This is a genomic window from Bradyrhizobium betae, assembly GCF_050632175.1.
Taxonomy (GTDB): domain Bacteria; phylum Pseudomonadota; class Alphaproteobacteria; order Rhizobiales; family Xanthobacteraceae; genus Bradyrhizobium; species Bradyrhizobium betae_B.
The window spans coordinates 2377931-2434786 of record NZ_CP192576.1 but is presented as its reverse complement, the minus strand read 5'-3'; the positions used below and the strand labels follow the sequence as shown (position 1 = coordinate 2434786).

Here is a 56856-nt window from a genome sequence, read left to right as displayed (position 1 = left end):
GGAAGGCTGCCCACGTCTTCGAACGCGTGGGTCTTGCGGTCGCGGGAGCGGCGTGCGGGCTGTTCGTCGGCGCCTATGTCGGCTCGGCGATTCCCGTGCTCACCACGCAGGGCTTTCTGCTGCTGATGATGGTGCTCGGCTTCGTCGGCTTCTATCTCGGCATCGACACGCCGCAGCTTCCCTTCGACGAGGCCCACAGCCGCATCGACGCCGCGGAATTCCTCAGCTCCGCCGGCACGCTGTGCGCCACGCTGACCGCGTTCGCGTCGGTGGCCGTCATCGTGCTGCGGCTCGAGCCGCACATGGTCTGGACCTGGCTTGCCCTGATCGGCTGGATCGGCGGGGTCGCCATGCAGATCGTCGCTGGCGCCAAGGCGCGGATGCGGAAATAGCGCTAAAACACCACGCCCACGCGCGTGCCGCGCTTCCAGGCGATGCGGCAGCGCTTTTTGGTGTTGACGTGAAGGAGTTCGAACCTGTCGGGGATCGTCACCTGGCCGCCGAGATCGACACAGGCCCCGCCCGCCGAATAGTCGATCAGCGTGCAGGGGATCACCGGCGCGCGCGGGTCGGTGATGATCTTGGCCTGGCGGGACACCAGGCCTGCCGGCTTGACGCGGGCATGTCGGCGCGGATGCATTGGCACTCTCCTCCAATTCCGCAGATCGCGGCGGGCTTGAGGGCGATGATGCGGGGCAGATGATGCGATCCGGCTAAAGCGGGGGTGAGAATTTTAATGAAAAGTTGCGGCGATTGGAGAAAGCGGGGGTAGTGGAGTGGGCGCGGTCTCAATCGCCGTCATTGCGAGGAGCGAAGCGACGAAGCAATCCAGACTGTCTCCGCGCAAATAGTCTGGATTGCTTCGCTGCGCTCGCAATGACGAGCGGTGAGAGCGCCCATCACCCCGTCACGATCTCACCCGCCTCCGCTCCCGCGCCCGCATGCGGCCCCGCCGGCATCGGCACCGTCTGATACGTCTTCGGCAGATTCACCGGCCGATAGTCCGGGTCCAATTCCATCCGCTTCACGACGCTCTCATGCACATGCGCGCCTTCGGGGATCACGCGCGGCTCGCAATCGGGGATGTAGAAGCCGAGAAACACCTTCCGCTCCGGCCATTCCTTGTACTTGGCGCTCTTCGGAACATATTCCAGCACGCGCCAGGCCGCGTTCATCGAATTGTGCAATTGGCCCGTCGGGCCGGTGTAGGCAGGCGGGACATATTCGAACGGCGAGTTCTTGCGCTGGACGCCCCAGGCAAGCTGGTTCACCGTGCGCGGGTTGAAGTTCAGCCCGGCCTTGCCGGCTTCGTCGATCATCCAGATCAGCGGATATTTCGAGTCCCCGCTCTCGGCCTCCGGATAGCCGCCGCCGACGTCGCAATGCACGCCGGCGAACCACACCTGCATGATGTCCTGCGGCTGTTTCCTGTCGTCGGGCACGAAGCGGTTGCTCCAGAACTCCTGCGGCTCGCGCCATTGCTTGAGGCGGAACATGCAGCGCCGCTCGTCGATCGCGATCGCCTGCCGGAAGATGTTGACGCTGGGATTGCGCAGCGTGAAGGCCAGCTCCTCGAAGCTCGGCCAATACAGCCGGTCGGCGCGCGGCACGATCACGCTCGCCACCGTGTCCCAGACGCCGATGAAATGGATGGTCGGCCAGCGCGAGGAAGTGATGCGCGCGAACTGCGCGGCGAGATCGAACTTGTCCTTGGGCAGCGGCCCGTCCTCGTCGAAGCCGGAATCCGTGAGGGCCGCGAGGTCGTTGCCGCGCCCGGAGCCGGAATATTGCTTGTAGGAGATCAGGCCCGAGCCTGCGAGGTTGGCCTGCTCCGGCGAGATCAGCCCCACCTTGTGGATCAGCCCCGCCAGCACCCGCACCGTGTAGGCGCCGCGCGAAAAGCCGAACAGATAGATTTTGTCGCCGGGCGCGTAATGCTCGACCAGGAAGCAATAGGCGGACAGCACGTTGTCATCGAGCCCGTAGCCGGTGGCGAGCCCCAGCACCAGATTGACGTTGGCCTTGAGCCGGTGCCACGTCGTCGGCTCCGTCACCGTGCCGACGCCGGGATCGTAGAACACCATCTGCCGCGGCTGCGTCCTGTCGGTCTTGCGCAGGCAGCGATACAGCTTCAGGACGTTGGAGATGTTTTCGGAGATCTCGTTGCCGGTGCCGTCACAGCAGATGACGAGGTTTTTCGGCTCGGCTTTGCGCTCGTGCTCCACGGTATCCCCCTCCCGGATATGCAATCCGGGCGAGTATAGCAAAAAAGCGCGACTGCGAGGAGACGGTGGTGCTTGCCCTCTCCCCTTGTGGGAGAGGGTGGATCAATCGCGCTCGGCGCGATTGAGACGGGTGAGAGGTCTCTCTCCGCGCATGAATCTTCCACGCCGGAATTCCCGGAGACAACCCCTCATCCGCCTTGCCTTCGGCAAGGCACCTTCTCCCGCAAGGGGAGAAGGGAAAGCAGCGCGCCCTCGTTCGCTCGCCCTACTTCTTCTTCCCCGACCCGATCTCCGGCTGCCACGCATCCTTGCGGCTCGGTGCCGCGGCGCTCGTCTTGATCTTGTCCTTCTTCGGCTTCTTGGTCTCGCGATTGCTGCGTTGCTGTCCCTTGGCCATGATGTCGGTCTCCTCTAGACGCGCAATGATGCGTCAGCGTACGCCCGCGGTCGGGCGATAGCGAGCGCCAAAGCTGTAGCCTGCGCGCCGATGCCGCCGAAGAAAGCGTTGGCTATTGCGGCGAAAGGGGCGCATGTTCGTCCCAGCAGCGTCGGTTGGGGCCTGACCCGCGAAAGGCAGGCTTGCATGACCATCCGCTCGCGGCGCGAAACCATCACATTCCGGCATCCGGCCCACATTCGCGGCATCGCACGCGCATTGCCGGCCGGTGCCTATGAGGTCGTCACCGACGAGGAGATGATCGAGGGCCTGTCCTTCGCATCCTGGCGCCGCATCGCCACCATGATCACCGTGCCGTCCGAAGGCGTCAGGGGCGCAACCGAGATGCTGTCGATCGGCTCGGTCGACCTCGCCGATGCGCAGGCGGCCGACGCGCAGGCTTCGGATGTGCAGGCCGCCGATGTGCAGGCCTCCGATGTTCAGGCCTTGGAGGCAAGAGTTGCCCATGACTGACGTCCCGGTGGATCTCGACAAGCATCGCGGCATGGCCGCCCAGAAGGCGACCGATCTGCGCCGCGCGCTGGCCGACGTCGAGAACAATGTCAGGGAGCTGCGCGAGCGCGAGGCTGACCTCGAAAACCGCATGATGTCGGCGCCCGCCACCTCGTGGCCGGAGGCCGCGGTGAAGGCGCGCTATCTGCTCAACCTCTATGCCGCGAGCCTGTCCACCGAAGACACCCGCCACCGCGCTTTGGTGGCCGCGCTGTTCGACGATTTCGCCAAGCTCAGCGGCGAGAGCTGAAGCCGGCCGCAAGCACATCTGTCGTCCCCGCGAAGGCGGGGACCCATAACCCCAGGGAGCGGTTTGACGCGAAGGCGGCTACTCCGAGTCCCCGTAAACCACTTTCCCTGTCGTGATGAGTCCCTGCTTCAGCCGGGACGACGCGCGCAGCAAAGGATACCCCATGACACTCACGACCAGCCGCTTCATCGGCCACGACCAGGACCGCGGCATCGTCCAGTTCTCGATGCAGGACGGCCCCAGGGAATTCGCCTGCGCGATCTCGACCTCCGCCATGGACGACCTCGAACGCGGCCCCCGCGCCCGGCCCAGTGAGCGCGAAGCCCAGTTCACCCGCCTGCGCGAGCGCATCGAAGCCTGCGTGGAGCGGAAGTATCAGGCGACGGAGTTCGAGGGGACGCCGCCGGGGATCGTGCTGCGGAGCATTGATTTTCGGGGGTAGGGGGAAGACGGGGCCCTCCGGAGTTCCGACGTCCAACGTCGGGCACTTGGCAAATGGCGACTTCCGGCGGCTGATAAATGTTGGCCTTGACGCGGCGCTAGGCCGGCCGGTTAGTCACTGTGCCGCCGGAATTGAAGCACCATCAGCCGCACTGCATCCTGCTCATCTTGCGCAGCCAGCAATGAGCCTTCAAGACATTGGAGATGTTCTCGTCACAGCAGATGACGAGGTTTAGAGCCGGAGTGTGGTGGGTATCCTTGGTACGAACCTCGCGGTGATGCTATCGCGGTGAGTTTAGCAGGACCATTCATAGTTCGAAAGTCGAGTGGCGTGACGGCAAAAGGTGTCGCACGCTCAGATTGTGTCGCGCCCTTGGCGTTCAGCACAGTATCCGACGCCGAAATTTATCTTGTCAAAGAACATTTAGTGAACTATATAGTTACAACACAGGAGTTGTAGCCTGATTCCGCAATTTGACCCTGCGACTGGTTACCTCCCTCCGGGAGAGCACTTCGCCCGATGGAACGAGTTCGCGCTAAGGTTTGGAGGAAATCCTTCCCGCGAACGCCTCCTTATTGGATTGCTACGAATGGCAAAGAATCTAGCTGGTGCGGGATGCACGTTCTTTTTGGTGGATGGCAGCTTCGTCACCGACAAGGACGTGCCTAGCGACTTTGATGCGTGCTGCGACTTCTCGGGCATTAACGTCGCAAAGATAGATCTCACTCTGTTCGGAAGCCGTGAAGAGATGAAAGCAGAGTATTACGGAGAACTCTTCCCTGAACACTACATGGCTGATGACGAGTACACATTCCGTGAGTTCTTTCAGACTGACAGGGATGATGTGCCAAAAGGGGTGGTCCGACTAGATTTGAAAAGTCTCCCATGATCGCCACGGATCATCAGTATCGGACTACTAGAGATCGTCTTGAGCGGTTCACTCAAACCTTGGCAAAGCTCAAGAGTGGCTCGGAGCACGATCTTCTTCACCAAGCTAGAGTCAACGCCATTTTGGCTCAAACCGAGAGGCTGAAGGCAGAGTTAAATGAATATGATGATCTAAGGTCTGGGAATGTAACTCAGATTGATGCGAGTAGTTTGCTCGATTTGCCCGTCGCGCTAATCAAGGCGCGAATTGCGAGAGGATTGAGCCAATCCGCTCTTGCGGAATTGGTGGGTGTTGCCCCTCAGCAAATCCAACGATGGGAATCTGGAGCTTATCGAAAGGTTGCGTTCGAGACATTGTCCCAAATCGCTACCGCGCTGAATGTTACGGTGTCCGAGCGGATCGATCTTTCCCGCGCGGCTCCGGTGCCTTTGAAAGGGATACGGAGGTCGCTCCAAAAGCTCGGTTTTCCGAGTGAGGTGGTGGACAGCCGCATCTTTCCTTCGAGCGCAGTGGGCGAAGACATCTCACTCTACGATGAGCTCGATGGTCGCATCGGCTTGTTGCTTGGGATAGGTGTTCGAGACCTTGCCGCCGGCAGAGCAAGTTTGCAGACTTCTCAGTTGCGCTTCAAGTTGCCCGCATCGGCTAGTCAGACTAGGACGCGGGCGTATTCGCAATATGTTGAAGCACTTTGCCGAATTGTTGCTAAGACGTCGGTGACGTCTCCATCAGCATTGCCAATCTCGTGGCAAGAAATGAGTATTCTGCTCTTTCCAAGCCGGCAAGCCTCTCTTGAGAGCGCACTCAGGGCTGCTTGGTCTGCGGGCATAGCGGTAGTGCCGCTTGCGGACGCGATCGCTTTTCACGGCGCCTGTTGGCGAGAGAAGAGCAGGACGGTGGTTGTTCTTAAGCAGAGCTCAAAGGAGGAGTCGCGTTGGCTTCTAGACCTTATACACGAGCTCTATCATGCCGCTTCCGAGCCGCTAGATAAGGAATTCGCTATTCTGGAAGAGGAGGAAACATCCGACGCCCGACGTAAATCAATTGACGAACGAAGAGCTCAGCGGTTCGCTACGGAAGTAATTACTGGGGGTCGTACCCAGGAACTCACGGATCGTATAGCTCAACTTGCCGCCAACCAAGGGCCTCGACTGAAATCGGCTACTCAGGCAGTAGCCAAAGAGTCGGGTGTTCCGGTGGGCGTGTTGGCAAATATCTTGGCGCATCGACTTGCCGAGTCGGGAGTCAATTGGTGGGCTGTCGCAGCAAATCTACAATCCAGTTCGGGTGAGCCGTGGAAAATCGTTCGAAGAATTTTCTTTGAACGCGCAGACTTGAGTCGGCTCTCACGACTGGAGCGAGCGTTCTTGTTGCAAGCATTGGAGACGAGCTGATGTCGGAGCTCCAAAAAAATCCCCTTGACGCTGAGATGCCTCCACTCAAAATTACGTGCACTAGTGTTGATTGTGAGCACAACCTGCACTGCTTCTTAAAGAAGAGAGGGATGCGGGTTGAAGATCACGGTTCTTGCCGGGCTTGTGGAGCAAGGCTAGTAGACTGGCCCCGGCTTCATCGCCGAGATCCATCCGACACCGAGAATACCTTCAAGTCTCTCAAGTTCGAGGTTATTCGACATCATATGTGGCATGTGATGTTTGATGACGCCGCTGCAAGAAAAGCTAAGAATCAAGGGCGGTCGAAGCTGTACGCGGACGTAAAATCGCGGCTTCGCTCGTCAATTGGCAAGGCCGCTGGTGGATTTGACGGCAGGCAAACTCCTCTGCAAGGAAGAGTAGTTTACTATGCTCAGCATGCAACAGCTACATGTTGCCGAAAGTGCATGGAATATTGGCACGGGATCCCTAAGGATAGGGCGCTTACCGAACCGGAATTGGAGTACGCCGCGATGTTGGTTCGAGCTTACCTTGATGATCGATTGCCCGATCTTCAGGACGAGGCAGTTCCAAGGCCTCTGCATGCGACATCAATTCGGAAATCTGAAATTGGGCGTCGCTAATAGCGAGCAGTTGGTGGCGTTGCTCCGCGGGAGGTGTCTCGACGTGGCTGAGCGCAGGATTTTGCTTTCGCGAATTGAGGACTCCGCTCAAGCTGCAGATCTTACCACGCCGCCGAACTGTGGAGGTGTAGGGCGCATAAGGCATTTCAAGTCTTTCCAAGGCTCTTGTTGGCCGCTCAATCCCTTACCGGGACTGCCAGCAGCTGGATGGCTTGGGTCAAAATTTATGCACCAATACACGGCGCAAGTATTTCAAGTTTCGGGGTGCTCATTTCGGTGTTGGTATTGCTATGTACCCTTTTCCTTACTTGTAGGAAATGAGCGCGTGTCGGAATGGCTCGATGCCGATGAGATGATAGACAGGTATCTGGCTGAACCGGAGCAGCCGCGTATTATCGACTTATCAGGCGGCTCACCGGATCTCGTGCCAGAATGGATTGCTTGGACGATGGACGCGCTGCGATCGAGAGAAATGACGCGGTCAGTATATCTTTGGTCGGACGACAACCTCAGCTCGGATCTGCTGGTGCAACCGAGTCAGAGCAATCTTCTTCGAGAAATCGAGAGGTACGAGGGTTACGGAAGAGTCTGTTGTCTGAAGGGGTTCGATAAGGTTTCGTTCGCCTTCACCACAGGGGCTTCGGAAGAAGGCTTTGAACGACAGTTAGAAATACTGAAGCAGTATTCTCGAACGTCAATCGATCTTTATGGATACATCACGTTGGCCTGTCCCTTGGTTAAAGACATCAAGGGACGTGTCCAACAATTGTTGGACCGACTTCAGGCAATGAGCCCTGAGTTTGTCAGGAGAATCGTGCCGCTCCGGATCGAGCAGTTTTCTCCAATGTTAAGTCGGATGAACGTTGCTCGAAGCGAGGGCCTAAAGTACCAAGACGAAGTGGCATCTGTTTGGGTAGAGGAGTTGTCGTCGCGGTCTATCCGCCCAATTTGGACGCAACCATGACGTACGATGTAACGTCAGCTGACCTTCTAACGACTGTTGAGGCGAATCTAACTCGCGCAGGCTCTTTCGCGGAGTTAACAGCCGTTTGTAATGGCGCTTTCCCAACCGCGATAGTCGATGCTCTAAGGCAGCTAACCTCTAAGTCGCTTGTTGCAACTCAGCGATTGGAGCAGGCGTCTAAAATAGGGGAGGGACGCCCATTTTCGGACCCTCGACTACCGCTTCCGCATCCTCTCGACTTCGAATGGCGATATAATAATCTGACTGCAGACAAGCTCCTCGCAACGGCCAAGTCCCTAGTGACGCCCGACGGCGTGCTGCTCTTGGCCGGCACGCCGGCTCTTGCTCTTAGAGCTCTGGACACTGGATTCCCAAAGTCATTCGTTTATGCCTCAAAATCGGACGATCCCGTAACGTCACGATTGCAGCAACTGGCTAACGGAAACATTCACTTCGTTGATATACGAGATAATCTACGCGCAGTTCAGGCGAGTGTCGCGATCGTCGATCCTCCCTGGTACGACGACATCGCTTTGCCTCTAGTGACCCACGCGCTGCGTGGGGTGAAGCTAGGCGGAGCGATTCTGATCGGAGTTCCCGATCGGCTAAGCGGATGCCACTGGGCGGAGTTGCTAACGTCCATTGCGGACAATCCGCTGCCGTTCGGCCTGGCCCATGCGCGAATATCAAATTGCGAGCTCCGGTACGAGACGCCGCTCTTTGAACTCAATACCTTGGTTCGCCTCGGAATTGGTTCGGCGCATCCGCAATGGCGTACTGGCCGGCTGGCTTTCGCTCGCAAGACTTCTGCGTTTATGCCGATCCACAGTTTCCCACCGCTAGATTGGCGTGAAGTGCGTGGGGCGAACTGTCGCCTACGATTTCGAGGCGAGCTGGAGGGCGCATCCAGGACCTTCGTTACTCCTTTTGGAGTGCGAGATACTGTCAGCCGGAGCTCAGATTGGGTTCGTACGGACGTCTACTGGACGGCCGGAAACCGCGTTGCTTACGTGGCAGGTCAGCGCGAAGGAGATGTTGGGCAGCCCTTGAACACCGTTCTCGACCAACTCGAAAAGGCAGAAATTGCGGAGGCTCGCAAGCTGTTGAATGTCCAAGAGGATGGCAAAAACGTTATGGATAAGGTGCAAATCAGGCTACACACTTAACCTAGCACACAATATATGGTTGGTCAGGCTGCCAATGATGGCTAGGAATGGAGGCGCCCATGGGCATCGTAATTGCATTTTCAGGGCCGATTGGAGCGGGAAAGTCGACCATTAGCCAAAAAGTGGCTGAGTTGCTTCATTGGCCTCGCGTCAGTTTCGGCGAATACGTTCAAAAGGTTGCAGCGGAGTATGGTGAGGATCGGGACGACCGTACGGTTTTGCAACGTTTAGGGCAGGCCCTCGTGCTGGCCGACGTTGATGGCTTCGTCGATGGCGTCTTGCGGGAAAAACAGTGGCGCAACGCAGCCGGAGAAGGAAATCTTGTAGTTGATGGGTTGCGGCATGCAGAAGTTCGCCATGCTCTGGTTCAGAATATCAAACCAAATACGCTCAAACATGTGTTTGTTACAGTAGACGAAGACACTCGGCAGCAGCGTGTGTTTAAAGAAGACAATATCGAGCCTAGATTGCTCATGCGTTATGATCAGGACATAACCGAGGCTCAGATTCCTCGAATTATCCGCGAATACAAAGATATAGAGGTCAGCGGAAAACTGCCTGCGCCGGTTGCTGCAAAAGAGATAGTTGCCAGGCTTGGCCTGCAACTCCCCTATGGTAGCCGCCGAATAGTTCTTGCACACCCGATGAAGGCATTTGGTGTTTTCGAGGGCGGAGGGGCGAAAGGCTATGCACACGTTGGCGCGCTCCATGCAATCGAAGCGCGCGGTATTAAACTTGAAGCCGTGGCGGGTTCGTCGATTGGTGCGGTAATTGCGTTGCTCGTTGCATCTGGATTCTCTGCGAGGGAGCTATTTCACTCCGCAGACGAGGGCAAATCTGGCCTGCTCTCGGCTAGCTGGATTGATCACCTGAATCAGACAGATTGGGCGGCCTTCAAACTATTTCATGATGAGTATTTTCGTGGCCCCGGGCAGGCCGCGCCGGTCAATCTCAGCTTTCTCGGAATGTGCAAAGTCGCGCTTTCGCTGTTTTCGGCGGCAAGGCGGCACAATCATTTGTTTAGTCAGATATGGACAAGATATGGACTAACGGACAGTGCCGGATTCCGAGAATGGCTCGAAGCAGCCGTGCGGGAAAAATTGGGAGTTGAGAGCGGCCCGGTTTTGTTCCGACATATGAAACTTCCGCTCAAGGTCGTCGCTGGTGATCTTCTCAGCGGAAAAATGCGCGTATTTGGAGGGATGAGAGACGCCGACTTAAACGCAATTGATGCGGCCGTTGCTTCTGCCTCATACCCTCTCTTCTTTCAGCCGTACAAATTTGAGGGTAGCCTGTTTGTCGACGGTGGTCTGGTCTCCAATCTCCCGGCTTGGGTGTTTGATGAAGAGCGATCAACCCAATCGAAGCCAACGCCAACCTTTGGCTTTCGATTTGTAGAGGTCCCGCTAGTGGGGCGTGTGCAGCCGACCGCTACATTGCCTACCTCGTTCCCACAATTCTTTAAACATCTAGCCACTACGGCGGTTTTTGGTGGCCAAGAGTTGGGCGCTCGCGGGATAGACGATTACTATGCTTTTCGCCTCGCTGCTGATATCGACACCCTTGCTTTTGATGAAATCGAGGCAAAAGCGCCTACCCTTATTGAAGCAGGTCGTAAAGGAGTAAGCGAGTTCTTTGACTCGCAGCTTGGACCTAGCGATCCTGATTTTATAGAGATGCTTCTCGGCATCGTCGCGAACTTCATTGTGCAGGCGCTTGATCGGCGGGCGAAGGAAAAGCTTTCTCATTTGAGAAGCTTCGTTCTTATCAGGCCTTCCCCGAATATTATTAAGGTAGCCTATGCGGCGAATGCGACGGAAGATGCGGACGATCGGCTCAGGATCCGATCAGACGCTCCCGGTATGGCACAATGCTTCTCTGTAAAGGAACCTGTGCTCACGATTGTACCAGATGTCCCGCATGCGATTCGGGTAAACCCCGCTCTCAAGTATGAACACGCTGCGCGGCCGCGCGATGTAATCACGAACTATGCGATCCCCATTTTTGCTGATCCAGAAAACTGGTTGAGGAGCCGTCCGGATCTTCGTGATGAACCAATCGCTGTTCTTGTGATCGACTCTTCTAACGAACTTGCCTATTTGCTGCAGCAACCAGAGTTCGAGGATAGGCTAGCGACGTACGCTCAGATATGCGGCGAATACCTTCGCGGCGGTACAGTGACGTCTGAATACGCAATGGTGAGTAGTCGCGAGTTGCTGCCATCCGAACTAATTGAGCTCGGCCAGCCTGGCTTTTATGTCTCGGACAGAAAAGTGCGAGTCCTATTTCAGGATGACGAGACCGGCGAACTAGTAAAACGAATTGCGGAGCGCACCAGGTCCGGACCATCACAGGACTAAAGTCCGCGTGGCCTTTCCCTACAAACAAAAACGGCCGGATCTTCCGATCCGGCCGTCACGCAAACTCTACTCGGCTAAGCCTACGCCACGCGACGCAAGCCCCCGCCCAATTCCAAAACTCGCTTAGCTCGCCTTCTTCTCCGGCGCGACCGACGGGCCGACCTTCTTCTGGATGGCGCGCTTCAGCTCGAGGGCGCGCGGCGACAGGGCGTCGGCCTTGGCCTTGAGCAGATAGGCGTCGAGGCCGCCATTGTGGTCGACGCTCTTCACCGCGTTGGTGGAGACGCGCAGGCGCACGTTGCGCTCGAGGGCTTCGCTGATGAACGTCACGTTGACGAGGTTCGGCAGGAAGCGGCGCTTGGTCTTGATGTTGGAGTGGCTGACCTTGTTGCCGACCAGAGGGCCCTTGGCGGTCAGTTCGCAGCGGCGAGACATGGTATCAATCCTCAGGTTCGAACCCCCAACGAGTGCGGCCGCCATTCGGGGCGCCACGGGGGCCAATTCTCTGTCCTTGCAGGGAGCGGGCGGACGTATAGGGGGGAAGGGGCGGGTAGTCAAGGATTTGGGCTGGGTTTTGGCTATCTGCTCCATGCCCCACGATAGGTGTCATCGCCCGGCCAGTGCGCAATTGCGCACCAGGACCGGGCGATCCAGTATTCCGGGACGGTGCGGCTGGAGTCGAGGGGCTGCGGCGTACTGGATGCCCCGCCTTCGCGGGGCATGACAGCGGTGGGGGCGGGGCGAGGTGCGCGTCCCTGACGCCCCCGACCACCAAAACGGCAGTGTTTGCCGCACCTTACCATCACATAAAGGGCGTATTCGCCCCTGAAGTAACAGGTGTGGAGTTCCGCGTCCGACACGCCCAGACGCATTGTTTGCCGCGGTTTTTGGCTTAAGTAACCACCGTCCGCACCCCGATTGGATCGTTTCGTGCCCGCATCCTCCCCCTTCGTGCCCCGGCTGGGTTCTGCCGGCCGGCTGGCTCTGGCGGCCCTTTGCGGGCTCGCCGTGGCGTGGGGAGCCGCGCCCGCGGCGGCGCAGGGCAAGCTCGAGGCGCAGTATGAGGCGACGCTGGCCGGCATTCCCGTCGGCAAGGGCGTCTGGAACATCGACATCGGCGAAGATGTGTTCGCGGCCACCGCCTCCGGCGGCACCTCGGGGCTGCTGAAATCGATCGCCAACGGGTCCGGCACCGGCGCCAGCCAGGGGCGGGTGGTCAATGGCGCGCTGGTCGCGACCAGCTACCAGGCCTCCACCACTACCTCGAAGAAGACCGAACAGATCCACATCTCGCTCGACAAGGGCAATGTGAAGGAGTTCGGCATCGTGCCGGAGCCGCCGGTCGATCCTGATCGCATCGTCGTCACCGAGGCGCACCGCCGCGGCGTCTGGGACCCCATGACCGCCTCGCTGCTGCGCGTGGCCGGCACCGGCGATCCCCTGTCGGCCGAAGCCTGCAAGAATTCCGCGCCGGTGTTCGACGGCCGCATGCGCTACGAGCTCAAGCTCGATTTCAAGCGCATGGAGACGGTGAAGGCCGAGAAGGGCTACAAGGGCCCGGTCGTGGTCTGCGCGATGTATTTCGTGCCCGTGGCCGGCTACATCCCCGACCGCCCCGTGATCAAATATCTCGCCGCCCAGCGCAACATCGAGGTCGCCTTCGCGCCGATCGCGGGCACCCGCATCCTGGTCCCGTTCTGGCTGAAAGTGCCGACCCCGCTCGGCCCGGCCATGCTGGAAGCCACCAGCTTCATCACGTCGGCCCAGCCGCCGAAGGTCGCCAAGACGCAGTGACGTTCCGTACCCTCCCCTGGAGGGGGAGGGTGAAAAAAGCACGCCTTTTCAACGCCGTCGCTACTGTGCATGGGGTTGTTTTCGCCGAACCGAATTTGAAGGGGTGCGATTCCGGGAATCCATTTGACTCCTCCCCGATTCTGATTCGACTCCGCGCCGTCCCCAATTTAACGGTTTCGGGCATCAAATCGTTGCTTGTGCAGCGGGGCGAAACTCCATCTAGTGCTGGTCAAATCAGAGTCCCGCGACATGTTGCGAGAACGGAACAGGACTCTCGGGGAGTCAGCGATTCGGCCGCGATTCGTTCTCAAGTCGTTCCGAAGCTTAAGACCAGCGGGAAAAGCGTCGCAAAGTGAGACAGTTGCGCGGGATTTGGGGAAGCCGCTCCCACACACTCGTTGTCATCGCCCGGCCAGTGCGCAATTGCGCACCGGCATGACAGCGGAGAAAACCGGACCCGCCCTGGCGTTCGGAGACATGGCTGACAGAGCCCCTCGAACCGCCGCCCAGACAGCCCTGACTTTCGCCCCATCAGCCACTACCTAATCACCCAGATGCCCTTTTCCTCCTCCCCCTTCGGCTCCGAGCGCCTGCGTTCCGATCGTGTGCCCGGCGCCGGCGTCACCGCGGTGCTCGGGCCGACCAACACCGGCAAGACCCATCTCGCCATCGAGCGGATGCTCGCGCATTCGTCCGGCCTGATCGGCCTGCCGCTGCGGCTGCTGGCGCGCGAGGTCTACAACAAGATCGTCGCGCGGGTCGGGCCCGAAGCCGTTGCGCTCGTGACCGGCGAGGAGAAGATCAAGCCGAAATCGCCGCGCTACTGGGTCTCGACCGTCGAGGCGATGCCGCGCGACCTCGATGTGTCGTTCCTCGCCGTCGACGAGATCCAGATCGCATCTGATCTGGAGCGCGGCCACGTCTTCACCGACCGCATCCTCAACCGACGCGGCCGCGACGAGACGCTGCTGCTGGGCGCCGCGACCATGCGCCCGATCATCGAGCGGTTGCTGCCCGGCGTGTCCATGATCACGCGTCCGCGGCTGTCGCAGCTCGAATTCGCCGGCGACCGCAAGATCACGCGCCAGCCGCGCCGCACCGCCATCGTCGCCTTCTCCGCCGACGAGGTCTACGCCATCGCCGAGCTGATCAAGCGCCAGCATGGCGGCGCCGCCGTGGTGCTGGGCTCGCTCTCGCCGCGCACGCGCAATGCGCAGGTCGAGATGTTCCAGAACGGCGACGTCGACTATCTCGTCGCCACCGACGCCGTCGGAATGGGCCTCAATCTGGACGTCGACCACGTCGCCTTTGCCTCCGACCGCAAATACGACGGCTATCAGTTCCGCCGCCTGACGCCGTCCGAATTCGCGCAGATCGCCGGCCGCGCCGGCAGAGCCACCCGCAACGGCACCTTCGGCACCACCGGCCGCTGCGGGCCGTTCGAGCCCGAACTCGTCAACGCGCTGCAGAACCACACCTTCGATCATGTGAAGATGCTGCAATGGCGCAATTCGAAGCTGGATTTCTCCTCGCTCGGCGCTCTCCAGGTGTCGCTGAACCAGTCGCCCGGCCATGAGGCGCTGACGCGCGCTCCCGTGGCCGAGGACATGCGCGTGCTCGACCACGCCGCCCGCGACGCCGATGTGCGCGATATCGCACATGGCAAGGACGCGGTGGAACGGCTGTGGGAGGCCTGCCAGGTCCCGGATTACAGGAAACTGTCGCCCGCGGCCCACGCCGAGCTCGTCACCACGCTCTACGGCTTCCTGATGCAGAAGGGCTGCATCCCCGATTCCTGGTTCGCGGCCCAGATCGACCAGGCCGACCGCGTCGACGGCGACATCGACACGCTGTCGGCCCGGATCGCGCAGATCTCGCACCTGGACCTTCGTCGCCAACCGCCCGGACTGGCTGAGAGACCCCGAACGCTGGCAGGGAATCGCCCGCGAGGTCGAAAATAAATTATCGGATGCGCTCCATGAACGCTTGACTGAGCGTTTCGTTGACCGCCGGACCAGTGTATTGATGCGCCGCCTGCGGGAGAACACGAGCTTGAATACGGAAATCGGCAAGACCGGCGAAGTCATCGTCGAAGGCCATGTCATCGGCCGTCTCGATGGCTTCACCTTTGCACCGGATGCGGCGGAAGCCGGCTCCGATGCGAAAGCCTTGCAGGCTGCCGCGCAAGCGGTGCTCGCCGGCGAGATCAACGCGCGTGCCGAAAAACTGGGCGGCGCGCCCGACGAGCAGTTCGTGCTGACGTCGGAAGGCATCATCCGCTGGACCGGCGACGCCGTGGCGCGACTGTCTGCCGCAGAGGACGCGCTGGCGCCCCGCATCCGCATCATCTCCGACGAGCGTCTCAGCGGCCCGCCGCGCGAGAAGGTGCAGGCGCGGCTCGAGCTTCTGGCTCAAGACCCACATCGAAAAGCTGCTCGGGCCGATGTTCGAGCTGTCCAAGGCCGAGGACGTCACCGGCATTGCCCGCGGCATCGCCTATCAGCTGGTCGAGGCGCTCGGCGTGCTCGAGCGTCCCAAGATCGCGAGCGAGCTGAAGGATCTCGACCAGTCCTCGCGCGCGACCTTGCGCAAATACGGCGTCCGCTTCGGCGCCTATCACATCTATTTCCCCGGGCTTTTGAAGCCGGCCGCCCGTGCGCTCGCCGCGCTGCTGTGGGCGCTGAAGCAGGACAATGTCGATCTGTCCTCGCTGTCGGGCGCGCAGCATCTAGCCTCGTCGGGCCGCACCTCGTTCCCGGTCGACAAGCAGCTGCCGCGCGATGCCTATCGCGTGCTCGGCTACAAGCAGGCTGGCGAGCGCGCCGTCCGCGTCGACATCCTGGAGCGCCTGGCCGATTTGATCCGCCCGGCGCTGGCCTGGCGCGAGAATTCGCCCGGCGAAAAGCCCGCCGGCACGTTCGACGGCCGCAGCTTTGTCGTGACACAGGCGATGACCTCGCTCACCGGCTCGGCCGGCGAGGATTTCGCCTCGGTGCTGCGCGCGCTCGGCTATCGCATGGAGAAGCGCGCACCGTTGCCGCCGAAGCCGGTCGCTGCTGTCGTGGAGACGCCGGCCGCCGAGGCTGAAGCCGCCGTGGCCGAAACGCCGGTCGAGGATGCCACGGTGCCCGCGGACACCGCGATCGAAGCCGCCGGCGAGCCTGTGACCGTCGAAGACGCGCCCGGCATGGAGCAGCACGACGAGCCCGCCCCCGAAGAGCCGGCGCTCGAAGCCTCCCCGAGGCACCCGTCACGCCCGAAGACGCCCCCGGCATCGCGCCGCCGGCGGACGACGTCGCTGAGGTCGCTCCGGCTGAGACTGCTTCAGTTGAGGCGGCTCCAGTTGAGACGGCCGCGACGGAAGCTGCAGCAACACCCGATGCTGCCGCGCCCGCGGAAGCCGCGGCCGCGCCTGCCGAGCCTGAACTCATCGAGGTCTGGCGTCCGGCCGGCCGTCACGAGGATCGCAAGCCGCGCCACGAGCGCCATCGCCATCAGCGCCATCACAATCAGCGTCCGCAGGCGGGCGCCGAAGCAGGCGCCGCGCCCACCGAGGCAGCAGCGCCCGGCGAAGCTGCCGAAGGCGGCAAGCCAGGTGAGCGCCATCGTCATGGCGGCGGTCGCAGAGACGGCGGAAGGGATTTTCGCAAGCCGCGCGAGGGTGGTGCTGAAGGCGCGCCGCGCCAAGAGGGACGTGACGGGGCGCGCGACGACAAGAACCGCCGCTTCGAAGGCAAGGATCGCGACAAGGATCGTGATCGCAACAAGGGCAAGTTCGGCGGCGATCGCAACAAGGGCAAGCCCGGTGGCGACCGCGACAACCGCGGCCGCGACAAGGGCCGCGATCGTCAGGGTGGTCCCTCGCTGCGCCCCTACGCCTCGAGCGCGAACCCGCGCGAGCGCGATCGTCCGGCTGATCCGAACTCGCCCTTCGCAAAGCTCGCTGCGCTGAAGGAGCAGTTGGCCGGGCGCAAGGAATAGCGTTCAAGCGAAGTATGGAGCGGTTCGCGTGAAGACGACGCGTTGGATGGAGTGAGCCACGACCGAGCGGCAGCGCCTCGACAAATGGCTGTGGCATGCGCGGGTGGTGAAGGCGCGCACCTCTGCGGCTGAGCTCGTCGAGACGGGCCGCGTCCGCATCAACGGCGCCCGCGAGACGTCACCGGGGCACGCGATCAAGACCGGCGACGTGCTCACCATCGCGCTCGATCGCACCGTGCGGGTATTGAAGGTGCTCGCGTTCAACGAGCGCCGCGGTAATGCCGCCTCGGCCCGCGTGCTCTACGAGGAGCTCAGTGAAGCTAATCCGGATTCTCAGCGCAATTAATTGCGCTTTGAATTCATTTCTTGGTCCGCCAAACACACAAAGCCGTCATGATCGGCCGTTCCCGACCTTGCAGCGCCGGGCCATCCGCGCTACGCAAGCCCGACTTTTAAAAGAGCTTTTCGGAGCGTTGGATGACTTACGTCGTCACTGAAAACTGCATCAAGTGCAAGTACACCGACTGCGTCGAGGTCTGCCCGGTCGATTGTTTCTACGAGGGCGACAACATGCTCGTCATCCATCCCGACGAGTGCATCGACTGCGGCGTGTGCGAGCCGGAATGCCCAGCCGATGCCATCAAGCCGGATACGGAACCGGGCCTTGAAAAGTGGCTGGAAGTGAACACCCAGTACGCCAAGAGCTGGCCGAACATCACCCAGAAGAAAGAATCACCCGACGACGCCAAGGAATTCGACGGGATGGAAGGCAAGTTCGAGAAATATTTCTCCCCGAACCCCGGCTCCGGCGACTAATTCGGGCTCAAACTTAACCCTAATACCTTCGTGAACGCTGAAAACCAGCCCTGAAGACCCCTAAATCATTGATTTTTGCGGGAAATGTGCTATATTGGGCACATTAAGCCGAACCCCCGTCAGCCCAGTTGGCCCCGTTGGGTTCCCGTGAAACCAAATGTCGAACAGGGGCGTGGCAGTTTCCGCGCGCAGGCTGTGTCACAGAAAACGCGTAAAAAGAGTACTTCTGCAAAGGCTTCCCATAAGGAGGCCAAAAAAGTCGCCACGGCCAGCCGTAGCGCATCCAAGGGTCGGACCGCTGCCAAGGCGCCGCCGGCTGCAAAGTCCTCGAAGAACAAAAGAAGCGCAATGCCTCACAAGACTGCCAAACCGGCCGCGAAAGCGACCGTTGCAAAGCCTGCTGCTGCCAAAGCCCCCGCTGCCAAGCCCGTCGCCCCGAAGGCGCCCGTTGCTGCCGCTTCTGCCAAGGCCCCCGTTGCTGCTGCGAAGCCGGTCGTGAAGGCTGCTGCACCCGCGCCGAAGGTCGAGGAAAAGAAGGTCGTGACCCAGCGTCAGGGCTTCAAGGCCAACGAATTCGTCGTCTATCCCGCTCACGGCGTCGGCCAGATCCTGGCCATCGAGGAGCAGGAGATCGCCGGTGCGAAGCTCGAACTGTTCGTCATCAACTTCATCAAGGACAAGATGACGCTGCGCGTGCCGACCGCCAAGGTCGCCAATGTCGGCATGCGCAAACTGTCCGAGCCGGCGCTGGTGAAGAAAGCGCTCGAGACCCTCAAGGGCCGCGCCCGCGTCAAGCGCACCATGTGGTCGCGCCGCGCCCAGGAATACGAAGCGAAGATCAACTCGGGCGACATCGTTGCGATCGCGGAAGTGGTGCGCGACCTCTATCGCTCCGAATCGCAGCCTGAGCAGTCCTACAGCGAACGCCAGCTCTATGAAGCGGCGCTCGATCGTCTGTCCCGCGAGATCGCGGTCGTGCAGCACTCGACCGAGACCGAAGCGGTCAAGGAGATCGAGGCCCAGCTCGCCAAGAGCCCGCGCCGCAACGCCAAGGCGGAAGCCGCCGAGGGCGAAGGCGAGGCGGATGCCGAGGGCGAGACCGACGAGACCGATGGCGACACCACCGTCGCCGACGAGGCCGCGTAAGCTTCTCATCGCGTCGATCGCAACACATCAAGCCCGGCCGCTCGGCCGGGCTTTTTTGTCGTCGCCTTTTCGGTATCGACGGCTCAGCGCCGGGCTTCGCGCGTCCGGCCCCGACCAGTCACTCCGGATGCGGGTTCACTCGCAGTACCGCTTGCCGCCGAAGTCGAAGCACTTGGCCGCGCTGATCGAGGGATCGCGGTGGTGTACGCGATAGGCCGCCGTCCGAACCCGCACATGATGCGGGCGGACATGAGGAGCGGCAGCCGTGCATCGATCCGCCAGATCCTTGTCGGCGACGGTCGTCCAGGAGAAGCGTCCGCCGTCCGAGCGGCAGATCAGGGCAATCGATTTCTGTACGCATAGGAACGCGCCGTCGCTGTAGCTCCTGCTGGCGTAGACGCAGGTCGGTGTGGCCGGCTCGGCCTGGCCTGGCGCGGCGGCTGAAAGCGCCGCGAACGCGGCCAGCGCGATGGTGAGACTGTGCGAAATCTTCATGAACGGGGCTCGCTATGGTCGGAAGGGCGGGGCGCGCTCTCAGCACCCGGTTTTGGTCTAGTGCTCGAAGACATTGCCGGCCTGGATCGAACAGCTCGTATTGCTCACATGTGCCTCCTTGATCTCGAGGCTCGCTCCATTGATCAAGGAGCGTCCCCGCGCGATTGCGGTGCCGTTCTCCCGGCCGAGGACCACATTGGCGGTACAGCCCGAGAAGTCTGCGTTGAATTCGATCCGCACGAGACGGACACCGCCGGCGAACTGCGTCGTCACGATCAGAGACCGGCCGCTTAGCCGGGCCTGCTGACTTCCCGCACCGTCCGATCCGACACTGCTGGCCTGGCCTGTCTTCGGCCTGCCCCTGCCGCCGCCGTAAACTGTCCGCCGGGCGAACACGCGGCCCTCCGACGACACGTAGGCACTGAGCGTGTGCGCAAAGCTCTTCGGCGCAAACTCGCCCATGCCGCCCAGGCGCTGAAGCCTCTCCTCTGTCCATCCCGCCGTCACCGACTTGCCACGCAGTTGCGGCGCGGCGCTTTGCGCCAGCGCCGGGGACAAGCTTGCAGCAAGCAGAAGCGAACACCATCGCGCGCGCGCCAGTAACATCTCGGCCTCCAAAAATGATCTGAAAAACAATATGGGTCTGTGCGCGTTCTCACAGACATGCAGTCACGGCAGCAGAGTGCAATTCACGTCCAGGATGTATCGATCCGTCGCTGCCTGCCATCGGGATCATCGATGATCGCAATTGCGCGGTCAAGATAGGCCGGCCTGGGGCACTGGAGCGAGGCGGCGAAGTCGGGCCGCAATGTCAGTATCGTCCCGGACCTGCGCGAGACCTAGCCGGGACGGCAGTTCACTTCACCGGCCGCTTCTCGAGCTTCCGTGCCAGTGTGCGCCGGTGCATCCCGAGCCGCCGTGCCGCCTCCGAGATGTTGAAATCGGTCTCGATCAGCGTCTGGTGGATGCGCTCCCATTCCAGCGTCTTGATCGAGGTCGGCCGCGCATCGAGCGCGACTTCGACATTGCCTTCGGCCTTGTTGAACGCGGCCTCGATGTCGTCGGTGTTCGACGGCTTTGCCAGGTAGTGGCAGGCTCCCAGCTTGATCGCCTCGACGGCGGTCGAGATGCTGGCAAAGCCGGTCAGCACCACGATCAGCATCTCCGGATCATGCGTATGCAGCAGCTCGACGCAGGCAAGGCCTGAGGCGCCGCCCAGCTTGAGGTCGACGACGGCGTGGCCGAAGGAGCGTTCCTCCAGCACCTTGCGGACCTCCTCGATCGAGGCGGCGAGCACGACGTCATATCCGCGGCGCTCGAACGAGCGCTTCAGCGTGCGCGCGAAGCCGGCATCGTCCTCGACGACGATGAGCGAACGGTCATGCGTCAAAGCTGCCTCCGATCGCGAGCGTTGCGAGCGGCAGCGTCAGGCGGACGGTGGCGCCACGCTTGCGGTGATTCTCGGCGGTCACGCTACCCCCGAGCTTGCGCACGACGTTCACCACCAGGAACAGGCCGAGTCCGCCGCCTGCGCGGCCCTTGCTCGACTGGTAGGGCTTTCCGAGCTGCGCCAGCATCTCCGGGGCAAAGCCGGGCCCGCGATCGCTGATCGACAGCACGAGATTGTCACCCTCTCGCTCGGCCAGAAATTCGACCCAGTCACGCGAGACCTCGTAGGCGTTGTCGAGCACGTTGAAGATCACCTGTTTCAGCGCAACGTCCGAGACGATCGCGACATCCTCGCCGAACGTGTTGACGAAGTAGAGCGTGCGCGCCGAGCGCGCGTCGCGCCACTCCTCCACCAGCGCCGTGACGAAAGCGGTCACCGTGGTTGGCGAAGAGCCTTCGCCGCGCGCTTCCCCGCCGACACCAGGATTCCCGTCACGATCGATTTGCAGCGCTGCAGCGAGGTCTCCATCTCCGAAAGATCCTCGGCGAGCTCCTGATCGGCGGCGAGATCCGGCATGCGGCGCCAGTCGCTGAGGATGACCGAGAGCGAAGCGAGCGGCGTGCCGAGCTCGTGCGCCGCGCCGGAGGCGAGCAGGCCCATGCGGACGATGTGGTCCTGCTCGGCCGCATGCTGGCGCAGCGCCGCCAGATGCGCGTCGCGCTCGCGCAGGTTTCGATTGATGCGCGTGACGAACACGACCAGCAATACGGCGTTGAGCGCGAAGCCCAGCAGCATGCCGGCGACGGTGAGCGTGTAAGTCTCGCTGAGGGGATTGGCCGGCAGGTCGAGCGGCCGGTAGGCCAGGGTCAGCCAGACGAAGCAGGCGCAGGTCAGCGTGACCAGCGACCACGTCGAGCGGGCGTCGAGCAGCACTGCAGCCAGCGTCACCTGGAGCAGGAACAGCGATGTGAACGGATTGGTAGCGCCGCCGCTGAGGTAGAGCTGCGCGGTCAGCGCGGCAACGTCGAGCATCAGCGCGACCAGCAGCTCGTTGTTGGTGATCGCTGCGCGATGGCGCACCCAGACCAGGCTGGAGATGTTGAGCAGGAGCAGTGCGCCGATCACCGCGCCCATCCGTTCGAGAGGCAAGGGGATGCCGAGCCCGAAATGCACGCCGCCGATGGTCACGATCTGGCCGACCACCGCGGTCCAGCGCAGCTGGATCAGCAGCGCCATGTTCTTGCGGTTGGTCTCGTCGTCGGTCGGCGCAGCACCGATCAGCTCGCTGCGCGCGTCCGCTTGCGATTGCAGCGTGACGGCCAGCCCGCCAAGCTCCCTGGCAGGTGCTTGGGCAAGTCCTTCAGGACGCGTCCTGCCGTCGTCAGGTTTGCTCGACGATCGTTCCAGCATCTGATCCCGTCCTGCGGGCGGAGGCGTCTGGGCCGCCGGCCGGTTCGTGGACGAAGCGCCGGCGACGGAACAGCCCGCCGCCGAATGTGACGAAAATCCAGCCCGCCAGCATGAAAGCCAGGGCAAACCACGTCAGCGCGTAGATCAGGTGGTTATTGGGAAAGCGGATCACGGTCAATCCGCCGATGGGGCCGCTCGCGGTTTGTGATCCAGCATCGGCATCGACGAAAAAGGGCGCGACCTCGTGCAGGCCACGGGCGGCCGCAATCGCGGCAATATCCCGCGAGTACCAGCGGTTGTGCTGGGGCACGTTGTTCCGGAGGAAGCCGCCTTTCGGCTCCGTCATACGGAGCAGGCCGGTGATCTCGACCTGGCCGTCGGGATTGCCGTCCCGCCGCGCCGATACGTCGCGCCGCTCCGACGGGACGAAACCGCGGTTGACCAGAACCTGGGTGCCGTCGGCGCGCTGAAGCGGCGTCAGCACCCAATAGCCGGGGCCTTCCTCGGTGACCGCCTGAACCAGCGTCTCGCTGTCATGCAGGAAACGACCGGCGAGGCTGACGTGCCGGTATTCGTCGTTCGCGGCGGTGACCATGGACCATGCCGCCGGCGAGGGGATCGGCTGGGCGGGGGCGTGAACGCGCTGCTCAACGCGGTCGATCAGCGCCAGCTTCCAGGCGCGGCGCTCGACCTGCCAGACGCCGAGCGCGATCAGAGCGGCAAAGACCGCAAGCGAGAGGACCGTGAGCCACAAGGACGGGGAGCGCGCAGTGTCGTAGCGCGCGCCCTCTGTCTTGCTCGTCACGGTCCGGCTTTCGCTCACTTCATCCCCTTCATCTCGTGCATCGGCATCATGTTGCTGTTGAGGTGGTTCATCACCCACAGCGAACCGGACAGTGCGATCACCACCATGACGATGGTGAAGATCAGCGCCATCATGGTCCATCCGTTCTCGGACTTGGGGCTCATGTGCAGGAAGTAGATCATGTGCACGACGATCTGAACGACCGCGAAGGCCATGATGACCAGCGCCGTGATCTGCTTGCTCGGAAGCGCGCCGCTCATCACCAGCCAGAACGGGATCGCGGTCAGCACCACCGAGAGCACGAAGCCGAGCATATAGCCCGAAAACGTGCTGTGGGCGTGGCTGTCGCCGTGGTGATGGTCGTCGGCGTGGGCAGCGTGAGTGTCGGTGTTCATCGCAGAACTCCCAGGAGATAGACGAAGGTGAAGACGCCGATCCAGACCACGTCGAGGAAGTGCCAGAACATCGACAGGCACATCAGGCGGCGGCGGTTGGCCTCGATCAGGCCGAACCTTCCGACCTGCACCATCAGCGTCACCAGCCAGATCAGGCCGCAGGAGACGTGCAGGCCGTGGGTGCCGACCAGGGTGAAGAAGGAGGACAGGAAGGCGCTGCGCTGGGGTGTCGCGCCCTCATGGATCATGTGGGCGAATTCCGAAAGCTCGATGCCGATGAAGGCGAGGCCGAACAGGCCGGTGATCGCCAGCCACAGCTGCGTCTGGGCGATCTTGTTCTGTTGCATCGCCAGCATGGCAAAACCATACGTGATCGACGATAGCAGCAGCATCGTGGTGTTCACCGCGACCAGCGGCAGCTCGAACAGGTCCTTGGGCGCGGGCCCGGCGGCATAGTTGGCGCCGAGCACGCCGAAGGCGGCAAACAGCATCGCGAAGATGAGGCAATCGCTCATCAGATAGATCCAGAAGCCGAGCGAGGTGCTGTAGCCTTCCGGATGCGGGTGTTCGTCGGCGACGTAGAAGACCGGCGCACCGGTCTGCGAGGGATTGACAGCGGCAGTCATTTACTTGGCTCCGGCGAGCAGTTTGGTGCGCGCGTCCTCGGCCCGGACGACATCGTCGGCCGGAATGTCGAAGTCGCGGTGATAGTTGAAGGTATGACCGATACCGACGGCCAGCATGGCGATGAAGCTCACGGCGGCGAGCCACCAGATGTACCAGATCAGGCCGAAGCCCATCGCGGTGGCGAGGCCGGCGAGGATCACGCCGGTGCCTGTGCTGCTGGGCATGTGGATCGGCTTGAACCCGGTGAGCGGACGCTGGTAGCCGCGCTTCTTCATGTCCCACCACGCGTCATTGTCGTGAACGACGGGGGTGAAGGCAAAGTTGTAGTCCGGCGGCGGCGAGGAGGTCGCCCATTCCAGCGTGCGCGCATCCCAGGGATCGCCGGTGACGTCCTTGAGCTGCTCGCGCTTGAGGAAGGAGACCGCGAACTGCATCAGCATGCACCCGATGCCAAGCGCGATGAGGCCGGCGCCGATCGCGGCGATGACGAACCAGATCTGGAGTGAGGGATCGTCGAACACCCGCAGGCGGCGGGTCACGCCCATCAGGCCGAGCACATAGAGCGGCATGAAGGCCATGTAAAAGCCGGTGACCCAGAACCAGAACGACAGCTTGCCCCAGAACGGATCGAGTTTGAAGCCGAACGCCTTCGGGAACCAGTAGTTGATGCCGGCGAACGCGCCGAACACCACGCCGCCGATGATCACGTTGTGGAAGTGCGCGATCAGGAACAGGCTGTTGTGCAGCACGAAGTCGGCGGGGGCACTGCGAGCAGCACCCCGGTCATGCCGCCGAGCACGAAGGTCAGCATGAAGGCGATCGTCCACATCATCGGCAGCTCGAAGCGGATGCGGCCGCGATACATCGTGAACAGCCAGTTGAACATCTTCGCGCCCGTCGGGATCGAGATGATCATCGTCGTGATGCCGAAGAACGAGTTGACGCTGGCGCCCGAACCCATCGTGAAGAAGTGGTGCAGCCAGACCAAATACGACAGGATGGTAATGACCACGGTGGCGTAGACCATCGAGGTGTAGCCGAACAGCCGCTTGCCGGAGAAGGTCGAGGTCACTTCCGAGAAGATGCCGAAGGCGGGGAGAACCAGGATGTAGACTTCGGGATGACCCCAGATCCAGATCAGGTTCACGTACATCATCGGGCTGCCGCCGAAATCGTTCGTGAAGAAGTTGGTGCCGACATAGCGATCGAGCGAGAGCAGGGCGAGCACGACGGTCAGGACGGGGAAGGAGGCGACGATCAGGATGTTGGTGCAGAGCGCGGTCCAGGTGAACACCGGCATCTTCATCATGGTCATGCCGGGGCACCGCAGCTTGACGATGGTGCAGATCAGGTTGATGCCGGATAGCGTCGTGCCGACGCCGGCGACCTGCAGCGCCCAGATATAATAGTCGACGCCGACATCGGGACTGTAACCGATGTTCGACAGCGGCGGATAAGCCAGCCAGCCGGTGCGGGCGAATTCGCCGATGAACAGCGAAGCCATCACCAGCACCGCGCCGCCCACCGTCATCCAGAAGCTGAAATTGTTCAGGAACGGGAACGACACGTCGCGCGCGCCGATCTGGAGCGGCACGACGTAGTTCATCAGGCCGGTGACCAGCGGCATCGCCACGAAGAAGATCATGATCACGCCGTGGGCGGTGAAGACCTGGTCGTAGTGATGAGAGGGGAGGAAGCCGTCCGAGCCGCCGAACGCGAGCGCCTGTTGCGCGCGCATCATGAGCGCGTCGGCGAAGCCGCGCAGCAGCATCACGATGCCGAGGATCATGTACATGATGCCGATGCGCTTGTGGTCAACGGTGGTGAACCACTCGCGCCACAAATAGCCCCAGAGGCGGAAATAGGTGACGCCGGCGAACAGCGTGATGCCGCCGAGCGCGACCATGACGAAGGTGCCGACGAGGATCGGTTCATGCAGCGGCAGCGAGTCGATGCCGAGACGGCCGAAGATGAGCTTGAGAAGATCAGGAGACATGCGGGATCTCTTTAAGAATCTGACTTCGGACGCTGTCCGAGGAAGAAGGACGAGGACTTCAGCGGCGTGAAGGTCGGCCGCTTCAGGCCGGCGCCGAGGAGGGGCGCGGTGTCGACGGGGGCCGTGATGGACGCCGTGGTCTTGCCTTGCGGCGCATCGGGCGTGCAGGTGCCGGCGACGAAGGTCGGCTCGGGCCCGAGCGCGCTGCCGCGGCGGGCATATTTGTCGTAGGCCAGCGGCAGCGTGTTGTTCAGGCCCTCGTGGCCATTGCCGCCCTTGGCGTCGATCGCCATCATCTCGCTCTGGCACATCTTGCCGGTCTCGACGCACATGTTGAGGATCAGGCGATAGAGATCGGGATCGATCGTGCCGTAGCGCCGCACCGGCTCGTTCTGGCTGGGCTTCTCCAACTGGAGATATTCGGCACGGCCGAGCGAGCCGCCGGCCGATTTGGCCTGCGCGACCCAACCGTCAAAGCCCTTGTCGTCGAGGCCCTGGAAATTGAAGTGCATGCCGGAGAACCCGGCGCCGCTGTAGTTCGCCGAAAAGCCCTTGTAGGTGCCGGCGTGGTTCACGACGGCGTGGAGCTTGGTCTCCATGCCCGGCATCGCGTAGATCTGGCCGGCCAGCGCGGGGATGTAGAACGAGTTCATCACCGAGGACGCCGTGATGCGAAAGTTGATCGGGCGATCGACGGGCGCGGCGAGGTCGTTGACGGTGGCGATGCCGTAGTCCGGATAGATAAAGAGCCATTTCCAGTCGAGCGCGACGACGTCGACCTCAAGCGGGGCCTTGGACTGGTCCACGGCGCGGTCCGCATGGATGCGGCCGAGCGTGCGATAGGGGTCGAGCAGATGCGTGCCCATCCAGGTCAGCGCGCCCAGGCAGATGATGATCAGCAACGGCGCCGACCAGATCACCAGCTCGAGCCGCAGTCGAGTGGTCCCATTCCGGCTCGTAGCGGGCCGTGTTGTTGGACTGGCGGTAGCGCCAGGCGAACACCACCGTCAGCGCCATCACCGGGAGGACGATCAGGAGCATGAGGACGGTGGAGATGACGACGAGGTCGCGCTGCTGGGCGGCGATATCGCCGGCCGGTGCCAGTACAACGTAGTTGCAGCCGCTGAGCGCGACCGCCAGGGGTAGTAGCGCCAGGATCTTGAGACGAGACACGGACCAAGCCTTTGAGAATGAGTTTCCTTTGCGGGGCCAACGGGTAGCTGCGGCGCAGCAATCCGGACATTGGACAATTTGTCCAATGTTGCACTGCGGAATGTTGGTCCAGACACGAGCGGATTGCCTGGCGCCCCGCCGGGCGGTCGGCTTTGGTTTCCAAGACGTTAAGGGCGCGCGAATGGCGACGGCACAGACCCCCGCAATGGCAGACATCCACTCGGGCGAGCACGGCCACGACCAGGCCAGTCCCGGCGAGATCGCCATCGGCGTCATCATCGGCCGCACGTCGGAATTCTTCGACTTCTTCGTCTACGCGATCGCCTCGGTGATCGTGTTTCCGCGCCTGGTGTTTCCGTTCACGAGCGCGCTGAACGGCACCTTCTATTCTTTCATGATCTTCGCGCTGGCTTTCGTTGCGCGCCCGCTCGGCACCGTCATTTTCATGACGGTCGACCGGGAGTACGGCAAGACGGCCAAGCTGATCTCGGCACTGTTCCTGCTCGGTACCGCCACCGTGGCGCTGGCGTTCCTGCCCGGCTATTCCGAGATCGGGAGCGCCGCGATCTGGCTGCTGGCGCTGGCGCGTATCGCGCAGGGTCTGGCCTGGGGCGGTGCCTGGGACGGCATGGCCTCGCTTCTCGCGCTGAACGCCCCGGCTTCTCAGCGCGGCTGGTACGCGATGGTGCCGCAGCTCGGCGCCCCACTCCGGGCTGATCGTGGCGAGCGCGCTGTTCGCCTATTTCGCCGGCAATCTCTCGGCTGACGATTTCTTCGACTGGGGCTGGCGCTATCCGTTCTTCGTCGCCTTTGCCATCAACGTGGTGGCGCTGTTCGCGCGCCTTCGCATGGTGACGACGGAGGAATATGCCTCGCTGTTCGAAACCCGCGAATTGCAGCCCTCGCGCATCTCCGAGACTGTCGCGCGCGAAGGCCAGAACATCATGCTCGGTGCGTTCGCGCCGCTCGCAAGCTTCGCGCTGTTCCACATGGTCACGGTGTTTCCGCTGTCATGGGTGTTTCTGTTCACCCGCGAAAGCCCCGTGCGCTTCCTGATCATCGAAATGGTCGCGGCCGTGTTCGGGGTTGCCGCGATCGTGGCCTCCGGCGTCATCGCCGACCGTGTCGGCCGAAAATCGCTGCTGATGGGCTCGGCCATCGCAATCGCGGTCTACAGCGGCTTTGCTCCGCAGCTGCTCGATGCCGGTGCGTTCGGCGAGACCATCTACATGGTGATCGGCTTCATCCTGCTCGGCCTGTCCTTCGGCCAGTCCTCCGGCGCGATCGCCTCGAACTTCAAGCAGGCGTATCGCTACACGGCCTCGGCGCTGACCTCGGACATGGCCTGGCTGTTCGGCGCCGGCTTCGCCCCGCTCGTCGCGCTGCTGCTCGCCACCAATCTCGGCGTCATCGCCTCGGGTGCCTATCTGCTCTCGGGCGCGTTCTGGACCTTGCTCGCGCTCTGGCTCAGCGGCCAGCGCGAGGCCGGCGATATGGACGCGGGCCGATAGTTAGTCCCAAGCTGCGGCTTCAAAACAGAGCTAGCAGGGTGGGCAAAGGCGCGTAGTGCCGTGCCCACCATCTCTCAATTATCATGATAAAATTGGTGGGTACGCTTCGCTTTGCCCACTCTGCGGCACCGATCGTTACGTCAATCCGCTACGATCTTCACGCGATCGCGCACCTTCACCTGCGCACTGCGATCGAGCCCGTTCAGCACGCGAAAACGTTCGGCGGGGTGATCGACGCTGGCCATGCGGTGGGAGAGCGATTCCACGGTGTCGCCGGGCTGAACGGTGATGACCTTGATGCGCAGCGGGCGCGCGGCCTGGATCTCGTCGAGGGTCAGGCGGCGGAACGAATTGACGGTCTCGCGCGCGTTGCGCTCGCTCTCGGTCGACTTCTGCCGTGTCGCGAAGATGAAGCGATAGACGTCGCTGCCGAAGCGCAGCGCATAGACCTTGAACTGCCACTGGTCGCCCTTGGCGGTGGCGGACGCCGCCGGAAAACCGTTGATGGTGATGTCCTCGATGGACGCCTTCTCGACGCCTTCCATCCAGCCCGAGTTCAGGTAATCGCCGAGCGACTGCTCGGCCGGTACGCGCACGACGTCGAAACGCATCGCCTGCGAGCCGCCGTCGCGCACGCCGATCACCGCCTGCGCGGTATTGTCGAGCGTGAAATTGTCCGGCGCCTGGAAGGTGAAGCCGAGCTTGGGATGCAGGAACCGCCGGCCGCGGACGAAACCCTCGCTGGGATCTTCGCCATAGACGAGATTGTCGATCGCGGCGAGATAGGTCTCGCGGTCGCGCTCGCCCCCTTCAGGAGCGACGTATTGCCGTGCGATGGTCTGCGCGTTCTGCACCCGCTCCGGGGTCGCCGGATGCGACGAGGTGAAGTCCTGCGCGCGCGGATCGAGCGAGGTCTTGCCGGCCTTCAGCTCGGCATTGCGCTCCATCGCCGACAGGAAGCGCGCGGCGCCATAGGGGTCGAAATGGGCCTTGGCGGAAATGCCGACGCCGATGCCGTCGGCCTCGAACTCCTGCTTGCGCGAAAAGCTCGCCATGGTGAGCTTGGTCTTGGCGAGCGCGAGCGCGGTCAAGTCGGGATCGTTGCTCATGTCGGTGACGACGCGGGTGACGACCGCGGCCTGGCGGGCCTGGTCCTCGCGCATCGCGGCGTGCTTGGACAGCACATGCGCCATCTCGTGGCTGAGCACGGAGGACAATTCCGACGTGTCGCTCGCAAGCGCAAGAAGTCCGCGCGTGACATAGAGCTGGCCGTTCGGCAGCGCGAAGGCGTTGACGGCGCCGGAGTTGAGAATGGTGACCTTGTAACCCTGGTCGGGACGGTCGGAAGCCGCAACGAGCCGGTCCACCGTCTTGCTGACGAGCGATTCGAGCCTGGGATCGTCATAGGTGCCGCCATAGCTGGCCAGGATGCGCTCGTGCTCCTTCTCGGTGGCGGGGGTCTGCGCGACCGCCGGCTTCGGCTTCGGCATCGCGACCGTCTGGGTCGGCATCGCGGCCTGGAAACGGCCCATATCGCCGCAACCGGCAAGGGCTGTGCCCAGCACGAGGCAAAGCGCGGCCGGCGCAGCCCGCAGGCGGCGGCAATCACCTCGTCCGTGCCGTTCTAGCACCCCATTCACGTCGCTTAACCCGTGCCTGGCCCCTAGGGCCTTACCCCTGTCGGCTCGATTGCGCCCAGCAACTCGACCTGTCCCACCCGGAGCACATCGATACGCGGCCCCGTATTCCCCTCGACCCAGCCCCGGACGCGAACACGTCGATTTTCCAGGGACTTAAGGGATATCCCGGCGCTTTCGAACGCCGGCAGCATGCGCTTTGAAATAGTCACGGCAAAGCCGCGTGTCCAGTTCCGTCCGAAGTTGAGGTAGGTCACTGCCCCAGCTTGCCGGACCGACAGGACTTTGCCTTCGACCACCATAAAGCGCCCTATCCCGGCCAAAATATCGTCCGGACTTTCCGCGTTTTTTATGGCCGACGGGTCAGTCCAATTGCCCTTTTTTCGCGCCGCGCCTCGGCCTCCGACGCCATCAGGGCCGCTGCGCAGTCCCTGTCGGTGATTTCGGCCGAGACGACCGCGTCGCCCCGGGCGAGGAGGGCGGCCTGCACCGAGGTATCGCTTTCGCGGGCAAAGACCAGCGCGGCCTGGCGGCCATAGCGGTCGGGCGTGTCGTCAGTGCTCCGCAGCGTGACGTCGCGGCCGGCAAGCAGCGCTGTCAGCGCCGGCTTCGTCGTTGCGGTTGGCTCGATGCCGGTAAGGCGAACCTCGCGGCCATCATCGAGACGCACGCTACGCGCATCGACGATTGCGGCGACGCGGCCTTCGCCTTGCGTTTCGAATTGGCACGGCGCGGCGAACGCCGTGCGACCTGCGACGAAAAGAAATGCGACGATGAGATGAAGCAGTCGCGTCACGGCGCCCGGAGAGGTTGCGTTACGCGCCAGTCTTAACTCAAGCGTGGCGAAGCGCGAAGAGGCTTCTCAGGCCACGTCATTGCGAGGGCAGCGCTCGCAATGACGTGGAAACATTTATTCGTACCTGACCATTCCGCTTTGCGGGAAATCATACGCCGAACATGCGGCCTCTTCGCACCTGCGCTTGCTGCGCTCTTGCGCATGCGGCATGATTGCGGCAACAGCCATAATCAAGCGCCCAAAGAGTTCGGCGCGATCAGGGAGGTCACTTTACGATGAAGAATATTTTGTCGGGCATTTTTGCCGCAGCGTTTGCTCTGAGCGCGAGCGCCGCCGCGCAGGCCCAGGACAAGCCGCCGCTCAAGATCGGCGGCATCCTCGATATGTCGAGCCTTTACGCAGATATCACCGGCCCCGGCAGCGAGACTGCAGCCAAGATGGCAGTCGAGGATTTCGGCGGCGAGGTACTCGGACGCAAGATCCAGGTGCTGGCCGCCGACCATCAGAACAAGGCCGATCTCTCCGCCAACATCGCGCGCGACATGCTCGACAATCAGGGCGTCGAGATGATCTACGACGTCGCGGCCTCGGCGACCGCGCTGGCCGCCGGCGAGATCGCGAAAGCACGCAACAAGATCATCATGTTCAACGGTCCGGGCTCGATCCGTCTCACCAACGAGGCCTGCGGTCCCTACACCATCCATTACGTGTTCGACACCTACGGACAGGCCAACGTGACCGGCCTTGCAGCCGTGAAGACCGGCCTCGACACCTGGTTCTTCCTCACCGCCGATTACGCCTTCGGCCAGGACCTGGAGAAGGACACCAGTGCTGTCGTCACCAAGACCGGCGGCAAGGTGCTCGGCAGCGTACGCCATCCGCTCAACACCTCGGACTTCTCGTCGTTCCTGCTCCAGGCGCAGGCCTCCAAGGCCAAGGTGATCGGCCTCGCCAACGCCGGCGGCGACACGGTCAACGCGATCAAGCAGGCGGCCGAGTTCGGCATCACCAAGGGCGGCCAGAAGGTCTCGCCGCTGCTCGCCTTCGTCTCCGACATCGACTCGATCGGGCTGGAGACCGCGCAGGGTCTGCTGCTCGCCGAAGCGTTCTACTGGGACCTCAACGACGACACCCGCGCGTTCTCCAAGCGCTTCATGGAGCGCACCAAGCGCGTGCCGACTTCGGCGCAGGCCGGCGTCTATTCCTCCGTCACCCACTATCTGAAGGCCGTGAAGGCGGCGGGCACGACTGACGCGGCCGCGGTCATCAAGGTGATGAAGGAGACGCCGATCAACGACTTCTTCGCAAAGAACGGCAAGATCCGCGAGGACGGCCGCATGATCCACGACATGTACCTGTTCGAGGTGAAGAAGCCGTCGGAGTCCAAGGGCCGCTGGGACGACTACAAGCTGCTCGCCACCGTGCCCGGCAGCGAGGCGTTCCAGCCGCTGGAGCAGTCGCGCTGCCCGCTGGTGAAGAAATAGGCTTCGTCATTGCGAGCGAAGCGAAGCAATCCAGAGATGTTTCCGCCAGAGACAGTCTGGATTGCTTCGTCGCTTCGCTCCTCGCAATGACGGTCTGGTGATAGCTCGATCGAACAACAACAAGGGAGACGTCCCATGAACGACATGGTCCTGCAAAAGCTCGAAGGCGGGCTGCTCACCATCACCATGAACAGGCCGGAGCGAAAGAACGCGCTCAACCCCGAGATGGTCGCAGGATTGGTCGAAGCGGCGCGGCGCGCGGCCGATGATCCCGAGGTGCGCGCGGTGCTGTTCAAGGGCGCGGGCGGCTCGTTCTGCGTCGGTGGCGACGTCAAGTCGATGGCGGCGGGCCGTGCGCCACTGCCGTTCGAGGTGAAAATGGCGAATTTGCGCCGCGGCATGGAGGTCTCGCGCATCCTGCACCAGATGCCGAAACCCGTGGTGGCACAGCTCGACGGTGCAGCGGCCGGCGCCGGCCTGTCGATGGCGCTGTCCTGCGACCTGCGCATCGCGTCCGAATCCTGCAAGATCACCACCGCTTTCGCCAAGGTCGGATTCTCCGGCGATTACGGCGGTACCTATTTCCTGACCCAGCTGCTCGGCAGCGCGCGGGCGCGCGAGCTCTATCTGATGTCGCCGGTGCTATCAGCGAAGGACGCGCATGCGATCGGCGTGGTGACCAAGGTGGTGCCCGATGCCGAGATCGAGACGGCGGCGCACGAACTCGCGCTGTCGCTGGCGCAGGGCCCCTCGATCGCGCTCGGCTTCATCAAGCGCAACATTAACAACGCCGAGCATCTGCCGCTGGAGGATTGCTTTGACGGCGAAGCGATCCACCACACCCGCTGCAGCGACACCGAGGATCACAAGGAGGCCGCAAAGGCCTTCGTCGAGAAGCGCAAGCCGGCCTTCAAGGGGGCATGACGATGGCGCCCTACATGCGGCTGCGGCAGATCTGCCTGGTCGCACCGCAGCTCGCGCCGGTGATCTCGGACATCGCCGAAATCATGGGCCTCGCGGTCTGCTACCGCGACGGCAACGTCGCCAAATACGGCCTGGAGAACGCGCTGCTCCCGGTCGACACGATTTTGCTGGAGGTGGTGGCGCCCTTCAAGGACGGCACCACGGCTGGCCGCTTTATCGAGAAGACCGGCGGCCGCGGCGGCTACATGGCAATCTTCTGCTGCAACGATCCGGACGAGCGCGGCCGCAACGCCAACGCGTTTGGCGTTCGCACCGCCAACGTGATCGACCATGCGCCCTATCACGGCGTGCAGCTCCATCCCCGCGACTGCCGCGCCGCCTTCATCGAGTTCAACCACACCGAAGGCAGCGACGACATTCTTGGCGCCTATCCGCCGGCGGGTCCCGATTGGCAGAAGTTCATCCGCAAGGATCTGACGCAGGCGCTGACCGCGGTGGAGATGCAAAGCCCCGATCCGCAAGGGCTGGCGGAGCATTGGGGCAAGATCATCGGTGTTGCGCCAAGTGGCGATGCCGAACTGAAGCTGCCCAATGCGACCTTCCGCTTCGTGAAAGGCGGCAGCGAGATCATGAGTGCGCTGGAGTTTCGGGTGACCGATGCCGCGAGCGTGCTGCATGCCGCGAAGGCGAGGGGGCTCGCAGTGGCAGGGGACGAGTTCTTGTTGGGCGGGGTGACGTTCCGCCTAAGCTAACGGCTTGCCGGCGCTTCCCATCTCCCCTTGCGGGAGAGAGTGGATCGCCGCAAAGCGGCGAGACGGGTGAGGGGTCCTTTCCGCCCGGGAAGTTTCGCTCGGAAAGAGAGACCCCTCATCCGGCGCTTCGCGCCACCTTCTCCCGCAAGGGAGAAGGAAGAAAGAGATCACCTTCCCTTGAAATTCGCCGCGCGCCGCTCTTCCGTCGCCTTTACGCCTTCCTTGAAGTCTTCCGTTGCGCGCAGTCTCGTCTGCTCGGCGAGTTCGTGATTGGTCGCGGCCATCACGCGGTCGGCGAGGTTGGCGCGCATCGTGGCGCGGGTCGAGAGAAGGCCGAGCGGGGAGCACTCCGCGATCTCGGCGGCGAGCTTCATCGCGGCTGATTTCACCTGGTCCTGCGGCACCAGCTCGTTGGCAAGGCCCCATTTGTAGGCTTCTTCGCCGGTGACGCGGCGGCTGGTGTAGAACATCAGCTCCGCGTTGTTCTTGCCGATCAGCTCGGGCAGCGTCGTGGTCAGGCCGAAGCCGGGATGGAAACCGAGTTTCGTAAAGTTCGCGGAGAAGCGGGCTTCGGGGCAGGTGACGCGGAAGTCAGCCGACACCGCGAGGCCCAGGCCGCCGCCGATGGCGGCGCCTTGCACGGCCGCGACGATCGGCTTCTTGGCGCGGAAGATGCGTACCGCCTGGATGTAGAGATGGTTGATCGCGCCGAGGCTGTCGGCCGGATCGCCTTTCGCTGTCTTCTCGGCCTCCCGCGCTTCCTGCGCCTGCCGGGCCGGGTCGCCGAAATTGGCACCGGCACAGAACGCCTTGCCTTGTGCCGAGAGCACCGAGGCGCGGATCTCGATGTCGCGGTCGAACTCGTCGAGCGCGTCCGCGATCTGGTTGATCAGCGAGATGTCGAAGAAGTTCAGCGGCGGACGGCGGATCTCGATGGTGCCGACGTGGCCGACTTTTTCGACGCCGATATCTGTATAGGTGCTCATGACGATCCTCGATTGAATTAGCGCAAGCCCAAGCCGCGCGCGATGATGCCGCGCAGCACCTCGGTGGTGCCGCCCTGGATGGTGAGTTTGGGGGCGGTCTTGATGGCGAAGTCGAGTTGCCGCTCCAGCGTCTCGCGATTGGTCGCGGTCTCCTCGACGAAAGCGGCGAGATCGCGCACGCGATGCGGAAGCTGCTGCTCCCAGACCGTCCCGATGTCCTTGACGATGGAGGCCTCCACCACCGGCTCCTTGCCGGCCTGAAGCATGCCGGCAACCGAGACCGACATGCGCCGCATGGTGTGGAGCTGCGCCACGAGCCGGCCGATGCCTTCGGCGCTGCGCGTATCAGGGTTGGGGCCGACCGCGCGAACCAGTTCGGTCAGCACATAATAGGTCTCGAGAAAACGCTCGGGGCCCGAGCGCTCATAAGCGAGTTCCGACGTCGCCTGCTTCCAGGCGCCATCGACCTCACCGAGGACGTGATCCTCAGGCACGAAGAAGTCGGTGAAGACGACCTCGTTGAACTCGTACTGGCCGGTGATCTGGCCGATCGGGTTCACCTGGATACCGGGCTGCTTCATCTTGACCAGAAACTGCGTCAGGCCGTGACGACGGTTTTCCTTGGTCGGCGGCGAGGTCCGGAAGATCGCGATCATGTAGTCGGCGATGTGCGCCGACGAGGTCCAGATCTTGGTGCCGTTGATGAGATAGCCGCCGTCGGTCTTGGTCGCGCGCGTCTTCGCGGCGAACAGGTCCGAGCCGGAGTTGGGCTCGCTCATGCCGATGGCGAAGCAGATCTCGCCGCGGCAGATGCGCGGCAGGATATCCATCTTGATATGCTCGGGCGCGTATTTAATCAGCACCGGCCCGCTCTGACGATCCGCCACGAAGAAGCGTCGCGTCGGCGCGTTGGCCACGCGCATCTCCTCGGTCACCACGTAACGTTCGAGGAAGGAGCGCTCCTGGCCGCCATATTTCTTCGGCCACGTCATGCCCAGCCAGCCCTTGGCGCCGACCCGGCGGGAGAATTCCGGCGCGTCGGTGTCTTCGCGGTTGGGCTTGTGCGGGTCGAAGGTGCTGGCGGCGATCTCTTCGGCGAGGAACGCGCGGACTTCCTTGCGCAATTGCTCGCACTTCTCGGGCAGGCGGATCGGATCGAAACGGAGGGCAGCGGTCATTGTTGTCTCGTCTCCTGATCAGCGCGACGCCACGAGCGGCCACAATTCGTCGGCACCACGGCTTGCGACCAGCTTGCCGAGTTCGACGGCCCAATGGCTCTCCGAGCCGAAATCGTCGCGCCAGGCCAGCGCCCGCAGTGAGTAGCGGTGCAGGATGTGCTCGATGGTGAAGCCGATCGCGCCGTGGACCTGATGCGCGATGGCGCCACCCTTTTCCGCGGCTTCGGCGCAGCGGATCTTTGCGGAGGCGGCTTCGAGGTAGACGGCGTCGTCGAACGATTTTGCATTCGCGATCGCGTCGGCCGCGGAGGTCGCGGCCGCGAGCGCCGCGGCAGACTCGCCGGCAAGTCGCGCGAGATTGTGCTGCACCGCCTGGAACTTCGAGATCTTCTTCTCGAAGGCGACGCGCTCGTTGGAGTAGCGCACGGAGATGTCGAGCATCGCTTCCAGCGCGCCGGCGATCTGAAGGCTGCGCGCAACGCCGCCCATCAGCATCAGATGGGTCTGGTCGACGCCCCTCACGGCCTTGATGGTGACGGGCTGGATCTTGTCGAGCGTGACGGTGTCGCTGTGGTCGTAGCCGACATTGAGGCCGGATTCGATCCTGCCCTTGCCGGCGTCCACCAGCGCGATGGAGACGCCATCCTTGCCATGTGCCAGCACCGCAAAGTGCCTGGCCGCCTTTGCGAAGGGTACGCCGCGAGCACGGCCGGAGAGCGCGCCATCGGCATCGAGCGTGATGCGGTCTCTTGGAGAGGCCGGCAGCACCGTCATCTCACCTTCCGGCGAGCTGATCTTCGCCTGCGCCAGCAGCCAGCCGGCGAGCATCGTTTCGGCCAGGGGAACTGCGACCGCGAAACGGCCGGCGGCGTTCAGCAGCGCAAAGCCGTCGGCGAGGCTCGCACCGGAGCCGCCGAGATCGTCCGGCACCCATGACAAGGGCAAGCCGGCTTCGCTCAGCGCCTGCCACAGCGGCGCCTGCCACGAATCCTTCTTGTCGTTGTTGATCGTCTGCGGGTCGGCGAGATCGGCGAAGATTTTCTCCGCGGTCTCGACGACGATATTGTCACTCTCCGCCACAGCGTTCCCCGTGTTTTGCCATTGGCGCGGTCCGCCCGATGGGCCGGCGCGCGGTCTCTTCTTGCGCCCGATGATCGGAAAAAGCCATGGCCCTGACAAGCGTTGATCGCAGGCCCATCTGCGGCCCTGGCATGGGCGCGAGGATCGGTCGAGGACCAGTCTGGACTAATTCCGCTTAGCGGAGTTTGCTCGATTTGCAGCGCGCGGCAAACTCGCTAAAGAGGTCGCCGATATTCAATCAAGGGGAAGGACATCCGGATGGCAAAAGACAGTCTGTGCGCAATCGTGACGGGGTCTGCATCCGGGCTGGGTGCAGCGACCGCGGAAATTCTCGCACGGAGCGGGGCGCGGCTCGTCATCAACTATTCGTCGAGCCAAAAGGAAGCCGAGGCCACGGCAGAGCTCTGCCGCAAGGCCGGGGCCGCGGAAGTGCTGGTCGCGCAGGGCGATGTCTCGAAGGATGAGGATTGCCGCAAGATCGTCGCGGCCGCCAGCGGCTGGGGCCGGCTCGACATCCTGGTCAACAATGCCGGCACCACCAAGCATGTGGCTCACGCCGATCTCGACGGATTGTCGGCGGAGGATTTCCAGCGCTTGTACGGCGTCAACACCATCGGCCCGTTCCAGATGGTGCGCGCGGCGCGCAGCCTGCTCGAGGCCGGGTCGAAAGCCTCGGAGCGGCCGTCGGCTGTGGTCAACATCTCCTCCGTTGCCGGCATCAGCGGCGTCGGCTCGTCGATCGCCTATGCCGCGAGCAAGGGCGCGCTCAACACCATGACGTTGTCGCTGTCGCGCGCGCTGGCGCCGCTGATCCGCGTCAACACGGTATGCCCCGGCTATATCGACACGCCCTGGTTCACCAAGGGCCGCGGCGAGGCCGGCGCCAAGCAGGTGCGTGACAGCGTGGTGGCCAAGGTGCCGCTCAAGGTCGCCTCGACCGCCGACGACATCGCGCAGCTCGTCTGCTTCCTGGCAATGCCGGCGTCCAGCAACATGACCGGTGAGGTCGTGCGGATGGATGCGGGGATGCATTTGATTACCTAATTCGTCATTGCGAGCGGAGCGAAGCAATCCAGAATCCCTCCGAGGGAATAGTCTGGATTGCTTCGTCGCAAGAGCTCCTCGCAATGACGATGAGGAGGCAGATGGGCCTTCTCACGCGACGGCTGGTCGCTATCCCTTGATCACGCCGCTCGCCACCAGCCGGTGCCAGATGAACAGCACCACCACGGCGCCGATCGTGGCCATGATGAAGCCGGCGCCCTGATCGGGGCCGTAATGCCCGATCGCCTGGCCGATGAAGGTTGCCAGGAACGCCCCGACAATCCCGAGGATGGTGGTGAGGATGAAGCCGCTCGGGTTGTTCGGTCCCGGCGCAAGCCAGCGCGCGATGAGGCCGGCGACGAAGCCGACGACGATGATCCACAACAGGCCGCCGAAACTCATGACAATGTTTCCCTTCCGGAATTCCCAGACCAGACGTCTGTTAGATTCTGCCCGTGAGCTCGCTTTCGGTCGGCAGTCGCCCTTCCGGCGTCAGGTGATCGACGACCTTCGGCAGATACTGGCTGAGGCCGGAGAGCAGTTCGTCGCGCGACAGGCCGCTCTGGGCTGACAGGCTCTCGATCTGGTCGGCGCCCAGCGCCTTGGCCAGATCGTCAGGCGCGATCGCCTTGTTTTCGCCCTTGCCGACCCAGCTATTGGCGGTCTCGCCCTGGCCGCCGTGCTGGAGCTGGTTGAGAAGATCGCCGAGGCCGCCGCTGAGCACGCTGCCGGCCGCGCCGCCCGCGAGCAGGCCGCCGAGGCCGCCCTTCAGGAGATCACCGAGGCCGCCGCTTCCACCAAGTGCGCCGCCGAGGCCACCGCCCGCGCCCGCATTCACAGGCGGGGGAGGTGCGTCGGCGTCGGGGACGTTTGCGGCGCTGTGCCGGGCTGGCCCGCTGTCAGATGCTTGAAAGCCTTCCAGGCGAGCAGGCCGAGCAGCGCCATGGTCATTGGTGACATGCCGCCGGAGGATTTCTCAGAGCTTGGCGTGCTCGGACCGCGCGGGCCGTTCTGCATGCCGTTGAGGACGTCGAGTAAACCCATGGCGTTCTCCCTTGGCGATCTCTTGCCGAAAACAAGCCCCGTTTGAAAACATATGAGGCTCTCATGACGGATACAAGGCGATTGCACCGCAACCGTTCCATGGGCAGCAGGCCTCTCCTCTGCTATCGAAGGCGTGTCATTCAGGGAGTTGAGGCCTGGTGGTTACGGATCGACCGATCGTGGTGGCCGGCGCGGGTGCCATCGGATGCTTCGTCGGCGGCATGCTGACGGCCGCCGGTCGCCGCGTCGCGCTGCTGGCGCGGCCGCGGGTGAAGACCGAGATCGAGCGGTTCGGCCTGCGGCTGACGGATTTCGACGGCTCCGAGAAAAAGTTGGGCGCGGGCCAGCTCGCGCTGTCGGAGGATGCTTCGATCCTCCACAGTGCCGGGATCGTGCTGGTCACGGTGAAGAGCGCCGACACTGCCGATGTCGCGGACCAGATCGCGCAGCATGCGCCGCAGGATGCCATCATTATCTCCCTGCAAAACGGCGTCGGCAATGTCGCGGTTCTGCGCGAGCGCCTTGGTGAGCGTGTTGGCGGCCGCCGCGTGCTCGCCGGCATGGTGCCGTTCAACGTGATCGCGATGGGCGAGGGGCGCTTCCATCGCTCGACCTCCGGCGATATTCATGTCGGCGAAGACGAGGCGAACACGGCCGCGGCGCTCTCGGTGCCCGGCCTCACGATGCGCGCCAGCCGCGACATCGACGGGGTGCAATGGGGCAAGCTGATCATCAATCTCAACAACGCACTCAGCGCGCTGTCCGACATGCCGCTCGCCGCGCAACTGGCGAACCGGGACTGGCGAAGATTGTTCGCCGACCAGATGGCGGAGGGCCTGGCTGCGCTGAAGGCGGCCGGCATTGCGCCGGTCTCGGCGACGCCGATCCCGGCGAACTGGACGCCGACCTTGCTGAAGCTGCCGGACGTGATCTTCAATGCGATCCTCGGACGCACGATGAAGATCGATCCGGAGGCGCGCTCGTCGATGTGGCAGGATCTGAAGCTGGGCCGCAAGACCGAGATCGACTACCTCCAGGGCGCGGTCATTGCTCTTGCCGAGCAGAACAATATCAGCGTGCCGCTGATGCGCCGCATTGTTGCGCTGATCAAGGAGGCCGAGACGGCAGGCAACGGCCCGCCGCGACTGACGCCGCACCAGATCCGGGGCGTGGCTTTAAAGTGATGGAGGGACGCGATGAGGCGTTGTCTAACGATCGGGCTCGCGCTGACCGCGCTCTGCGGTACATCGACACTCGCCTTGGCGAGGCCGCCGACCGTCATGAATTCTCCCGGCTATGACAGGCGATTGCAGGAGAGCCGCAAGGAGTTGGGCAGCTCGCCGGCGGTCACGGAGCCGGCGAGTACACCGGTGGTCAAACCGAAGCGCAGCAAGAAGAAGCATCCGAACTGAGGGTGTAGCGTAGGGTGGGCAAAGCGAAGCGCGCCCACCATTCTTCCTCTTGCCGAAGTGGTGGGCACAGCGCGCCAAACGCGCGCCTTTGCCCACCCTACATTCAGCGCGAGTGGCTACCCCTTCTTCGCCGGCTTGCTCGGCGTCGGGTTGAACAGCTTCTTCAGATCGTTCAAGCCTTCCGATAGCCGCGGCCATTCGCAGGAGAACGAACCCTTGGCGCAGGGGGCGCCCTTTGCTCGCGGGTTGACGACCTGTTGCACCTTCGGTCGCTCCACCGGCACGGGCACGCGCTCGACCTCGGTGCGCAGCGCGACCTGCTGAAGTTGCTGCGCCTGTCGTTCCTGCTGCTCGCGTTGCTGACGCATGGCGGCCTGGGCCGCTTCATTGCTGCGGCGCTGGCTGGCGAGATAGGCGGTGTAGGATTCGTCGATCTTCTTCTGCTCGTCCGGCGTCGGATTGGGACCTGCGATGTCGAAGGTGCGGTCCTGCAGGAAGTCGTAATAGGAGTAGCCGCCGCCGGCCTTGCGCCGGCCGGCGAACTTCGCATTGCAATCGGCCAGCGCGGAGGTCTTCTCGGTCTTGGTCGCGGCCTTCTCGGCGGCGTCGGCGCATTCCTCGAAATCGACCGGTGCGCGTTTCCACCATTGTGCCTGGGCATGCGACGGCGTCAGCAGAAAAATCCTGCTGCGGCAACGAGAAGCGCCGCGCGACGCGATGCAGACACGACCGACATTCTACGAGAGCATTCCTTGCAAGACTCAACCCGAACTGAGTCGAGTCGGATTTTTGCCCCTTTATCGCCGGCTTGTCACCCGTGGAACCCGGGAATTTCATGGCTGCAATGCTGACATTTTTTGCTTGACGTGGCGCAGCAGTCACAGCCGTGCGGCTCCTGTTGCGTCTAGAATTTTATCGATTTGAATGCGAAGGGGGATGTCCGTCATGAGAGCGCTGGCCGGTTTCGCCGCAATCGTGTGGGCGCTCTTTTCGAGCCATGCGTTCGCAGCCGACGAAGATGCGCCGAACCGCAAGCCGGTGAAGGCCATCGGCGATGCGCGGCTTGCGGTCGGCGGCCGGGGAATGCTGCCGCTCTACCTCTCTCGCGACTGGTCCATGCCGCTGCCGGCGATCTCGCGCGCGATCATCGTGCTGCACGGACGCCTGCGCAATGCCGACGAATATTACATATCGGCCAACAACGCCCAGGCCGCAGCGGGCGACGACGGCAAGAGCGCGCTGATGATCGTGCCGCAGTTTCTGGCCGAGGTCGATATCGAAGCGCACAGGCTGCCGGAGGACACGCTGCGCTGGTCGCTCGATGGATGGGAGGGCGGCGACGCTGCACTTGCACCGAACCCGGTGTCGTCCTTCGAGGCGCTCGATTCGATCCTGGCAAAGCTCTCCGACCGGCGCATCTTTCCGAACCTGAAGCAGGTGGTGGTGGCCGGTCATTCCGGCGGCGGTCAGGTCGTGCAGCGCTACGCCATCGCCGGCAAGGGCGAGGCAAAGCTGTCGCGCCAGCACATCGACATCCGCTATGTCGTCGCCAATCCCTCGTCCTATGCCTATTTCAGCGCGGACCGGCCCGTGCCCAGGATCGCCGCATCCTGTCCCGGCTACAACAACTGGAAATACGGCATGGGCGAGCGGCCGCCCTATCTCGCCGACGCGACACCGGCCGCGGCTCGAGCAGCGCTATGTCGAGCGCGAGGTGATCTACCTGCTCGGTACGCTCGACACCAATCCCAAGCACGCCGCACTGGACAAGAGCTGCATGGCGGAGGCGCAGGGCCCGACCCGCTATGCCCGCGGCCACGCCTATGCGGACGCGATGGCCAGGCGCGACCACGGCACGCCCAATCACCGGGTCTGGGACATCGCCGGCGTCGGCCACGACGGCGACAAGATGCTGACTTCGAAATGCGGGCTCGCGGCGCTGTTCGATATTCCGGGCTGCGGGGCGGAGCGGTGATGCATTGAAGGCAGATAGCTTGAAGGGTTTGCTCCGGCTGTTACACTTCGCACCGTGAGCGCCTCATCCTGAGGCGGCGCCAAGAAGACGAAGTGGAAACGCCTGATGCTGCTGCCCCTGTCCGATGTGCCGCGCTGGTACGCCGAGCGCAAACCGCAAGGCACGATCGCCGTCCAACATGGGCAGGATACGCTGACATGGGATGAGCTCGAGCGCGGGGCCAACCGGCGTGCGCGGGCGTTTGCCGCCAAGGGCGTCAAGCCCGGCGATTTCGTCGCGATCGGCCTGCCGAACGGCAATGCGTTCTTCGAGACGTCTTTTGCGGTGTGGAAGTGCGGGGCAACGCCGACCTCGCTGTCGTGGCGGCTGCCGCGCGGCGAGGCCGCAGCGGTGCTCGAGATCCTGAAGCCGGCGCTGGTGGTCGGCGGCGAGGCCGACTGGAACGCGCCGAATCGCTTGCCTGCGGATTTCGTGCCGGAAGGGTTTTCGGATGAGCCGCTGACGCCGCCGGTGGCGCGCTACTGGAAGGCCATGACCTCGGGCGGCTCGACCGGGCGGCCAAAGGTGATCCTCGATCATCATCCGGCAGTGACCGATACGGTCACGGCGCCGCCGCTCAATATTCCGTTCGGCGCCTCGCTGCTAAATCCCGGTCCGCTCTATCACAATGCCCCGTTCATCGTGTCGCACTACGCGCTGTTCACCGGCGGCAAGCTGACCGGCCTCGTCAAGTTCGACGCCGAGGAAACGCTGCGCCAGATCGCGCGTGAGCGCGTGCAATGGGTCAATTTCGTGCCGACCATGATGCACCGGATCTGGGCATTGCCGGAGAACGTGCGCAACTCCTACGACGTGTCGAGCCTTCAGACCGTGTTCCACATGGCCGCGCCGATGCCGCCCTGGCTGAAGGAGAACTGGATCGACTGGCTCGGGCCGGAACGGGTGTGGGAGCTCTATGGCGGCACGGAGCGGCAGGGCGCCTGCATCATATCCGGCACGGAGTGGCTGACGCACAGGGGCTCGGTCGGCAAGATCGGCGAGATGGCCAAACTGCGCATCGTCGGCGAGGACGGCAACGACGTCGCGCCGGGCGAAACCGGCGAGATCTATTTCCTCAACAATGACGGCAAGGACGCCACCTATCATTATCTCGGCGCCGAGCCGAAGCGTCGTGCCGACGGCTGGGAATCGCTCGGCGATATCGGCCGGCTGGATGCGGAGGGCTATCTCTATCTCGGCGACCGCCTCGCCGATATGGTGCTGCGCGGCGGCGCCAACATCTATCCGGCTGAGGTCGAGGCTGCGGTCTCCGAGTGCCCCGGCGTACGCTCCTGCGTGGTGGTGGGATTGCCCGATCCGGAGCTGGGCCAGCGTGTGCACGCCATCATCGAACCGGAGCCCAATGCGGACGGACAGGCCATCGCCGACGGCATGGCGCACTTTCTCAAGGACCGGCTCAGCCGCTACAAGCACCCGGAGAGTTTCGAGATCGTCAGCGCCCCGCCGCGCGACGATTCCGGAAAAGTTCGCCGCACCCTGTTGCGCGACGAGCGCGCAGCATGGATGAAGGAAGGGCGTGCCTTCCGGATTCTACCAGCGAAGGCGCAGGCGCACGCTGAATAAGAAAACTCACGAAAGGACTCCTTGCCATGACGATCACGATCGCTGCGAACAGCGTGCCGAAACCGCCGGCCGACATCATCGAGGGCTTTCGCGGCGCGCCGACCTCGGTCATTTCAGACAATCTCGCCCGGCTGCCGGGCGCGATCGGGCTGAAGCCCTATCATCGCGGGGCTAAGCTGGTGGGGACGGCATTTACCGTGCGCACCCGTCCCGGCGACAATCTCGCCATCCACAAGGCGCTCGAACTGGTCGGTCCCGGCGACGTGATCGTGGTCGACGGCGGCGGCGACGAGACCCGGGCGCTGGTCGGCGAGATCATGAAGACCATCGCGCAGTGGCGCAAAGCCGAAGGCTATGTAATCGACGGCGCGATCCGCGATGTCGCGGCGTTCACGGCTGACGACTTCCCCTGCTACGCCCGCGCGGTGATCCATCGCGGCCCCTACAAGAACGGCCCCGGCGAGATCAACGTACCCGTGTCGATCGGCGGCAGCGTGATCTCGCCCGGCGACATCGTGGTCGGCGACGAGGACGGCGTGGTGTCGTTTCCTGCGGCTGGTGCCGCGGCGCTGCTCGAAGCAGTCCGCGCCCAAGTCGCGCGCGAGGAGGAGACCATGAAGGCGATCCGCGAGGGCCGCTACCAGGGCTCCTACGGCAAATCCTGATCAACGCGAGGCGTAAGTCAGAGCAATGGCTGGGGCGCTCGTAAGTCGACGTCGGCCATTGCTGCTTTCAGAAGTGATTTCACAACCTTTGTTTCGGTCGAAGTTCTCTCATGCTTTTTGACGCTGAGGTTGCTTTAAATGAAGAGGAAGTGCGCGTTCGTCCTGCTTGGCGTTCTCTGTCTGGCAGCCTTTGGAAGCAACGAAGTTGGTTCGTGGGAGATGCACGGGGCCATCGACAAGCATCGCGCGCCGCCGATAGTCGCGGTTGCTTCGACCGATACCGACCGTCGAATGACAGAAGAGGCGTACGCCAAGGCAAACGGTCTCTCCTTGGACGCGGTCAGAAGCCGCTTTGCCGCCAGTGGCGTCTTGCGATGCCCTGGTGGAGATAGCAGCGCCCAAGTGACCGGAGCGCGCGACGTGATCACGACGGCGGCTCACGCGTTTCGGGATGTTTGCGAACTCCGTAGGTCGCCCGACAAGTGTATGTTCGAGTATTATCGTGGATCAGAAAGGCGGACCATTCCTTTGTCGGAGACCCTATGGATGGGCACCTGCTCCGACAGTGCCCCGAGAGCGGTTGTCAGCGATTGGGCCGTCGCCAGGCTCAAGTTTCCCGCGGAGGTGACGCCTTACGAGATCTACGAACGGATGGAGGTTCTGGTCGAATCGGAGCGCGTTCTCGCAGTCGTTGGTTACGATATCCTGGCCACGGGAAAGACGGACAGATATGGGCCGTTCAACAAAACGATGCAGGAATGCCAGGTGCGCGACGTCAGGGACTGGTCGATCTTCGAAACGAACTGCGAATTTGAAGTTGGGGCGTCCGGTAGCGCCCTGTTTCGTCAGCGGGACAGTCGAATGACTCTTTTCGGCGTCCTCGGTGGAGATTATCACGACAAAGGATATTGCCCACAAGGCGGCTGCGAGTTCAAAAGCCGGAAATGGTCCAGCGTGTATGTTACACTGAAGGGTGAGTTCAAAGATCGGCTTCTGGCTGCCGTGAGCCAGTCTGCAGCAAAATAAAACGATGCAAGGGGAGAATGGCGTGAGCCAGAAGGACGAGTTTCACAATATCGATAATCCCGACGATGGCCTGTTTCGCGAGCTCGCGGCGGGAGTGACGACGCGCATCTTCTCCGGCGAGCAGGCGATGCTGTCGGTGGTGACGCTGGGCCCGCATGCGCAGGGCACGCTGCACCATCATCCCGAGGAGCAATGGGGCGTGCTGCTCGACGGCTCCGCGATCCGCGTCCAGGGCGACGAGGAGATCCCGGTGAAGAAGGGTGATTTCTGGCGAACGCCCGGCAACGTGCCGCACACCATGCGCGCCGGCCCTGATGGCGCCCGCGTGCTGGACGTCTTCAGTCCGCCGCGGCCGGAATACAAGAAAGCCGGGTCAGGTTTCGGAACGACCTGAAGCCTGATTATATCCAGGCGCCAAAGAGCAAAAAGCCGGGCGCAAACAAAGGGACGGAAATCATGACGATCACACGACGGGCGCTGCTGGCAGCGCCCGCACTTCTCGCGCTCACACCTGCTGCAGCGCAGGCCGGCAAGATCACCTTGGTCGTGCCGTTCCCGCCGGGCGGCTCGACCGATGCGATGGCGCGGCTGTTGCAGGCCAATCTGCAGACAAAACTCAACCGCATCGTCGTGGTCGAGAACAAGTCTGGAGCGGCCGGTGCGCTCGGCGCGGCGCAGGTCGCCAAGAGCCCGGCCGACGGCTCGACATTCCTGGTCACCTTCGATTCCCACGCGGTGATCCCGGCCATCCTCGACAAGCCGCCGGTCGACGTCGAAAAGGAGCTCATGCCGGTGCTGCTGGTGGGCACCGCGCCTTACGTGATCGCGGCCGGTGCCGGCCGCCCCTACAAGAGCTTCGCCGACGTGGTCGCGGCCTGCAAGGCGACGCCCGGTGCGGTGAAATACGCCTCCGTCGGGATCGGCACGCTCGGCCACCTCGCCATGACCGTGCTCGGCAGCAAGGCCGGCGTCGAGATCATGCATGTGCCCTATCGCGGCGGCGGTCCCGCCATGAACGATGTGCTCGGCGGCCATGTCGATCTCATCGCGGGATCGGCGGCGCTGGTCGCCGCCCAGCTCGGCACCAACATGCTGCGTCCGATCCTGCAGCTCGGCCGCGAACGGCTGCCGGGCCTGCCGGATACGCCGACCGCGATCGAGGCCGGCTTTCCGGACTTCGAGACGCTGGCCTGGTGGGGCATCTTCGCGCCCACGGGGACGCCGCCCGACATCGTCTCCGCGCTGGCAACCGCGTCGAAGGCAATCCTGAGCGAGCCCGCGACCGCCGCCCAGCTCAAGGAGACCCAGCAGATGACGCTGCTGCTCCAGGACGGTCCCGCCTTCAAGACCTTCTTCGACAAGCAGGTCGCCATTTGGGGCAAAGTGGTGAAGGACAACAATATCAAGGCGTGAGGTCGCCGGCAGGCCTTCCGCATTGACCAAAGCGAGGGCTTCCGATCCCGCCCTCGCTTTGATATGTACAGCTCCAGGCAACCCGCTTCTTGGCGGGTTCCGCGGTCCCGTAGCTCAGCCGGATAGAGCGGCGGTTTCCTAAACCGTAGGTCGCATGTTCGAGTCATGCCGGGATCGCCATAACTGTCTCCCCTCCCACCGCTTAAGCCGATATCGGCGCAAGGCGCTTGCGATAGTCGGTAGGTGTCACGCCGATGCGGCGGACGAAGGCGCAGCGCTATGGAGCAGCGTCGGCCAAAACAATGGTTGCGCTTTTCCGTCCGTCCGGCGCAAAAATTGCTGGAAGCGTGGGCTTCCTTCCTTTTGGCCGACTGACGGTCAGCCATCTCAGCGCGACATCCGGAGATAACAATGCCTTTCGACTTGATCCTGCGCGGCGGCCGTGTGGTCGATCCGTCCCAGAAGCTGGATGCCGTGACCGATGTTGCCTTCGCCGGCGGCAAGGTCGCTGCGATCGGCACGGGGCTCAAGGCCGATCCGGGTACCGACGTGCGCGACGTTTCGCGGTTCATCGTGACGCCGGGGCTGATCGATCTCCACACCCATGTCTATTGGGGCGGCACCTCGCTCGGCATCGATGCCGAGGAATTCTGCCGCCTGTCCGGCGTCACCACGGCGGTCGACACCGGCAGCGCCGGTCCCGGCAACTTTGCGGGCTTCCGCAAGCACGTGATCGAGCCGAGCCAGGTCCGCATCCTCGCTTACCTGCACGTCTCGCATGCCGGCATCTTCGGCTTCTCGCACCGGATCATGGTCGGCGAGAGCGAGGAGTTGCGGCTGATGAATCCGATCGAGGCGGCAAAGGTGGCCGACGCCAATCGCGATCTCATCGTCGGCATCAAGGTGCGCGTGGGCCTGCACTCGTCGGGCACCTCAGGGGCCGTGCCGCTCGATATCGCGCTCGAGGTCGCGAACGAGGTCGGCATGCCCCTGATGGCGCATATCGACCATCCGCCGCCGAGCTATGAAGAAGTGCTGGCGCGCCTGCGGCCCGGCGACGTGCTGACCCATGCATTCCGCCCCTTCCCCAACACGCCCGCGACCGCGCAGGGCACGGTGAAGAAGGCGGTGCTGGACGCGCGCGAGCGCGGCGTGCTGTTCGACATCGGCCACGGCAAGGGCTCGTTCGCGTTCAAGACCGCGCGCGCGATGCTCGCCAACGGCTTCCATCCGGACACGATCTCCTCCGACATCCATCAGCTCTGCATCGACGGCCCGGCCTTCGACCAGGTCACGACACTGTCGAAATTCCTGTGCATGGGCATGGAGCTGTCGGACGTGATCGCAACCTCGACGGTGAACGCCGCGATGGCGTTGCGCCGCCCCGAGCTCGGCAGCCTCAAGCCCGGCAGCGTCGGCGACGCCACGCTTGTTACGGTCAGGCAGGGCCAGTTCGACTATGTCGACGTCGTCGGCGAGCATCTCACCGGCGACCGCAAGATCGTCTCGGAGGGCGTCGTCATTGGCGGGCGCTGGTGGCATCCGAATTGATCGGCGCTCAAGGTTCGTGAGCGCGCCACGGGGCGCTCAGTCGCGTCCCGCCTCCATGATGGCCTTGGCAAGGCGCGCCGGATCGGAGAAGCACAGCTCGTGGCTTCCCGGCACCTGCACCAGCCGGAACAGGCCGAGCTTCTCCGATAGCCGCGGATGCCAGCCGTAGCTGTGCGGCATCGCCGTGTCTTCGGTGCAGTTGATGTAGGATTTTGCCAGCGGCATTTCGGCCGGATTGGCCTTGAGCGCGATCTTGTCGGTGAAGGTCGCCAGAGGATGCGGATTGAGCACGTCGTAGGCGCGCTGCGCCGTCTCGATGTCGGCATCGTTGATGAAGGCCTCGCGCCAGACCGGGAATGGCAACACCACCGAGCCGTCGCCGCGCTCGGCCGCGATCGCGTCGAACAGACCGATATAGTGGGGCGGCACCATGTCGTTGAGGCATTCGCCGTTGTTGGGCACGAAGGCGTTCCAGTAGACCAGCCGGCGGATGCGCTCGGGCGCGAGGTCGGCAACGCCGGTGATGATCATGCCGCCATAGGAGTGGCCGAGCAGAATGACATCCGTGAGATCGTTATCGGCGAGGTCATCGGCGATCGACTGGATTGCTTCCTTCAGCCCCGTCGTCTTGGCGTCACCAGGGCGGTTGCCCTTGATCGTCGGCAGGTAGACTTGGTGGCCGGCGGCGCGAATGGGAGCCGCGACAGGCTCGAGCTCGGCACCGGTGTGCCAGGCGCCGTGTACGAGAACGTAGGTCGACATGTTGTGGCTCCTCCGCCGGATGTGGTTAGATCGGAATGAATTGGGTCTTTTGCGGCGCCCGCAAGGCGCAGGGGACAACTCTTCTTGTACGAAGTGTGAACCGGGCGGCCATTTTCCGCTTGGCTGGGAGTGAACCGGATTGGTCTCGGAGTGAACCGATGCAGGGAATCGAGCGCGCCGCCCCGTCACGTCAATCGGCCTGGAATACTGCGGGCCTCCGGCCGAACGAGCAATTCGCCTATTATCGCGAAGCGATCTGCCAGGCTTTCATGAACCTGACGCCGGAGCCGATGGCGGCCGCCGGCTTCCTTGCCAGTGTCGAAAACATCCGCCTGGGCGCTGCCGCGCTCAATCGCGTCCGCTTTCCCGCGCATGTGGTGCGTCGCTCCGCGGCCGACATCGCCGCATCCGACCGCAGTTGCTTCTATCTCAACTTGAAACTCGCCGGCCGCTGCCGCATCCAGCAGGACGGCCGCGAGATAAGCCTGTCATCCGGGCAAGTCGGAATCTTCGACAGCGACCGGCAGTTCGCCCTCCTGCACGACCATGGTCCGCAATTGCGGGTCGCCTCGTTCTGAGTTCCGGCGGAAGTCCTCCGCGAAAGCCTTCCGGCTTCGTTCGAGGTTAGCGCTTCCCGCGTCTCCGACGATCCCTTCGTCGGTCATCTCATCGTGGAGACGGCGCGCACGCTCAGCGAGGGCGCGCTGCGCATGACCGAGGACGAAGGCGCGAGGCTGTTCCGGGCGCTGATCGAACTGGTTGCCGTCAGCCTGTCGCGGCGCAGCCGATCGGGTACTGCCGAGGCTGCGAGCCTTGCCGATGTCACGACGCTCGCGTTGAAACGGGCCATTCACCGCAAGCTTCGCGAACCCGGTCTTGCCGTTGCCGACGTCGCCGACGCGATCGGCATCAGCGAGCGCTACGTCCACAAGCTGCTGGCGCGATCGGGCGTCAGCTTCACAGATTACGTCATCGATCGTCGGCTCGATGGCGCGGCCGGGGATCTCAAGGATTCCGCCATGGCTGATCGCGCGATCGGGGCCATTGCGTTCGACTGGGGCTTTTCCGACCTCTCGCATTTCACGCGGCGCTTCAAGCAGCGTTTCGGCTGCCGGCCGCGTGATTGGCGCGCGCGTTGAACGGGCTACAGCGCCTGCTTCATAAGGATCTGGCGATCAGCAGCTTCATGATCTCGTTGGTGCCGCCATAGATCTTCTGGATGCGGGAATCGATGAAGATGCGGGAGATCGGGTATTCCTGCATGTAGCCGTAGCCGCCGAACAGCTGGAGGCATTCGTCGGCGGTCTGGACCTGCTTGTCCGAGCACCAGTATTTCGCCATCGACGCGGTGACGGTGTCGAGATCCCCGGCGATCAGGCGCTCGATGCACCAGTCGACGAAGACGCGCGCGATCGTCGCCTCGGTCTTGCGCTCGGCGAGCGTGAAGGCGGTGTTCTGGAAGTCCATCAGCGGCTTTCCGAACGCCTTTCGCTCCTTGGTGTAATCGACGGTGAGCCTGACCGCGCGCTCCATCGCAGCGACGGCGCCGACCGCGAGCGCGAGGCGCTCCTGCGGCAATTGCTGCATCAACTGGACGAAGCCCTTGCCTTCCTCATTGCCGAGCAGGTTTTCCGGCGGAACCGTGACGTTGTCGAAGAACAGCTCCGAAGTGTCGGAGGCGTGCAGGCCGATCTTGTCGAGGTTGCGCCCTCGCTTGTAACCGTCCGCGCCCGCGGTCTCGACGACGATCAGGGAAATACCCTTGGCACCGGCATCGCCGGTGCGGGCGACGACGACGATGAGATCGGCGGCCTGGCCGTTGGTGATGAACGTCTTCTGACCGTTGATGACGTAGGAATTGCCCTGCTTCTTCGCGGTGGTCTTGACGGCCTGGAGATCCGATCCGGTGCCGGGTTCGGTCATGGCGATGGCGCCGACCATCTCGCCGGAGGCCATCTTCGGCAGCCAGCGCTTCTTCTGCTCCTCCGAGCCGTAGTTGAGGATGTAGTGCGCGACGATGGCGCTGTGCACGGAGACGCCGGTCGTCAGCTCCGGCACCGTGCTTTCGAGGTCTTCCAGCACCGCCGCGTCATAGGCGAAGGTCGCGCCCAGGCCGCCATATTCCTCCGGGACGCTGGCCAGCAGGGCGCCCATCTCGCCGAGCCCGCGCCAGGCGAAGCGGTCGACCATCTTCTGCTCGCGCCATTTCTCGGCATGCGGCGCCAGATCCTTGGCAAGATATTTCCGGAACTGGTCGCGGAATGTGTCCAGTTCTTCGGTCATCCAGGACGAACGGTATGCCATGAAACCCCCGCTATTAGACTATCAGGCCGCCACCGGCGACGACCACCTGGCCGCTGATATAATTAGATTCCGGGCTGCAGAACAGATAGACGGCGTCGGCCGCTTCTTCAGGCGTGCCGCCGCGACCGAGCGGGATCATGCGGGACATGGCATCCAGCATCTGCGGCTGGACGCCGACCTTGATGTCGCGCCCGGCGACGTCGATGGTTTTCTGCTGTGCCTCGATCGGCTGGGTCAGGCGGGTGTTGATGAGACCGAAGGCGACGCAATTCACGTTGACCTTGTAGCGGCCCCACTCCTTGCACATGGTTCGGGTCAGCCCGATCAGCGAGGCCTTGGCCGAAGAATAGCTCGCCTGTCCGGCGTTGCCGTAGAGGCCTGCGATGGAGGAGATGTTCACGACCTTGCGGAACACCTCGCGGCCCTCCTCGGCTTCCTTTCTGGCGAAGACGCGGATCGGCTCGGCAGCAGCGCGCAGGATGCGGAATGGAGCGACGAGATGGACGTCGAGCATGGCCTGGAACTGCTCGTCCGTCATCTTCTGGATTGTGGAGTCCCAAGTGTAGCCGGCATTGTTGACGATGATGTCGAGCCCGCCGAACTTGTCCAGCGCAGCCCCGACGAAGCGGTCGGCGAAGCCCGATTGCGAGACGCTGCCGTTCACGGCGACGCCGTCGCCACCGAGCGCCTTGATCTCCGCCACCACGGCGTTGCCGGGCTCGGCATCGAGATCGTTGACGACGACCTTGGCGCCTTCGCGCGCCAGCTTGAGTGCGATCGCGCGCCCGATGCCGCGGCCCGAGCCGGTGACGAGCGCGACCTTTCCCTGCAGTTTTGCCATTTGCATGTGTCCTCTTGCTGTTACAGCGCGACGATGGCGCTGCCTTCGAGCTTGACCTCGCCGCGATCGTCCCTGGTGATGAGCGCGAGCCTTGCGCGTCGCTCGCCGTCTACGGCGAAGAGCTCGGTCGCGGTGCCTTCACATGTCAGCTTGGCGCCAAGCTGGGTGATGGCGACGAACCGGGTCGAAAAACTGCGGAGCTTCGACGGTGGCACCACATCCGTGAGCGCCTGCCCGAGACAGGCCATCACCAGCATGCCGTGCGCGAACACATCCGGAAATCCGGCTGCCCGGGCAAAGTCGATATCGACGTGAATCGGATTATGGTCGCCCGATGCACCGCAGTAGAGCGCGAGCGTGTGGCGGGTGATCGGTGGAAAGACCTTGTGGACGAGACGGTCGCCGACCTTGATGTCTCCGGATGCCGTCATGAAGCCACCTTGTTGCGGACGACGATGGTGCGCGCGGTATCGGCGACATGCACGCCCTCCTGATTGGTCACCTCGCATCGGATGCCGATCAGCGTCATCGCGCCGCCCTTCTTCTCCATCACGCTGGTCACGCTCGGCCGGAACGTCAGGGTGTCGCCGACCAGAACCGGCGCGTGATAAACGAAGCTCTGCTCGCCATGCAGCACGCGGGCGAGGTCGATACCGAGCGTGGTGAACATGTCGAAGGGGTCGTCGACGTCCATCATCTCCAGGCAGAACAAGTAGGTCGGCGGCACCGGCATGCCGGTGAAACCCGCAGTCCGCGCCGCGTCTACGTTGCGGTAGACCGGGTTCCCTTCATCCAGCGTATTAAGGAAGTAGCGAAGGCGACCCGGCTCCACGCGCGCGGTGACGGGCGTGAAGCAGCGCCCTACGGCTGACTGATCGACCATGGATGTCAGTGCCGCTTGTAGAGCGTAACGACGCAGGCGCCGCCGAGGCCCAGATTGTGCTGGAGCGCGACTTTTGCACCTTCGACCTGCGTCGGACCTGCCGTGCCGCGCAACTGCCGCGTCAGCTCGTAACATTGCGCAAGTCCTGTAGCGCCGAGCGGATGCCCCTTCGACAGCAATCCGCCGGACGGATTTGTCACGATCCGGCCGCCATAGGTGTTGTCGCCGTCATTGATGAACTTGCCGGCCTCGCCCTCGCCGCAGAGGCCGAGCGCCTCGTAGGTGATGAGCTCGTTGTGGGCGAAGCAGTCGTGCAGCTCGACGACATCGAGATCGTCGGGCCCGACGCCGGCGCTCTCATAAACCCGGCTTGCCGCCTCCTTTGCCATGTCGTAGCCCACCAGCTGCATCATGTCGCCGGCCTGGAAGGTTGACGGCGTGTCGGTGGTCATGGCCTGCGCGGCGATGCGCACCTCTTTGCCGATGCCATGCTTGTCCGCAAACCGTTCGGACACCAGCACGGCGGCGGCGCCGCCGCAGGTCGGCGGGCACGCCATCAGGCGCGTCATCACGCCCGGCCAGATCACCTGGTCGTTCATCACGTCGTCCGCCGTGAGTTCCTTGCGGAAGAGTGCGAGCGGATTGTTCCGGGCGTGGCGGCTCGCCTTGGCGCGCACCTTGGCGAAGGCGTCCAGTGGGGTGCCGTATTTCTTCATGTGGCTGAGGCCGGCGCCGCCGAAATAGCGCAGCGCCAGCGGAATACCGGGGGCATCGATCAGCTGGTCCGCAGCCGCGTCAAATTCCTCAAATGCGCTCGGACGATCGGTATAGACGCTGCCGAGTGCGCCAGGCTTCATCTGCTCGAAGCCGACCGCCAGCACGCAATCCAGCATGCCGCTCGCGATCATCTGCCGCGCCATGAATAGCGCGGTCGAGCCGGTCGAGCAGTTGTTGTTGACGTTGACGATGGGGATGCCGGTCATCCCGACATGGTAGAGCGCCCGCTGCCCGCAGGTGGAATCGCCGTAGACATATCCGACATAGGCCTGCTGAACCGTCTCGTAGCCGAGGCCTGCGTCGGCGAGTGCGAGCCTGGTCGCTTCCGTCCCCATCTCGTGATAGGGCGCGCTGGCGCCCGGCTTGGTGAAGGGGATCATGCCGACCCCTGCGACGATGACGTCAGACATCGCTTCCTCCCAATAAATTACCCATTGGACTTTTTATTACCCGAGGGTAACATATCGTTCGATGCCCACCAAAGTCAACCGATCGAGCATGGCTTCAGCGCCGTCCATTCCGTCGCCCTCGGCGACGCCTTCCCCTGGCTGCCGTTCGAGAGCAGGCGCCGCGCACGCGACGAGAAGCGCGAGGCGGTGCTGCGCGCCGCCGTGCAGCTTTTCCTGGAGCAGGGCTATCATCGCGTCACCCTGAACGAGGTCGCTGATCGGCTGAACATCACCAAGCCCGCGCTGTACAATTACTTCCGGGGCAAGGACGAAATCCTGTTCGAGTGCTGGTCGATGGGCGCCGAGCTCGTCGACAGCGTGATCACGGAGATTGCCGCCGGCGGTGGTTCGGGCCTCGCCAAGCTGCGCAAGCTGGTGCACGCCTATGCCGGGCTGATGGCAACCGATTTCGGCGCGAGCCTGGTGCGATTCGACCTGCGCGATCTGGCCGAGCGGAACGCCGGTGTCGCCCGCGCCGCCAAGAAGCGGATCGACGCCACGTTCCGGCGATACATCGCCGCGGGCATTGCCGACGGTTCGATCAGGCCTTGCGATCCCAAGCTTGCAGCATTCGCGATCGCAGGCTCGCTCAACTGGATCGGCCATTGGTATCGCCGCGACGGCGGGCTGTCGCCGACCGCGATCGCCGACGAGTTCACGGTTCGGCTGACCGAAGGTCTGGCGACCGAGGGCAGGCCGCAGAAGACAAAAAAGACGCCGAGAGCGCCGAAGGGGCGCAACTCAGGACGCAAAACGACAGGGACGAAGCGCACAGGAGGAGGAACGGGATGAACGTCACACATGGGCTGCGGCGCGCGTTGCAGATCAACCCGAACGGGCCCGCCACCGTCTATGGCCAGCGGCGCCGCAGTTGGGGGGAACTTGGCGAACGCGTTGCAAGGCTGGCCGGCGGCCTGCGCAGCCGCGGCATCAAAGACGGTGATCGGGTCGCCGTGCTGTCCTTCAACTCGGATCGCTATCTCGAGCTTTATCTCGCGACGGGTTGGGCAGGCGGGGTGATCGTGCCGCTCAACATTCGCTGGAGCCCCTTGAAAACGAGGATGCGCTACGCGACTGCCGCGCTTCCGTTCTACTGGTCGACAAGGCCTTTGCGCAGGTTGGCGCGCAGCTCGCCGGCGCCATTCCGGGACTGAAGCTGATCTATGCCGACGACGGCGAGGTGCCGGCCGGAATGGAGAGCTATGAGGATCTGGTTGCGGCCAGCGCTCCGGTTGCCGATGCCATGCGAAAGGGCGACGATCTCGCCGGCATCTTCTACACCGGGGGGACCACCGGACGTTCGAAGGGCGTGATGCTCAGTCACCAGAACCTGATGGCCAATGCTCTCAACGCTCTCGGAGAGGGCCTTTTCCCGGCCAGCACGACTTATCTGCATGCGGCACCGATGTTTCATCTCGCCAACGGGGCCGCTATGTATTCGCTGCTGCT

General features: G+C 63.2%; 47 protein-coding genes, 1 tRNA gene and 12 pseudogenes (2 of these 60 only partly in view). 33 read left to right on the top strand and 27 right to left on the bottom strand.

The features are described 5' to 3' along the window. Window positions 1-392, top strand: partial view of a hypothetical protein gene (locus ACQ86E_RS11850; protein WP_431205537.1) — the 3' portion only. The gene continues 16 nt to the left of window position 1, outside the view; only the last 392 of its 408 coding nucleotides appear in the window; its start codon lies off the left edge, out of view; the stop codon is at window positions 390-392. A gap of 2 nt (window positions 393-394) precedes the next feature. On the opposite strand, the gene ACQ86E_RS11845 is transcribed toward ACQ86E_RS11850, so the two are convergent. The 3 genes from ACQ86E_RS11845 to ACQ86E_RS11835 form a co-directional block, all read right to left on the bottom strand. Continuing rightward, on the bottom strand, window positions 395-640 hold the full coding sequence (locus ACQ86E_RS11845; protein ID WP_431205536.1) for a PilZ domain-containing protein: 246 nt from the start codon (window positions 638-640) through the stop codon (window positions 395-397). A 259-nt stretch (window positions 641-899) separates the two neighbouring features. Beyond that, window positions 900-2225 (bottom strand): DUF2235 domain-containing protein, encoded by a 1326-nt coding sequence (locus ACQ86E_RS11840; protein ID WP_431205535.1) that lies wholly within the window; start codon window positions 2223-2225, stop codon window positions 900-902. 265 nt (window positions 2226-2490) lie between these two features. Next, entirely contained in the window at window positions 2491-2622 is a 132-nt protein-coding gene (locus ACQ86E_RS11835) for a hypothetical protein (RefSeq protein WP_259174463.1), read from the bottom strand. 186 nt (window positions 2623-2808) lie between these two features. Between ACQ86E_RS11835 and ACQ86E_RS11830 the strand changes: the two genes are divergently transcribed. The 9 genes from ACQ86E_RS11830 (at window position 2809) to ACQ86E_RS11790 (ending at window position 11262) form a co-directional block, all read left to right on the top strand. After that, window positions 2809-3135 carry a hypothetical protein gene (locus tag ACQ86E_RS11830; RefSeq protein ID WP_431205534.1) on the top strand — a complete coding sequence of 109 codons (327 nt, stop codon included), beginning with the start codon at window positions 2809-2811 and terminating at the stop codon, window positions 3133-3135. After that, window positions 3128-3424: a hypothetical protein gene (locus tag ACQ86E_RS11825; protein WP_431205533.1), complete on the top strand. Its 297-nt coding sequence runs from the start codon at window positions 3128-3130 to the stop codon at window positions 3422-3424. Before ACQ86E_RS11830 ends, ACQ86E_RS11825 begins: the two co-directional genes overlap by 8 nt. A gap of 163 nt (window positions 3425-3587) precedes the next feature. After that, a complete protein-coding gene (locus ACQ86E_RS11820) occupies window positions 3588-3866 on the top strand; it encodes a DUF1488 family protein (RefSeq protein WP_431205532.1) in 279 nt (92 codons plus the stop codon). A gap of 460 nt (window positions 3867-4326) precedes the next feature. Next, entirely contained in the window at window positions 4327-4755 is a 429-nt protein-coding gene (locus tag ACQ86E_RS11815) for a DUF6932 family protein (RefSeq protein WP_431206451.1), read from the top strand. Continuing rightward, on the top strand, window positions 4752-6149 hold the full coding sequence (locus ACQ86E_RS11810; protein ID WP_431205531.1) for a helix-turn-helix domain-containing protein: 1398 nt from the start codon (window positions 4752-4754) through the stop codon (window positions 6147-6149). Before ACQ86E_RS11815 ends, ACQ86E_RS11810 begins: the two co-directional genes overlap by 4 nt. After that, window positions 6149-6772, top strand: coding sequence for a DUF4186 family protein (locus ACQ86E_RS11805; protein ID WP_431205530.1), 624 nt, complete (start codon window positions 6149-6151; stop codon window positions 6770-6772). Before ACQ86E_RS11810 ends, ACQ86E_RS11805 begins: the two co-directional genes overlap by 1 nt. 325 nt (window positions 6773-7097) lie before the next feature. Further along, window positions 7098-7736, top strand: coding sequence for a hypothetical protein (locus tag ACQ86E_RS11800; protein WP_431205529.1), 639 nt, complete (start codon window positions 7098-7100; stop codon window positions 7734-7736). Window positions 7737-8035: 299 nt separating this feature from the next. Then, window positions 8036-8902 (top strand): hypothetical protein, encoded by an 867-nt coding sequence (locus tag ACQ86E_RS11795; protein WP_431205528.1) that lies wholly within the window; start codon window positions 8036-8038, stop codon window positions 8900-8902. 59 nt (window positions 8903-8961) lie between these two features. Beyond that, complete coding sequence (locus tag ACQ86E_RS11790; RefSeq protein ID WP_431205527.1) at window positions 8962-11262, top strand: patatin-like phospholipase family protein; 2301 nt, start codon at window positions 8962-8964, stop codon at window positions 11260-11262. 123 nt (window positions 11263-11385) lie between these two features. Here ACQ86E_RS11790 and rpmB read toward each other — a convergent pair whose 3' ends face one another. After that, window positions 11386-11697 (bottom strand): 50S ribosomal protein L28, encoded by a 312-nt coding sequence (gene rpmB / locus ACQ86E_RS11785; protein ID WP_431205526.1) that lies wholly within the window; start codon window positions 11695-11697, stop codon window positions 11386-11388. A 495-nt stretch (window positions 11698-12192) separates the two neighbouring features. Between rpmB and ACQ86E_RS11780 the strand changes: the two genes are divergently transcribed. The 5 genes and pseudogenes from ACQ86E_RS11780 to ACQ86E_RS11760 all read left to right on the top strand — a co-directional run bounded on the left by ACQ86E_RS11780 (window position 12193) and on the right by ACQ86E_RS11760 (window position 18999). Next, window positions 12193-13056 carry a DUF3108 domain-containing protein gene (locus ACQ86E_RS11780; RefSeq protein ID WP_431205525.1) on the top strand — a complete coding sequence of 288 codons (864 nt, stop codon included), beginning with the start codon at window positions 12193-12195 and terminating at the stop codon, window positions 13054-13056. Window positions 13057-13610: 554 nt separating this feature from the next. Next, window positions 13611-17037 (top strand): annotated as a pseudogene (locus tag ACQ86E_RS11775) (helicase-related protein). 64 nt (window positions 17038-17101) lie between these two features. Further along, window positions 17102-17383: pseudogene (locus ACQ86E_RS11770) on the top strand (RNA-binding S4 domain-containing protein); the annotation flags it as partial. A gap of 131 nt (window positions 17384-17514) precedes the next feature. Next, window positions 17515-17853, top strand: coding sequence for a ferredoxin FdxA (fdxA, locus tag ACQ86E_RS11765; RefSeq protein WP_194479143.1), 339 nt, complete (start codon window positions 17515-17517; stop codon window positions 17851-17853). 348 nt (window positions 17854-18201) lie between these two features. Next, entirely contained in the window at window positions 18202-18999 is a 798-nt protein-coding gene (locus ACQ86E_RS11760) for a CarD family transcriptional regulator (protein WP_431205524.1), read from the top strand. Window positions 19000-19134: 135 nt separating this feature from the next. On the opposite strand, the gene ACQ86E_RS11755 is transcribed toward ACQ86E_RS11760, so the two are convergent. The 9 genes and pseudogenes from ACQ86E_RS11755 to cyoA all read right to left on the bottom strand — a co-directional run bounded on the left by ACQ86E_RS11755 (window position 19135) and on the right by cyoA (window position 27290). Beyond that, window positions 19135-19494, bottom strand: coding sequence for a hypothetical protein (locus ACQ86E_RS11755; RefSeq protein WP_431205523.1), 360 nt, complete (start codon window positions 19492-19494; stop codon window positions 19135-19137). A gap of 57 nt (window positions 19495-19551) precedes the next feature. Continuing rightward, window positions 19552-20100 (bottom strand): hypothetical protein, encoded by a 549-nt coding sequence (locus ACQ86E_RS11750; protein WP_431205522.1) that lies wholly within the window; start codon window positions 20098-20100, stop codon window positions 19552-19554. 250 nt (window positions 20101-20350) lie between these two features. Beyond that, window positions 20351-20884, bottom strand: a complete 534-nt coding sequence (locus ACQ86E_RS11745) for a response regulator transcription factor (protein WP_431205521.1) — start codon at window positions 20882-20884, stop codon at window positions 20351-20353. Further along, a pseudogene (locus tag ACQ86E_RS11740) lies at window positions 20874-22294 on the bottom strand (ATP-binding protein). Before ACQ86E_RS11740 ends, ACQ86E_RS11745 begins: the two are co-directional and overlap by 11 nt. Continuing rightward, window positions 22266-23117 (bottom strand): SURF1 family protein, encoded by an 852-nt coding sequence (locus tag ACQ86E_RS11735; protein ID WP_431206450.1) that lies wholly within the window; start codon window positions 23115-23117, stop codon window positions 22266-22268. Before ACQ86E_RS11735 ends, ACQ86E_RS11740 begins: the two are co-directional and overlap by 29 nt. Next, window positions 23114-23494 (bottom strand): cytochrome o ubiquinol oxidase subunit IV, encoded by a 381-nt coding sequence (gene cyoD / locus ACQ86E_RS11730; protein WP_431205520.1) that lies wholly within the window; start codon window positions 23492-23494, stop codon window positions 23114-23116. The genes ACQ86E_RS11735 and cyoD overlap by 4 nt, the downstream gene beginning before the upstream one ends. Continuing rightward, window positions 23491-24120, bottom strand: coding sequence for a cytochrome o ubiquinol oxidase subunit III (gene cyoC, locus ACQ86E_RS11725; protein WP_431205519.1), 630 nt, complete (start codon window positions 24118-24120; stop codon window positions 23491-23493). The genes cyoD and cyoC overlap by 4 nt, the downstream gene beginning before the upstream one ends. Further along, window positions 24121-26117: pseudogene (gene cyoB / locus ACQ86E_RS11720) on the bottom strand (cytochrome o ubiquinol oxidase subunit I). It abuts the gene before it with no gap. A gap of 11 nt (window positions 26118-26128) precedes the next feature. Continuing rightward, window positions 26129-27290, bottom strand: a pseudogene (cyoA, locus tag ACQ86E_RS11715) (ubiquinol oxidase subunit II). A 181-nt stretch (window positions 27291-27471) separates the two neighbouring features. Between cyoA and ACQ86E_RS11710 the strand changes: the two are divergent. Further along, window positions 27472-28801: pseudogene (locus ACQ86E_RS11710) on the top strand (MFS transporter). A gap of 140 nt (window positions 28802-28941) precedes the next feature. On the opposite strand, the gene ACQ86E_RS11705 reads toward ACQ86E_RS11710, so the two are convergent. Next, entirely contained in the window at window positions 28942-30333 is a 1392-nt protein-coding gene (locus tag ACQ86E_RS11705; protein WP_431206449.1) for a M48 family metalloprotease, read from the bottom strand. A gap of 131 nt (window positions 30334-30464) precedes the next feature. Next, window positions 30465-31264, bottom strand: a pseudogene (locus ACQ86E_RS11700) (thermonuclease family protein). Between the two features lie 245 nt (window positions 31265-31509). Here ACQ86E_RS11700 and ACQ86E_RS11695 point away from each other — a divergent pair. The 3 genes from ACQ86E_RS11695 to ACQ86E_RS11685 all read left to right on the top strand — a co-directional run bounded on the left by ACQ86E_RS11695 (window position 31510) and on the right by ACQ86E_RS11685 (window position 34394). Then, window positions 31510-32718: an ABC transporter substrate-binding protein gene (locus ACQ86E_RS11695; RefSeq protein WP_431205518.1), complete on the top strand. Its 1209-nt coding sequence runs from the start codon at window positions 31510-31512 to the stop codon at window positions 32716-32718. A gap of 135 nt (window positions 32719-32853) precedes the next feature. Then, a complete protein-coding gene (locus tag ACQ86E_RS11690; RefSeq protein ID WP_431205517.1) occupies window positions 32854-33642 on the top strand; it encodes an enoyl-CoA hydratase in 789 nt (262 codons plus the stop codon). Between the two features lie 2 nt (window positions 33643-33644). Next, window positions 33645-34394 carry a hypothetical protein gene (locus ACQ86E_RS11685; protein WP_431205516.1) on the top strand — a complete coding sequence of 250 codons (750 nt, stop codon included), beginning with the start codon at window positions 33645-33647 and terminating at the stop codon, window positions 34392-34394. Window positions 34395-34561: 167 nt separating this feature from the next. On the opposite strand, the gene ACQ86E_RS11680 is transcribed toward ACQ86E_RS11685, so the two are convergent. Genes ACQ86E_RS11680 through ACQ86E_RS11670 form a run of 3 tightly spaced genes read right to left on the bottom strand, consistent with a single transcriptional unit; the run spans window position 34562 to window position 37638 of the window. Further along, entirely contained in the window at window positions 34562-35380 is an 819-nt protein-coding gene (locus ACQ86E_RS11680; protein WP_431205515.1) for an enoyl-CoA hydratase/isomerase family protein, read from the bottom strand. A gap of 17 nt (window positions 35381-35397) precedes the next feature. Further along, window positions 35398-36558, bottom strand: coding sequence for an acyl-CoA dehydrogenase family protein (locus ACQ86E_RS11675; RefSeq protein ID WP_431205514.1), 1161 nt, complete (start codon window positions 36556-36558; stop codon window positions 35398-35400). Between the two features lie 18 nt (window positions 36559-36576). Further along, a complete protein-coding gene (locus tag ACQ86E_RS11670) occupies window positions 36577-37638 on the bottom strand; it encodes an acyl-CoA dehydrogenase family protein (RefSeq protein ID WP_431205513.1) in 1062 nt (353 codons plus the stop codon). 258 nt (window positions 37639-37896) lie between these two features. Between ACQ86E_RS11670 and ACQ86E_RS11665 the strand changes: the two genes are divergently transcribed. After that, entirely contained in the window at window positions 37897-38682 is a 786-nt protein-coding gene (locus ACQ86E_RS11665; RefSeq protein ID WP_431205512.1) for an SDR family NAD(P)-dependent oxidoreductase, read from the top strand. Window positions 38683-38811: 129 nt separating this feature from the next. Here the strand turns inward: ACQ86E_RS11665 and ACQ86E_RS11660 are convergent, their stop codons facing one another. Both ACQ86E_RS11660 and ACQ86E_RS11655 read right to left on the bottom strand, forming a co-directional pair. Continuing rightward, on the bottom strand, window positions 38812-39084 hold the full coding sequence (locus ACQ86E_RS11660; RefSeq protein WP_431205511.1) for a GlsB/YeaQ/YmgE family stress response membrane protein: 273 nt from the start codon (window positions 39082-39084) through the stop codon (window positions 38812-38814). A 40-nt stretch (window positions 39085-39124) separates the two neighbouring features. Further along, a pseudogene (locus ACQ86E_RS11655) lies at window positions 39125-39726 on the bottom strand (YidB family protein). 158 nt (window positions 39727-39884) lie between these two features. Here ACQ86E_RS11655 and ACQ86E_RS11650 point away from each other — a divergent pair. Together ACQ86E_RS11650 and ACQ86E_RS11645 are read left to right on the top strand one after the other, a co-directional pair. Next, the gene (locus ACQ86E_RS11650) at window positions 39885-40910 is read left to right on the top strand and encodes a 2-dehydropantoate 2-reductase (RefSeq protein WP_431205510.1); all 1026 of its coding nucleotides are present in this window, start codon (window positions 39885-39887) and stop codon (window positions 40908-40910) included. Between the two features lie 12 nt (window positions 40911-40922). Beyond that, the gene (locus ACQ86E_RS11645) at window positions 40923-41138 is read left to right on the top strand and encodes a hypothetical protein (RefSeq protein ID WP_431205509.1); all 216 of its coding nucleotides are present in this window, start codon (window positions 40923-40925) and stop codon (window positions 41136-41138) included. 116 nt (window positions 41139-41254) lie between these two features. Here the strand turns inward: ACQ86E_RS11645 and ACQ86E_RS11640 are convergent. Beyond that, window positions 41255-41874, bottom strand: a pseudogene (locus ACQ86E_RS11640) (hypothetical protein). 209 nt (window positions 41875-42083) lie between these two features. Here ACQ86E_RS11640 and ACQ86E_RS11635 point away from each other — a divergent pair. The 8 genes and pseudogenes from ACQ86E_RS11635 to ACQ86E_RS11600 all read left to right on the top strand — a co-directional run bounded on the left by ACQ86E_RS11635 (window position 42084) and on the right by ACQ86E_RS11600 (window position 49391). Next, window positions 42084-43113 (top strand): annotated as a pseudogene (locus ACQ86E_RS11635) (alpha/beta hydrolase). Window positions 43114-43218: 105 nt separating this feature from the next. Further along, window positions 43219-44736 (top strand): AMP-binding protein, encoded by a 1518-nt coding sequence (locus ACQ86E_RS11630; protein WP_431205508.1) that lies wholly within the window; start codon window positions 43219-43221, stop codon window positions 44734-44736. A gap of 26 nt (window positions 44737-44762) precedes the next feature. After that, a complete protein-coding gene (locus ACQ86E_RS11625) occupies window positions 44763-45401 on the top strand; it encodes an RraA family protein (RefSeq protein WP_431205507.1) in 639 nt (212 codons plus the stop codon). 138 nt (window positions 45402-45539) lie between these two features. Continuing rightward, on the top strand, window positions 45540-46427 hold the full coding sequence (locus ACQ86E_RS11620) for a hypothetical protein (protein ID WP_431205506.1): 888 nt from the start codon (window positions 45540-45542) through the stop codon (window positions 46425-46427). A 22-nt stretch (window positions 46428-46449) separates the two neighbouring features. Further along, a complete protein-coding gene (locus ACQ86E_RS11615; protein WP_431205505.1) occupies window positions 46450-46821 on the top strand; it encodes a dimethylsulfonioproprionate lyase family protein in 372 nt (123 codons plus the stop codon). Between the two features lie 62 nt (window positions 46822-46883). Then, complete coding sequence (locus ACQ86E_RS11610) at window positions 46884-47840, top strand: tripartite tricarboxylate transporter substrate-binding protein (RefSeq protein ID WP_431205504.1); 957 nt, start codon at window positions 46884-46886, stop codon at window positions 47838-47840. 103 nt (window positions 47841-47943) lie between these two features. Continuing rightward, window positions 47944-48020, top strand: a tRNA-Arg gene (locus ACQ86E_RS11605). Between the two features lie 231 nt (window positions 48021-48251). Continuing rightward, complete coding sequence (locus ACQ86E_RS11600) at window positions 48252-49391, top strand: amidohydrolase/deacetylase family metallohydrolase (RefSeq protein ID WP_431205503.1); 1140 nt, start codon at window positions 48252-48254, stop codon at window positions 49389-49391. Between the two features lie 36 nt (window positions 49392-49427). Here ACQ86E_RS11600 and ACQ86E_RS11595 read toward each other — a convergent pair whose 3' ends face one another. Beyond that, window positions 49428-50153 (bottom strand): alpha/beta fold hydrolase, encoded by a 726-nt coding sequence (locus ACQ86E_RS11595; RefSeq protein ID WP_431205502.1) that lies wholly within the window; start codon window positions 50151-50153, stop codon window positions 49428-49430. 158 nt (window positions 50154-50311) lie between these two features. Between ACQ86E_RS11595 and ACQ86E_RS11590 the strand changes: the two are divergent. Next, window positions 50312-51292: pseudogene (locus ACQ86E_RS11590) on the top strand (helix-turn-helix domain-containing protein). 19 nt (window positions 51293-51311) lie between these two features. Here the strand turns inward: ACQ86E_RS11590 and ACQ86E_RS11585 are convergent. The 5 genes from ACQ86E_RS11585 to ACQ86E_RS11565 are packed head-to-tail and all read right to left on the bottom strand — an operon-like array spanning window position 51312 to window position 55368. Further along, window positions 51312-52457: an acyl-CoA dehydrogenase family protein gene (locus ACQ86E_RS11585; protein WP_431205501.1), complete on the bottom strand. Its 1146-nt coding sequence runs from the start codon at window positions 52455-52457 to the stop codon at window positions 51312-51314. Between the two features lie 13 nt (window positions 52458-52470). Further along, window positions 52471-53298: an SDR family NAD(P)-dependent oxidoreductase gene (locus tag ACQ86E_RS11580; RefSeq protein ID WP_431205500.1), complete on the bottom strand. Its 828-nt coding sequence runs from the start codon at window positions 53296-53298 to the stop codon at window positions 52471-52473. 20 nt (window positions 53299-53318) lie between these two features. Then, a complete protein-coding gene (locus tag ACQ86E_RS11575; RefSeq protein ID WP_431205499.1) occupies window positions 53319-53729 on the bottom strand; it encodes a MaoC family dehydratase in 411 nt (136 codons plus the stop codon). Next, window positions 53726-54181 (bottom strand): MaoC family dehydratase N-terminal domain-containing protein, encoded by a 456-nt coding sequence (locus ACQ86E_RS11570; protein WP_431205498.1) that lies wholly within the window; start codon window positions 54179-54181, stop codon window positions 53726-53728. The genes ACQ86E_RS11575 and ACQ86E_RS11570 overlap by 4 nt, the downstream gene beginning before the upstream one ends. Window positions 54182-54186: 5 nt before the next feature. Beyond that, window positions 54187-55368 (bottom strand): lipid-transfer protein, encoded by a 1182-nt coding sequence (locus tag ACQ86E_RS11565; protein ID WP_431205497.1) that lies wholly within the window; start codon window positions 55366-55368, stop codon window positions 54187-54189. 24 nt (window positions 55369-55392) lie between these two features. Here ACQ86E_RS11565 and ACQ86E_RS11560 point away from each other — a divergent pair, with 24 nt between their 5' ends. Both ACQ86E_RS11560 and ACQ86E_RS11555 read left to right on the top strand, forming a co-directional pair. Further along, window positions 55393-56199 carry a TetR/AcrR family transcriptional regulator gene (locus ACQ86E_RS11560; RefSeq protein ID WP_431205496.1) on the top strand — a complete coding sequence of 269 codons (807 nt, stop codon included), beginning with the start codon at window positions 55393-55395 and terminating at the stop codon, window positions 56197-56199. Next, a pseudogene (locus ACQ86E_RS11555) lies at window positions 56196-56856 on the top strand (acyl-CoA synthetase) (it continues 895 nt past the right edge of the window). The gene ACQ86E_RS11560 and the pseudogene ACQ86E_RS11555 overlap by 4 nt, the downstream one beginning before the upstream one ends.

Bases quoted from the DNA above. Each gene is read 5' to 3' on its own strand.
- ACQ86E_RS11805 (WP_431205530.1), top strand. From the start codon at position 6,149: ATGTCGGAGCTCCAAAAAAATCCCCTTGACGCTGAGATGCCTCCACTC.
- ACQ86E_RS11620 (WP_431205506.1), top strand. From the start codon at position 45,540: ATGAAGAGGAAGTGCGCGTTCGTCCTGCTTGGCGTTCTCTGTCTGGCA.
- ACQ86E_RS11570 (WP_431205498.1), bottom strand. From the start codon at position 54,181: ATGGTCGATCAGTCAGCCGTAGGGCGCTGCTTCACGCCCGTCACCGCG.
- ACQ86E_RS11645 (WP_431205509.1), top strand. From the start codon at position 40,923: ATGAGGCGTTGTCTAACGATCGGGCTCGCGCTGACCGCGCTCTGCGGT.
- ACQ86E_RS11595 (WP_431205502.1), bottom strand. From the start codon at position 50,153: ATGTCGACCTACGTTCTCGTACACGGCGCCTGGCACACCGGTGCCGAG.
- ACQ86E_RS11675 (WP_431205514.1), bottom strand. From the start codon at position 36,558: ATGACCGCTGCCCTCCGTTTCGATCCGATCCGCCTGCCCGAGAAGTGC.
- rpmB (WP_431205526.1), bottom strand. From the start codon at position 11,697: ATGTCTCGCCGCTGCGAACTGACCGCCAAGGGCCCTCTGGTCGGCAAC.
- fdxA (WP_194479143.1), top strand. From the start codon at position 17,515: ATGACTTACGTCGTCACTGAAAACTGCATCAAGTGCAAGTACACCGAC.
- ACQ86E_RS11695 (WP_431205518.1), top strand. From the start codon at position 31,510: ATGAAGAATATTTTGTCGGGCATTTTTGCCGCAGCGTTTGCTCTGAGC.
- cyoC (WP_431205519.1), bottom strand. From the start codon at position 24,120: ATGACTGCCGCTGTCAATCCCTCGCAGACCGGTGCGCCGGTCTTCTAC.
- ACQ86E_RS11830 (WP_431205534.1), top strand. From the start codon at position 2,809: ATGACCATCCGCTCGCGGCGCGAAACCATCACATTCCGGCATCCGGCC.
- ACQ86E_RS11630 (WP_431205508.1), top strand. From the start codon at position 43,219: ATGCTGCTGCCCCTGTCCGATGTGCCGCGCTGGTACGCCGAGCGCAAA.
- ACQ86E_RS11690 (WP_431205517.1), top strand. From the start codon at position 32,854: ATGAACGACATGGTCCTGCAAAAGCTCGAAGGCGGGCTGCTCACCATC.
- ACQ86E_RS11750 (WP_431205522.1), bottom strand. From the start codon at position 20,100: ATGTTACTGGCGCGCGCGCGATGGTGTTCGCTTCTGCTTGCTGCAAGC.
- ACQ86E_RS11790 (WP_431205527.1), top strand. From the start codon at position 8,962: ATGGGCATCGTAATTGCATTTTCAGGGCCGATTGGAGCGGGAAAGTCG.
- ACQ86E_RS11575 (WP_431205499.1), bottom strand. From the start codon at position 53,729: ATGACGGCATCCGGAGACATCAAGGTCGGCGACCGTCTCGTCCACAAG.
- ACQ86E_RS11760 (WP_431205524.1), top strand. From the start codon at position 18,202: ATGCCTCACAAGACTGCCAAACCGGCCGCGAAAGCGACCGTTGCAAAG.
- ACQ86E_RS11610 (WP_431205504.1), top strand. From the start codon at position 46,884: ATGACGATCACACGACGGGCGCTGCTGGCAGCGCCCGCACTTCTCGCG.
- ACQ86E_RS11660 (WP_431205511.1), bottom strand. From the start codon at position 39,084: ATGAGTTTCGGCGGCCTGTTGTGGATCATCGTCGTCGGCTTCGTCGCC.
- ACQ86E_RS11755 (WP_431205523.1), bottom strand. From the start codon at position 19,494: ATGAAGATTTCGCACAGTCTCACCATCGCGCTGGCCGCGTTCGCGGCG.
- ACQ86E_RS11835 (WP_259174463.1), bottom strand. From the start codon at position 2,622: ATGGCCAAGGGACAGCAACGCAGCAATCGCGAGACCAAGAAGCCGAAG.
- ACQ86E_RS11665 (WP_431205512.1), top strand. From the start codon at position 37,897: ATGGCAAAAGACAGTCTGTGCGCAATCGTGACGGGGTCTGCATCCGGG.
- cyoD (WP_431205520.1), bottom strand. From the start codon at position 23,494: ATGAACACCGACACTCACGCTGCCCACGCCGACGACCATCACCACGGC.
- ACQ86E_RS11680 (WP_431205515.1), bottom strand. From the start codon at position 35,380: ATGAGCACCTATACAGATATCGGCGTCGAAAAAGTCGGCCACGTCGGC.
- ACQ86E_RS11810 (WP_431205531.1), top strand. From the start codon at position 4,752: ATGATCGCCACGGATCATCAGTATCGGACTACTAGAGATCGTCTTGAG.
- ACQ86E_RS11600 (WP_431205503.1), top strand. From the start codon at position 48,252: ATGCCTTTCGACTTGATCCTGCGCGGCGGCCGTGTGGTCGATCCGTCC.
- ACQ86E_RS11585 (WP_431205501.1), bottom strand. From the start codon at position 52,457: ATGGCATACCGTTCGTCCTGGATGACCGAAGAACTGGACACATTCCGC.
- ACQ86E_RS11820 (WP_431205532.1), top strand. From the start codon at position 3,588: ATGACACTCACGACCAGCCGCTTCATCGGCCACGACCAGGACCGCGGC.
- ACQ86E_RS11825 (WP_431205533.1), top strand. From the start codon at position 3,128: ATGACTGACGTCCCGGTGGATCTCGACAAGCATCGCGGCATGGCCGCC.
- ACQ86E_RS11685 (WP_431205516.1), top strand. From the start codon at position 33,645: ATGGCGCCCTACATGCGGCTGCGGCAGATCTGCCTGGTCGCACCGCAG.
- ACQ86E_RS11565 (WP_431205497.1), bottom strand. From the start codon at position 55,368: ATGTCTGACGTCATCGTCGCAGGGGTCGGCATGATCCCCTTCACCAAG.
- ACQ86E_RS11845 (WP_431205536.1), bottom strand. From the start codon at position 640: ATGCATCCGCGCCGACATGCCCGCGTCAAGCCGGCAGGCCTGGTGTCC.
- ACQ86E_RS11705 (WP_431206449.1), bottom strand. From the start codon at position 30,333: ATGGGCCGTTTCCAGGCCGCGATGCCGACCCAGACGGTCGCGATGCCG.
- ACQ86E_RS11580 (WP_431205500.1), bottom strand. From the start codon at position 53,298: ATGGCAAAACTGCAGGGAAAGGTCGCGCTCGTCACCGGCTCGGGCCGC.
- ACQ86E_RS11625 (WP_431205507.1), top strand. From the start codon at position 44,763: ATGACGATCACGATCGCTGCGAACAGCGTGCCGAAACCGCCGGCCGAC.